At 48.9% G+C, this 57671-nt stretch carries 53 protein-coding genes (1 of these 53 running past the window's edge); 22 read left to right on the top strand and 31 right to left on the bottom strand.

Annotation, left to right across the window (positions count from 1 at the left end):
* The 7 genes from speA to HUK38_RS08630 form a co-directional block, all read left to right on the top strand.
* Nucleotides 1-534, top strand: partial view of a biosynthetic arginine decarboxylase gene (gene speA / locus HUK38_RS08660; protein WP_182583929.1) — the final stretch only. The gene continues 1392 nt to the left of window position 1, outside the view; 534 of the gene's 1926 nt are visible here — the last part of the coding sequence; its start codon lies beyond the left edge, outside the window; its stop codon occupies nt 532-534.
* A gap of 228 nt (nt 535-762) precedes the next feature.
* Nucleotides 763-2355 (top strand): TerD family protein, encoded by a 1593-nt coding sequence (locus HUK38_RS08655; protein ID WP_182583928.1) that lies wholly within the window; start codon nt 763-765, stop codon nt 2353-2355.
* A gap of 31 nt (nt 2356-2386) precedes the next feature.
* Nucleotides 2387-2734, top strand: coding sequence for a hydrogenase maturation nickel metallochaperone HypA/HybF (locus HUK38_RS08650; protein WP_182583927.1), 348 nt, complete (start codon nt 2387-2389; stop codon nt 2732-2734).
* A gap of 95 nt (nt 2735-2829) precedes the next feature.
* Entirely contained in the window at nt 2830-3615 is a 786-nt protein-coding gene (gene hypB, locus HUK38_RS08645; RefSeq protein ID WP_182583926.1) for a hydrogenase nickel incorporation protein HypB, read from the top strand.
* 59 nt (nt 3616-3674) lie between these two features.
* Nucleotides 3675-4352, top strand: a complete 678-nt coding sequence (locus HUK38_RS08640) for a DUF3782 domain-containing protein (RefSeq protein WP_182583925.1) — start codon at nt 3675-3677, stop codon at nt 4350-4352.
* A 163-nt stretch (nt 4353-4515) separates the two neighbouring features.
* On the top strand, nt 4516-5043 hold the full coding sequence (locus HUK38_RS08635; protein WP_182583924.1) for a hypothetical protein: 528 nt from the start codon (nt 4516-4518) through the stop codon (nt 5041-5043).
* A gap of 69 nt (nt 5044-5112) precedes the next feature.
* Nucleotides 5113-5469 carry a PilZ domain-containing protein gene (locus tag HUK38_RS08630; RefSeq protein WP_182583923.1) on the top strand — a complete coding sequence of 119 codons (357 nt, stop codon included), beginning with the start codon at nt 5113-5115 and terminating at the stop codon, nt 5467-5469.
* 8 nt (nt 5470-5477) lie between these two features.
* On the opposite strand, the gene glmU is transcribed toward HUK38_RS08630, so the two are convergent.
* Both glmU and HUK38_RS08620 read right to left on the bottom strand, forming a co-directional pair.
* On the bottom strand, nt 5478-6866 hold the full coding sequence (gene glmU / locus HUK38_RS08625) for a bifunctional UDP-N-acetylglucosamine diphosphorylase/glucosamine-1-phosphate N-acetyltransferase GlmU (protein ID WP_182583922.1): 1389 nt from the start codon (nt 6864-6866) through the stop codon (nt 5478-5480).
* Between the two features lie 115 nt (nt 6867-6981).
* Entirely contained in the window at nt 6982-7464 is a 483-nt protein-coding gene (locus tag HUK38_RS08620) for an FKBP-type peptidyl-prolyl cis-trans isomerase (protein WP_182583921.1), read from the bottom strand.
* A 378-nt stretch (nt 7465-7842) separates the two neighbouring features.
* On the opposite strand from HUK38_RS08620, the gene HUK38_RS08615 reads away from it, so the two are divergent.
* The 4 genes from HUK38_RS08615 (at nt 7843) to leuC (ending at nt 13449) form a co-directional block, all read left to right on the top strand.
* Nucleotides 7843-8331 carry a hypothetical protein gene (locus HUK38_RS08615; RefSeq protein ID WP_182583920.1) on the top strand — a complete coding sequence of 163 codons (489 nt, stop codon included), beginning with the start codon at nt 7843-7845 and terminating at the stop codon, nt 8329-8331.
* A 129-nt stretch (nt 8332-8460) separates the two neighbouring features.
* Nucleotides 8461-10005, top strand: coding sequence for a hypothetical protein (locus HUK38_RS08610; RefSeq protein WP_182583919.1), 1545 nt, complete (start codon nt 8461-8463; stop codon nt 10003-10005).
* A gap of 125 nt (nt 10006-10130) precedes the next feature.
* Nucleotides 10131-11888, top strand: a complete 1758-nt coding sequence (locus HUK38_RS08605; RefSeq protein WP_202985528.1) for a thrombospondin type 3 repeat-containing protein — start codon at nt 10131-10133, stop codon at nt 11886-11888.
* A gap of 148 nt (nt 11889-12036) precedes the next feature.
* On the top strand, nt 12037-13449 hold the full coding sequence (gene leuC, locus HUK38_RS08600) for a 3-isopropylmalate dehydratase large subunit (RefSeq protein WP_182583918.1): 1413 nt from the start codon (nt 12037-12039) through the stop codon (nt 13447-13449).
* 133 nt (nt 13450-13582) lie between these two features.
* Here the strand turns inward: leuC and HUK38_RS08595 are convergent, their stop codons facing one another.
* The 17 genes from HUK38_RS08595 to HUK38_RS08515 form a co-directional block, all read right to left on the bottom strand.
* Nucleotides 13583-14563, bottom strand: a complete 981-nt coding sequence (locus tag HUK38_RS08595; RefSeq protein ID WP_182583917.1) for a ParA family protein — start codon at nt 14561-14563, stop codon at nt 13583-13585.
* Between the two features lie 15 nt (nt 14564-14578).
* A complete protein-coding gene (hflX, locus tag HUK38_RS08590; protein ID WP_182583916.1) occupies nt 14579-15856 on the bottom strand; it encodes a ribosome rescue GTPase HflX in 1278 nt (425 codons plus the stop codon).
* A 5-nt stretch (nt 15857-15861) separates the two neighbouring features.
* A complete protein-coding gene (hfq, locus tag HUK38_RS08585; RefSeq protein ID WP_182583915.1) occupies nt 15862-16125 on the bottom strand; it encodes an RNA chaperone Hfq in 264 nt (87 codons plus the stop codon).
* 90 nt (nt 16126-16215) lie between these two features.
* Nucleotides 16216-17169 carry an HDOD domain-containing protein gene (locus HUK38_RS08580; protein ID WP_203218658.1) on the bottom strand — a complete coding sequence of 318 codons (954 nt, stop codon included), beginning with the start codon at nt 17167-17169 and terminating at the stop codon, nt 16216-16218.
* Nucleotides 17150-18550: a sigma-54 interaction domain-containing protein gene (locus HUK38_RS08575; RefSeq protein WP_182583913.1), complete on the bottom strand. Its 1401-nt coding sequence runs from the start codon at nt 18548-18550 to the stop codon at nt 17150-17152. Before HUK38_RS08575 ends, HUK38_RS08580 begins: the two co-directional genes overlap by 20 nt.
* 8 nt (nt 18551-18558) lie before the next feature.
* A complete protein-coding gene (gene ybgF, locus HUK38_RS08570; RefSeq protein ID WP_182583912.1) occupies nt 18559-19383 on the bottom strand; it encodes a tol-pal system protein YbgF in 825 nt (274 codons plus the stop codon).
* Nucleotides 19384-19475: 92 nt separating this feature from the next.
* A complete protein-coding gene (gene pal / locus HUK38_RS08565) occupies nt 19476-20123 on the bottom strand; it encodes a peptidoglycan-associated lipoprotein Pal (protein ID WP_203218659.1) in 648 nt (215 codons plus the stop codon).
* A gap of 28 nt (nt 20124-20151) precedes the next feature.
* Nucleotides 20152-21435 (bottom strand): Tol-Pal system beta propeller repeat protein TolB, encoded by a 1284-nt coding sequence (tolB, locus tag HUK38_RS08560; RefSeq protein ID WP_182583911.1) that lies wholly within the window; start codon nt 21433-21435, stop codon nt 20152-20154.
* 42 nt (nt 21436-21477) lie between these two features.
* Complete coding sequence (gene tolA / locus HUK38_RS08555) at nt 21478-22974, bottom strand: cell envelope integrity protein TolA (RefSeq protein ID WP_182583910.1); 1497 nt, start codon at nt 22972-22974, stop codon at nt 21478-21480.
* A 30-nt stretch (nt 22975-23004) separates the two neighbouring features.
* Nucleotides 23005-23454, bottom strand: coding sequence for a protein TolR (gene tolR / locus HUK38_RS08550; protein WP_182583909.1), 450 nt, complete (start codon nt 23452-23454; stop codon nt 23005-23007).
* A 5-nt stretch (nt 23455-23459) separates the two neighbouring features.
* On the bottom strand, nt 23460-24134 hold the full coding sequence (tolQ, locus tag HUK38_RS08545; RefSeq protein WP_182583908.1) for a protein TolQ: 675 nt from the start codon (nt 24132-24134) through the stop codon (nt 23460-23462).
* Nucleotides 24124-24672, bottom strand: a complete 549-nt coding sequence (gene ybgC, locus HUK38_RS08540) for a tol-pal system-associated acyl-CoA thioesterase (protein ID WP_238787543.1) — start codon at nt 24670-24672, stop codon at nt 24124-24126. Before ybgC ends, tolQ begins: the two co-directional genes overlap by 11 nt.
* A gap of 74 nt (nt 24673-24746) precedes the next feature.
* Nucleotides 24747-25034 carry an encapsulin-associated ferritin-like protein gene (locus tag HUK38_RS08535; RefSeq protein WP_182583907.1) on the bottom strand — a complete coding sequence of 96 codons (288 nt, stop codon included), beginning with the start codon at nt 25032-25034 and terminating at the stop codon, nt 24747-24749.
* A gap of 72 nt (nt 25035-25106) precedes the next feature.
* Complete coding sequence (gene hemW, locus HUK38_RS08530; protein ID WP_338065390.1) at nt 25107-26255, bottom strand: radical SAM family heme chaperone HemW; 1149 nt, start codon at nt 26253-26255, stop codon at nt 25107-25109.
* Nucleotides 26256-26263: 8 nt separating this feature from the next.
* Complete coding sequence (locus HUK38_RS08525; protein WP_182583906.1) at nt 26264-27754, bottom strand: methyl-accepting chemotaxis protein; 1491 nt, start codon at nt 27752-27754, stop codon at nt 26264-26266.
* Entirely contained in the window at nt 27729-28250 is a 522-nt protein-coding gene (locus HUK38_RS08520; protein ID WP_238787542.1) for a PAS domain-containing protein, read from the bottom strand. The genes HUK38_RS08525 and HUK38_RS08520 overlap by 26 nt, the downstream gene beginning before the upstream one ends.
* A 329-nt stretch (nt 28251-28579) precedes the next feature.
* Nucleotides 28580-29116 (bottom strand): putative 2OG-Fe(II) oxygenase, encoded by a 537-nt coding sequence (locus tag HUK38_RS08515; RefSeq protein WP_182583904.1) that lies wholly within the window; start codon nt 29114-29116, stop codon nt 28580-28582.
* 104 nt (nt 29117-29220) lie between these two features.
* Between HUK38_RS08515 and thiM the strand changes: the two genes are divergently transcribed.
* The 7 genes from thiM to rsmD all read left to right on the top strand — a co-directional run bounded on the left by thiM (nt 29221) and on the right by rsmD (nt 33853).
* A complete protein-coding gene (gene thiM / locus HUK38_RS08510; RefSeq protein ID WP_202985527.1) occupies nt 29221-30081 on the top strand; it encodes a hydroxyethylthiazole kinase in 861 nt (286 codons plus the stop codon).
* A 44-nt stretch (nt 30082-30125) separates the two neighbouring features.
* Nucleotides 30126-30626, top strand: coding sequence for a peptidylprolyl isomerase (locus HUK38_RS08505; RefSeq protein ID WP_182583903.1), 501 nt, complete (start codon nt 30126-30128; stop codon nt 30624-30626).
* Nucleotides 30627-30645: 19 nt separating this feature from the next.
* On the top strand, nt 30646-31410 hold the full coding sequence (locus tag HUK38_RS08500) for a UDP-2,3-diacylglucosamine diphosphatase (RefSeq protein WP_182583902.1): 765 nt from the start codon (nt 30646-30648) through the stop codon (nt 31408-31410).
* 205 nt (nt 31411-31615) lie between these two features.
* A complete protein-coding gene (locus tag HUK38_RS08495; RefSeq protein ID WP_194374855.1) occupies nt 31616-31831 on the top strand; it encodes a hypothetical protein in 216 nt (71 codons plus the stop codon).
* 86 nt (nt 31832-31917) lie between these two features.
* A complete protein-coding gene (locus HUK38_RS08490) occupies nt 31918-32442 on the top strand; it encodes a DUF4184 family protein (protein WP_182583901.1) in 525 nt (174 codons plus the stop codon).
* A 218-nt stretch (nt 32443-32660) separates the two neighbouring features.
* A complete protein-coding gene (locus HUK38_RS08485) occupies nt 32661-33272 on the top strand; it encodes a c-type cytochrome (protein ID WP_238787541.1) in 612 nt (203 codons plus the stop codon).
* Complete coding sequence (gene rsmD / locus HUK38_RS08480; RefSeq protein ID WP_338065389.1) at nt 33248-33853, top strand: 16S rRNA (guanine(966)-N(2))-methyltransferase RsmD; 606 nt, start codon at nt 33248-33250, stop codon at nt 33851-33853. The genes HUK38_RS08485 and rsmD overlap by 25 nt, the downstream gene beginning before the upstream one ends.
* A gap of 28 nt (nt 33854-33881) precedes the next feature.
* On the opposite strand, the gene htpG is transcribed toward rsmD, so the two are convergent.
* On the bottom strand, nt 33882-35816 hold the full coding sequence (gene htpG / locus HUK38_RS08475; RefSeq protein WP_182583898.1) for a molecular chaperone HtpG: 1935 nt from the start codon (nt 35814-35816) through the stop codon (nt 33882-33884).
* 477 nt (nt 35817-36293) lie between these two features.
* On the opposite strand from htpG, the gene HUK38_RS08470 reads away from it, so the two are divergent.
* On the top strand, nt 36294-37931 hold the full coding sequence (locus HUK38_RS08470; RefSeq protein ID WP_182583897.1) for an alpha-D-glucose phosphate-specific phosphoglucomutase: 1638 nt from the start codon (nt 36294-36296) through the stop codon (nt 37929-37931).
* Nucleotides 37932-38068: 137 nt separating this feature from the next.
* Complete coding sequence (locus HUK38_RS08465; protein ID WP_182583896.1) at nt 38069-39250, top strand: right-handed parallel beta-helix repeat-containing protein; 1182 nt, start codon at nt 38069-38071, stop codon at nt 39248-39250.
* 35 nt (nt 39251-39285) lie between these two features.
* On the opposite strand, the gene HUK38_RS15510 is transcribed toward HUK38_RS08465, so the two are convergent.
* Together HUK38_RS15510 and HUK38_RS08455 are read right to left on the bottom strand one after the other, a co-directional pair.
* Nucleotides 39286-45759, bottom strand: a complete 6474-nt coding sequence (locus tag HUK38_RS15510) for a glycoside hydrolase family 99-like domain-containing protein (protein WP_182583895.1) — start codon at nt 45757-45759, stop codon at nt 39286-39288.
* Between the two features lie 15 nt (nt 45760-45774).
* A complete protein-coding gene (locus tag HUK38_RS08455) occupies nt 45775-46521 on the bottom strand; it encodes a tRNA 2-thiocytidine biosynthesis TtcA family protein (RefSeq protein WP_182583894.1) in 747 nt (248 codons plus the stop codon).
* Between the two features lie 140 nt (nt 46522-46661).
* Here HUK38_RS08455 and HUK38_RS08450 point away from each other — a divergent pair, with 140 nt between their 5' ends.
* Nucleotides 46662-47246, top strand: a complete 585-nt coding sequence (locus tag HUK38_RS08450) for a superoxide dismutase (RefSeq protein WP_182583893.1) — start codon at nt 46662-46664, stop codon at nt 47244-47246.
* 144 nt (nt 47247-47390) lie between these two features.
* On the opposite strand, the gene HUK38_RS08445 is transcribed toward HUK38_RS08450, so the two are convergent.
* Nucleotides 47391-48059 (bottom strand): OmpA family protein, encoded by a 669-nt coding sequence (locus HUK38_RS08445; protein WP_182583892.1) that lies wholly within the window; start codon nt 48057-48059, stop codon nt 47391-47393.
* A 237-nt stretch (nt 48060-48296) separates the two neighbouring features.
* Between HUK38_RS08445 and HUK38_RS08440 the strand changes: the two genes are divergently transcribed.
* On the top strand, nt 48297-49175 hold the full coding sequence (locus tag HUK38_RS08440) for a metallophosphoesterase (protein ID WP_182583891.1): 879 nt from the start codon (nt 48297-48299) through the stop codon (nt 49173-49175).
* Between the two features lie 27 nt (nt 49176-49202).
* On the opposite strand, the gene HUK38_RS08435 is transcribed toward HUK38_RS08440, so the two are convergent.
* The 8 genes from HUK38_RS08435 to rho all read right to left on the bottom strand — a co-directional run bounded on the left by HUK38_RS08435 (nt 49203) and on the right by rho (nt 57496).
* Nucleotides 49203-50660 carry a TRAP transporter large permease gene (locus HUK38_RS08435; protein ID WP_182583890.1) on the bottom strand — a complete coding sequence of 486 codons (1458 nt, stop codon included), beginning with the start codon at nt 50658-50660 and terminating at the stop codon, nt 49203-49205.
* A 1-nt stretch (nt 50661) separates the two neighbouring features.
* Nucleotides 50662-51210, bottom strand: coding sequence for a TRAP transporter small permease subunit (locus tag HUK38_RS08430; protein WP_194366031.1), 549 nt, complete (start codon nt 51208-51210; stop codon nt 50662-50664).
* A gap of 37 nt (nt 51211-51247) precedes the next feature.
* Nucleotides 51248-52279: a DUF58 domain-containing protein gene (locus HUK38_RS08425; protein ID WP_338065388.1), complete on the bottom strand. Its 1032-nt coding sequence runs from the start codon at nt 52277-52279 to the stop codon at nt 51248-51250.
* Nucleotides 52276-53208, bottom strand: a complete 933-nt coding sequence (locus HUK38_RS08420; protein ID WP_182583889.1) for an AAA family ATPase — start codon at nt 53206-53208, stop codon at nt 52276-52278. Before HUK38_RS08420 ends, HUK38_RS08425 begins: the two co-directional genes overlap by 4 nt.
* Nucleotides 53205-53861, bottom strand: a complete 657-nt coding sequence (gene rsmG, locus HUK38_RS08415) for a 16S rRNA (guanine(527)-N(7))-methyltransferase RsmG (protein ID WP_182583888.1) — start codon at nt 53859-53861, stop codon at nt 53205-53207. Before rsmG ends, HUK38_RS08420 begins: the two co-directional genes overlap by 4 nt.
* Before the next feature lie 56 nt (nt 53862-53917).
* The gene (gene gltX, locus HUK38_RS08410; RefSeq protein ID WP_182583887.1) at nt 53918-55339 is read right to left on the bottom strand and encodes a glutamate--tRNA ligase; all 1422 of its coding nucleotides are present in this window, start codon (nt 55337-55339) and stop codon (nt 53918-53920) included.
* Nucleotides 55340-55547: 208 nt separating this feature from the next.
* Complete coding sequence (gene murU / locus HUK38_RS08405) at nt 55548-56219, bottom strand: N-acetylmuramate alpha-1-phosphate uridylyltransferase MurU (RefSeq protein WP_182583886.1); 672 nt, start codon at nt 56217-56219, stop codon at nt 55548-55550.
* 20 nt (nt 56220-56239) lie between these two features.
* Nucleotides 56240-57496, bottom strand: coding sequence for a transcription termination factor Rho (gene rho, locus HUK38_RS08400; protein ID WP_182583885.1), 1257 nt, complete (start codon nt 57494-57496; stop codon nt 56240-56242).
* Nucleotides 57497-57671 lie beyond the last annotated feature (175 nt).

The raw sequence follows: 57671 nt of genomic DNA, 5'->3' as shown, positions 1-57671 counted from the left end.
TTATTCTGCAATTTTTCGCTGTTTCAATCACTCCCCGACGTGTGGGCCATTGACCAAATCTTCCCCATCGTGCCATTACAGCGATTAAATGAATTGCCGACCGAACGCGCCATTATTCAAGATTTAACTTGCGATTCCGACGGCTGCATTAAACAATATGTGGATCAAGATGGCATTGAAGCCAGCTTGCCGGTGCATTCATTTGATCCTCAAACCGAGAATTATCTAATCGGCTTTTTTATGGTCGGGGCGTATCAAGAAATCCTCGGCGATATTCATAATTTATTCGGCGATACTGATGCGGTGAATGTAGAATTAGACCCGCAAGCCCCGTGCGGCTATCGGTTATTAGAACCCGAGCGCGGCGATGCGACCGAAGAATTATTACGTTATGTGCATTTTGAACCCCGCGCTTTACTGTCTGGGTATCGGCGGCAATTAGAAGCAGCCGATTTAGACAAGGCCACCCGCGAACGCTTTTATTTGGAATTGAAAGCCGGGCTATATGGCTATACTTATTTGGGGAGTTTTTAATTCGATTGATCGTCCCGGGCGGGCGCGCAGGGCTGTTAAGTGCTGATAGACGCAACATTCAAATCTGCCCGCAGCGTCATTCCCGCGTCTTCGGGAATCCAGCGGCGGCGCATTCTGGATTCCCGCTTTCGCGGGAATGACGGTTGCGTTATCTGGAGCATTTAACAGCCCGGCTGGCGGGTGCGTGGGAACGATTCAATTTTAACCGCATTGTCTGAGAGTGAGCGCATGAATTTATTACGCGGACAACGAGTCAATCTGCACGATGTCATTCCAACTACCCAATTCAGCATTGGCGTTGCAATTCACGCGCCGGCGCTCACTTTTGATTATGCGTGTTTCGGTTTAAATGCCCAAGAACAATTAACCGACGACCGCTACATGACCTTTTATAATCAACCAGTGACGCCCTGCGGCGGCGTTTCATTAGCCGCATCTGACCAACTCACAGCGCCTGAGCAGGTGCGGTTTTTAATTGATTTAAACAAATTATCACCGCAGATCACCAAATTAGTGTTGACCACCGCAATTGATGGCGCGGGCGTGATGGGTGACATCACTAGCGGTCAAGTGCATTGCTGGGTGAATACGCAAGCGGTGATCAGTTTTCAATTCCAAGCGGCTGATTTTCAAGCAGAACGTGCCGTGATGTTAATTGAACTGTACCGCAAAGATGCGCACTGGCGTATTCAAGCATTAGGGCAGGGATTTAATGGCGGATTGGATGCGCTGGTGCAATATTTTGGCGGCGAAGTGGCAACGGCAATTGATGAATCCATTGCACCAGTCACAGCGACGGGTAATGAACCGACTCAATCATTACCAGCCGGCGCCGCGCATTCATCACCCACAACATGCGCCCGCTGTCAGCGCACCTTTCATCAAGACAGCGGACATTTTTTACAGCCGCATCAATACACGCGGCGGTGCAGTCAATGCGATGCTGAGGTGCGCCAGTTATTAAATCAATTGCGTCAACAGTTTATTGCCGATTGTCAGGATGATATTTTAACGGATGCTGAATGGCAGCGGTTGCATCAGTCGGTGCAGCAAGCGCGGATTGAATGGAGCGAATTCTTATATTTTATCTATGATGACATTCTGGAATTTTTAGAACGAACTTTAACTATTTACGCGGCCGACGGCGTGATTACCAGTGATGAAGAAGCCAGTTTTCATCAATTATGCCAGCAATTCAATCTGCCTACTCGGGCGATTGAACGGTTATTAGAACGACTGGCGTATTTGAAAAAAATCAGTGATATTCGGCAAGGTCAATTGGAGACGGTGACGACCACGCTGTGTTTAGAATCGGATGAAACTTGCCATTTAGAAATTGAATCAGCGTATCAAAAAATGTCAGCGCGTGGTATCATACCCATTGCCGGTAAATTATTAGCCACCAATAAAAAACTGCATTTTTTATCATTAGAAGGCGGCTGGACAATGCTGTGGAAAAACATCATGCGTATTGGTCAAGAACCGCCGCATGTCGTATTAGAACTATCCACGCGGCAGGGCAATGGCTATTATCGTGTTAATGATGCGGAATTGACGGAAGCGGTATTAACCACCATGACGAAAATTGCCAAACGCCAGTTGTTAATTCCCCATGAAGACGACGCGGTTAATCGGCATATCGCGCAGCATATTAAAATTGCCGTGTGGCAACGCGATGGCGGTAAATGTGTGCAATGCGGGGCTACGTCTTATTTAGAATTCGATCATATTATTCCGTTCAGTAAGGGCGGGGCGAATACGGTGGATAATTTGCAATTATTATGTCGGCGGTGTAATTTAGCAAAAGGTGATCGGATTTAATGCGCTCGCGCAATCACTTGACTGTCACATCATGCACGAATTATCACTTTGTTTTGCATTATTAGAGCAGGTAGAAACACTGGCGGCGCAGCATCACGCTATTCGGGTTGAGCGCATGACAATACATTTGGGGCCGCTGTCAGGCATTGAACCCAGTTTATTAACCACTGCGTGGCCAATTGCAGCAGCTAATAGTCTTGCAGCAACGGCGGTGCTGGATATTATCATTAGCCCAGTGCGCGTTTATTGCCATGATTGCGGGGCTGAGAGTGACGCAACGGCAAATAACCTGTGCTGCGGTGTGTGTCACAGTTATCACACTCAAGTGCGCAGTGGCGATGAGTTGTTATTAGCCCACTTGGAATTAACGTTGGAATAACCCATATTCAATTCAATCGGGCGTACCGTTGGATCAGTTGTGCAAAATCCGCCCGCGGTGTTGATTACTTAACTTCATTTTGAGAGCATTGATTTATGTGTGATACTTGCGGCTGTCATCAGCATGATTTAACTGATTCTAATGAACCTATCACCACAAACGCCGCTGGGCGGGTGGAGTTGACGGTATTAAAACCATTGCTTAATGCCAATGATCAGCAGGCGGCTCATAATCGCGCTCATTGTGAACAACACGGCATTTTGGTCATTAACTTGATGTCATCACCCGGCGCGGGTAAAACCAGTTTATTAGAAGCAACCATTGATGCGTTGGCGGCTGAATTGCGCATTGCGGTGATTGAAGGCGATTTAGAAACTGAAAATGATGCGCAACGCATTCGGGCAAAAGGCGTGGCGGCGGTGCAAATTACTACCGGCACGGCTTGTCATTTAGACGCGAATATGGTGCATGAGGCGCTGCATCGTTTGGATTTAAATAAGATTGATTTATTGTTAATTGAAAACGTCGGTAATTTAGTCTGTCCGGCGAGTTTTGATTTGGGGCAACATCGCAATGTCGTTTTATTATCTGTGACGGAAGGCGATGATAAACCGGCGAAATATCCGGTGATGTTTCGCGCCGCTGATTTGGTATTAATCACGAAAACAGATTTATTGCCCTATTGCCCGGAATTTCAACCAGCGCGGGCGGCACAGGCATTGCGTCATTTGGCGACTCATAGTCCATGTTTTCAATTAAACACCCGCAGCAGTGCGCCCGATTTAACCGCGTGGTTGAATTGGTTACGCGCTGAACAGTCGGCATTAAAACAGCGGCTGGCATTAGAACCGGTGCATGTCAGGGCGCATGAACATGTATAATTGTTGCGCAAAATCAATTAACTTTCAGTAAAAAGCGTTGCAATTTAAGGAGTAACAAAATGAGTCCGCAAGCAGAGGAAATTTGGGCAATTTTGCGTGAGGCGGCACAAATCAGAAAAGACACTGATCGGCGAATTGCGCAACTTGGTCAGGAAACGGATCGCAAGATTCAAGACTTGGTGAATAGCAATAAAGAAACCGATCATAAGATTCAAGAACTTGTGAATAGCAATAAAGAAACCGATCATAAGATTCAAGACCTGGCTGATCGGATAAAAGAAACTGACCGAATAGTGAATAAACTATCAAAAAACCTCGGCGATTTAGGTAATCGTTTGGGTGAATTTGTGGAATACATGGTCGCGCCGGCAGCGGTGCGGTTATTTCAATTGCGCGGTATTCCCGTGCATGAATTTCATCAGGATGTCACCGCTAAACGCAATGGTGAAGGAATTGAAATTGACCTGTTGGTGGTCAATGATGACACGCTGGTTGCGGTGGAATGTAAAAGCAAATTAACCTGCGAGCATGTTGATGCGCATATCGTGCGCATGGAGCGATTAAAACGCTTATTGCCGGCGTATCGCAATTATCGTGCAGTGGGCGCGGTAGCGGCAATGGTGATGAATGAAAGTGTCCGCGATTATGCAATTGCGCAGGGGTTTTATGTCTTATGTCAAAACGGTGAACAAGTGGATATTAGTAATACAATTGAATTCGCGCCGCGAGTTTGGTAAAGCAAGATTTGAAGAGTGCGTGGCAAACCGTGATAATAGCGTTAATTGATCGTTTTTAAGCGGGCGCATGAGAACGATCAATTAACAGCAGATGTTCCAATTGTGTTACGCACCGTCATAAAAATATCGCGTGAAAAGGAGGAGTGAACCTACTATGATGCTGATGAATAATTCCCGGCCAGCAGCCCAGCGTTTAGCGCATTATCGCCGAATGAGTTTAGCGACCTTGTTGTTCGCGGCGCCAGCAATTAATGCCTTTGATTTTGGCAATATGATGAATCCGTCGCGCTGGTTTGGCGGCAATGATGATTATTATTATTCTGAATACGGACCCTACGCACCGGGCTATTCACCTTATGGATTGCCATTTTATCCACCGCATTACACCGCGCCCGCGCCGTATTACGCACCAACTGCGCCAACTGCCGCGCCGTTAGTCACATTGCCGGCGGTAACTAATGTGACGCCCGCCGCGCCAATTGATATTAAACCGGATGCAAAAGATCAGGAAATTGATGCACTCAAGCGGCGGATTGAACAATTAGAAGCGGCGCAGCGGCAATTGAATCCGCCCGCGCCGGCAATGATGTCAGCGCCGTCACCCGTCACCACTGCCGCGCCACCGTTTCAATCCCCCGCGCCGGCGGCTGAATTATCACAACCACATCGGTTCCGCCCGCTCGATCAATAATACGGGGCAATAGACTTGGCGGCTGTTAATTAACGCGAGTGAATGAAACCTGTGAATGGGACATAGCGGATGTCTGAAGATAAAAAGCCCGGGCGACAACGTATTCTCAGCTTTGCGATTCGGGATAAACATGCGCTTTATGCCGCATACATGTCATTTGTCAAGAATGGCGGGTTATTTATTCCCACGAATAAACGCTATGAACTGGGCGATGAGCTGTTTTTATTATTGCAATTGATGGAAGAGACGGATCGTATTCCCGTTTCCGGCAAAATTATTTGGATTACGCCGGCGGGGGCGGAGGGTAATCGAGCGGTTGGCGTCGGGATTCAATTCAGCGATCAGGATAAGGGCGTGGCGCGGCGCAAAATTGAGCAGTATTTGGCCGGCGCGCTGGATTCAGATCGCCCGACGCACAGCATGTAACCGCTTGATTAGTCTTGAGAATCTGGTGGCGTTGGTTTGAGTTTCACCGGCCGCTGCCAGCCCTCGATGGTGACTTGCGCGGCGCGGGTGAGGGTCAATTGATCTGCCGGTGCGGCGCGGGTGATGACGGAGCCTGCGCCAATGGTTGCGCCCGCGCCGACGTCAACTGGGGCGACGAGCGCGGTATTTGAGCCAATAAAGGCGCGGTCGCCAATGGCGGTGCGGTGTTTATTGACGCCGTCATAATTGCAGGTGATGGTGCCGGCGCCGACGTTGACGTGGCTGCCGATGTCGGTGTCGCCAATGTAACTTAAGTGGTTGATTTTACTGGCTTCAGCGACGCGGGATTTTTTCACTTCGACAAAGTTGCCGATGTGGCAGCGGTCGCCAATGTCGGCGTCGGGGCGCAGGCGGGCAAAGGGGCCGATGCGAGCGCCCACGCCGATTTTTGCGCCTTCAATCAAACAGTTAGCCAAGATTTCTGTGTCAGCGCCGATGTCGCAATCTTTGAGAACACAGTTGGGGCCGACGCGGACGTTTGCCCCGAGCCGCACCCGCCCTTCGCAAATCAAATTGACATCGAGCGTGACGTCGCGTTCACAAATCAATTCACCGCGAATATCAATGCGGGCGGGATCGGCAATGCTCGTGCCACCGAGTAATAATGATTCCGCTAATCGGCGCTGGTGGTAGCGTTCTAATTGGGCTAATTGCAGCCGATCATTGACGCCGGCGACCTCTTCGGGCATTTCAGGTGCGGTGGTGGCGACCTGCACGCCGGCTGCCGTTGCAATGCCAATCACGTCGGTTAAATAATACTCGCCCTGTGCATTTTTATTATCAATTTGATGCAGCCAATCATTTAAGGCGCGGCGGTCTGCGACAATGATACCGGTATTGACTTCATTGATTTCTAATTCAGCTTCACTCGCATCTTTTTGTTCCACAATGCGCAATACCCGCCCGTGTTTATCGCGCACAATTCGCCCATAACCAGTCGGGTCGGGCAGGCGCAGCGTTAAAACACCAAGCGCGGTGTGGGCGCTGTCCGCTACCAACCGATTGAGCGTTTCGGGTTCAATCAGCGGCACGTCACCGTACAAAATCAACACGCGGTTCATCGCCGCCAGCGCCGGCATGGCTTGCAGGACGGCGTGACCAGTGCCGAGGCGCTCAGTTTGCTCGACCCAAATGCAGCCGGCCGCGGCGAGCGTGGTGGGTACTAATTCGCCGCCGTGACCATACACGCAACAGATTTGCACGGCGCCGAGGGCGTGGGCGGCGTCAATGACGTGGCGAATTAACGGCCGGCCGGCGAGCGGGTGCAACACTTTGGGCAGTGCCGAGCGCATCCGCGTTCCTTTGCCCGCCGCGAGAATGACGATGCCAAGTTTCATTTACACCCCCAACGTTGTCGGTGAATCAACAATTCAAGTGTCGTTGCGTTGTTTTAAGGTTAATTATTTATCAGTTAATCGTTCCCACGCGCCGGCGTAGGAATGCGATCAATTATTAGTGTAACCGCGCCCCCGCCGTCTCCAGCAGATCATCTGGCCGCGGCGGGCGCACTTCAACCACGCGCACGGTGACAATTAAATGTTGCCCGGCGAGCGGGTGATTGCCGTCCACCGTTAATTTGCCGTCGGCAATGGCGGTGACGTAAAAAATGCGCGACTCGCCGTCGTCGCTTTCCATCAACACTTCCGCGCCGACGTGGCGAAATTGCGGCGGGACGTTGTCCAGATCGTCGGTGAATACCAGCTGAGGATCGTGGTCGCCAAAGCCGCTGTCGGCGGGCGTGAGTTCAAATTCGATTTCGTCGCCCGCGCTACAGCCGACGAGGGCGGAGTCCATGCCACCAATTAATTCGGTATCGCCGCCGTGAATGTAATGCACTGGTAGATCAGTTTGTTCTAACACCCGCCCGTGTTGATCGCGGATGTGATAGGTCAGGGCGACGTATAGTCCGGTGGTGATGACGTTTGGTTGTGACATGCGTGGCGGATCCGTTGGCGTTGCGATGGCGGTGGCTGTGGTTTTTTTAAGACGGAATTGGTGTCAAGTGCGGTGAAAATCGCCGGCGCTGGTGGCAATGACGCTTGATAAATCGCCAGTTTAGCGGTATATCTTGACAGGTCAGCGCGGCAGTTGTGGCAAAAACAAGAATGTTGCAAAACTTGTACAGGGTCGCTAAACTGCCAGTTCAAGTGTTGTTCGGTGTACCTAATTGTGCGCCTAGATTATTAGGTGTCCCTAACACTGCGTATAACGAGCAATCGTATCATAACCAAGTTCAGATCAGGCGGACACTTGACGTGATCCGGCAGTTTGTCTTAGTTTTGCGTCATTTAGCACTGACTGTTTAGAGATTCCATGAAATTGCAACCGCTTAGTTATGCTATTGCTTTGATGTTGGTGACTGGTGTGACCAGCGCAGTCGAGCAGGTGGCGACGCCCGCCCCGGCGGTGGTTGGTCAAGCTGCGGCGGCGCCGATCTTTACTCGTGCCACGACCCCGGAACAGCAGGCGGTGGCGGCGGCGCTTTCAGCGCGGGTGACTGCGCGCTGGGCGGCGCTGGCAAAACGGGATTTTGCAACCGCTTATACCTTTGAGACGCCGGCGTTTCGCCAGTTGAACGATGCCGCGAGTTTTGCCGGGCGCTTTGGCGGGGCGGTGAAGTGGCAGGGTGCGCAGGTGACGGAGGTCAAACTCGATGCGGCGTTGCAGTCGGCGAAGGTGGCGCTGATGTTGAGTTATGAGACGGTGTTGCCAGATGGTGGCAATTTGTATCAGGGGCGGCGGCGAATGGATGAGACTTGGATTCGAGTTGCTGACCAGTGGTGGTTTGCGCAGTCTGATTAATGGGGGCGCTATGACAATTAAGGTGGCATAGGCTATACTCACACGTCAGGCCGGGAGCGGTTCTTGGGTGTTTTTAATTTTTCAATGGTTTTCGTTTCATTCAACTGTGATCCACAGAGGATAATTCAAATGGCGAATTTTTTTAAGAAAGCGAAGTTGGCCGGTGCTGTTGCAGCGGCAATGGCGGCTGGATTGGCGGTGCAGACGGCTGAGGCGGTGAATCTGTCACCCGATGGACTGGGTGAAGTGGCGCTGGTGCCGTATTATTCAGCGCGCAATGGTTATGACACTTATATTAGCATTGTGAATACGGATCCGGTTAATGTCATTGCAGTCAAGATTCGATTCCGCGAGCATGACAACAGCCGTGATGCGCGTGACTTTTTGATTTATTTATCGCCAAATGATGTTTGGACTGGCACCATCACGATGCACGCAGCAGTTGATGCTACAGGCGCCCCACTTCCTCCTGATGCAGCTGGCAACCCCGCACTAGGCTGGCCAGTAATCCAAACCAACGATAATAGTTGTACTGTTCCCTCCCTGATTCCATTTGAGGCTGATGCAAGTCAGGCGACGCGAGCCGGGATGCGTGGGGTTGCCTTCACTTCTGCTGACTACGATGGAACTACGCGAACTGATGTTGGTTCTAGTAGCATTGTGCGAACCTATGACGGGTATGTTGAAATTATCGAAATGGGCACTGCTAATCCCGCCGTTTCGCCAATCGCCGCATTAGCCGTTCATAGTAACGGTGTTCCGGCCTCTTGCCCCACCCTTGAAGCTCAATATAACGAGGCAGTTATTACCTCTGGGTTCCAACATATCCAAGCTCAGTTTCGTGAGCCTTTGAATGTGATGAAGGTAGCAGCTAACTTGATTAACGCCGGCAGTGGACTTGTAGTGCCCATGCCTGTCACAATGTTGGCGAATTTTAATAATAATAATAGCTTGATGCTGAATCCTCCCCGCGATACGAGACCAGATTTAGGCGATGTATTCCCACCAGAAATTATTAAAATTAACAGCGCAGGTGGTGTGCAAACTGACGAGTTTGAAACTGGCTATGACAGTGTTAGTGCATTGTTAATGGCAACCAGTGTTATTAACGAGTATGCAATTGGTGGAGCGGCGCGGGCGCTCAATGACTGGGTCTTGACCTTCCCAACCAAACATTTTTATGCAGACGGACGAGCGCTGTCACCATTTTCTAATTCGTATGGTGCGTGTGAAACTGTTGAGTATGACTATGCTAATAGAGAAGAAAATTCGCCTGTTGGTTTTAATGTTCCGTTTTCTCCGCCATTGCCCACTCCAGTCCCGCAAATTTGTAAAGAAGTAAATATCCTCTCATTCGCTGTTGACGGAAATAATATCTACAGTGCTTTGGCAGGCAATATTTCAAATGCGTCACCACCACCTGCCAATAATGTTTATGGCATCCAACTCGAAGATGGGTTTACCAGCGGTTGGTTGAATCTGACTTTCACCGGGAATGCAGCAACTGATGCGGAGAATGGCGGTATAGTTGGGACTGATACTAATGATGGTATTACTGAGACCCGATATTTGGGCCTGCCAGTAATAGGCTTTGGTATTAAAACATATAGTAACACTACGACCGGTATCCAGTACGGCATTACACAAGAACATGCCTACACTAGAAATCCTTAGTGAATATGTTTGCCATGCAGTTATTTAGATTTATTTTCGGGTAACAAAAGCGTGGTGTGAAAATAGAAAGGGGCAGCAATGCCCCTTTTTTTACGATTATTCAAACGATGAAAAGGATTATAGCGATGTTTTCCAAGCGTCTCCTTAATAATCAAATCTTGCTATTGCTGGCGAGTTTATTGCTGGTCATCCCAGCACAAGCGACAGTTTCTGTTTGCGGTGATGGCAGCATTCCAGACGATATTTGCGCCGGTAGTGATTCTAACCGCTGTTTTATCACTCAGATTTGCATAGGTACGCTCGGCCGCGCTCCCAGTAATACTGAATTAGTGGACTGGGTAAATAAATTGACAGAAATAAGAAATACGGTTGAGGCGGGAACAGATATTGAGGCAGTTGAAGCAGAATTTGCACAGTGGTTTTATGAAGAGAATGAAAATGAAAGACTGGAAATATATCCTAAAGCCCGCTTGCCGGGGTGGGGAACTGACGAACAGGCTGACCTGTATGGGGTGTTCGTTACAAGTCTCTATCAAAACATTTTTGGCCGTGATGCTGATGTTGATGTGACTGCTGCGAATACGACTTGCACAGTCGTTCCTGTAATTAATCCTGTAGTTCCTGTAATTGATCAATTCACAGTTACCACAAACACGACGGAGAGACAATGCGATATTCAAGTTGGTGGTTATTATTATTGGCTTAAAGAGCTGGTATCCGGGAACATGCAACCAGGCAAGATGATTGTTTCGTTAATCAATGGCGCCCGTTGTAATTCCGCAGCTGCTACAGACGTGGCGCGCTTTGCAGAGCTTGTCAGAGTTGGATTACTGTTTGCTGATTATCAGAGAGATCATGGGGTGACTGGTACCAGCATAGATGATAACAATCAGGATGTTCTTCTTAAATATGTGATTGAAAACTATAAGGATGATGGTACAAATCTTGGCTATGACCCAGAGGGGCAAATTCAAACCTTATTATCCCCACCCGTGCAGCCCACTATCACTTGGGTCAGACGCAATGCACAGGGGATTGATGAGCCAGCTGATGATGCCTTGGAGCCCGGTGCGGGCACGGTTTATTTCCCAGACTCTCGAAATCCTACTATCATTATTTATGATGGTTTTGATAATAATGTTTATTATCCTGGATGTGCTGGAGTAAGTCCTATCACGACATCTTGCCGTAGTAGCAGTAATGACTTTCGAGGAACGTTGAAAGGCGGAATAACTTATGTACAACGATTACCACCTTTTGGTGCAGGGCAAGTTATAACAAATATCCCAACATGGGTTCAGTTTTCCATAGATTTACAAGGTACTACGCATCGTAGCTTTGAGTTTTCTATTTCGGATTATCCGAGCAATCTTAATCCGCCGAATCCAGATTGTAGAAAAGAAAGTGTGTCTGGTACTACATCCATCTATACTTCATCAAATAAATGTTCATTGGAACAAAATAGGACATACTATGCAAATTTCCGCGCAATTGAAAATGATAATGATTTTACATGCGGCATTTTAGAGTCTACATGTTCCGTTCCAGTTAACGAGAATGGAACCTGTCCTTCAAATCAGTGTGTCTGTAGTAGCAGTAATCCTTGTCGACTGGTGGTTCACGCCTGGTCTATAGATAATGATATGGATGGTGTTGCAGATACAATCGATAACTGCCCAAATTATAAAAACCCAACCCAAGCAGATGATGATGAAGATGGTGTGTTGTGCAATGACAACTGCCCGGCAGTACCTAATCCAGATCAAGCTCAAAGTGATGGAGATGGGCTTGGCGATGCGTGTGATAATTGCCCGACTGTAATGAATTTAGATCAAACTGACACCGACGGCGACCGCATTGGCAACGCCTGCGACACCAATTAACAACTTGGCATAGCACCCAACTAAAACGCACCGCGCCAGCCGCCGGTGCGTTTTCAATTAATCGGAATGAAATCAACCACTCCCTAATCGGGAATAACCAACACAATTCAATACTCAAGAGTGCCTAAGTGATTAGGAGCAGCCGCACATGAGCGCCACAACTTTATACGCCAAATTATGGGAATCACACAGCGTCCGCGTGGATGAACACGGCACCGCGTTACTCTACATTGACCGGCAATTGATTCACGAAGTCACCTCACCGCAAGCCTTTGAAGGGCTGCGCTTATCCGGCCGCCAGCCGCGCCGCCCGTCCGCCAATCTGGCCGTCCCCGATCACAACGTCCCGACACTCAACCGCCATCTGGGCATCACCGACCCCATCGCCCGCTTGCAGGTCGAAACACTGGCAGCCAACTGCGTCGAGTTCGGCATCCCCTTGTTTTCAATGGACGATCCGCGTCAAGGCGTGGTGCATGTCATCGGGCCAGAGCAGGGTTTCACGCAACCGGGCATGACCATCGTCTGCGGCGACAGTCACACCGCCACGCACGGCGCTTTCGGTGCGCTGGCATTTGGCATCGGCACGTCGGAAGTCGAACACGTTTTAGCCACGCAATGTTTGGTACAAAAAACGGCCAAAACGTTGCTGGTGCAGGTCACGGGAACACTCAAGCCCGGCGTCACGGCCAAAGACCTCGCGCTGGCATTAATTGGTCAGATCGGCACGGCGGGCGGCACCGGGCAAGTGATTGAATTTGCAGGTGATGCGATCCGTGCGCTGTCAATGGAAGGGCGGATGACGCTGTGCAACATGGCGATTGAAGCCGGTGCGCGGGCGGGCTTGATTGGCGTGGATGACACGACGCTTGACTATTTGCGCGGGCGGCCGCTCGCGCCAGCGGGGGCGGCATTTGACGAGGCGGCGGCGTATTGGCGCACGTTGGTCAGCGATGCCGGGGCGCAATTCGACCGCGTGGTGACGTTAAATGCCGACACGCTGCGCCCGCAAGTGACGTGGGGGACATCGCCGGAAATGGTGGTCGGCGTGGACGGTTGCGTGCCTGATCCGGCGGCCGAATTAGATGCCATTAAAGCGCAGGGAATGCGTCACGCGCTGGCGTATATGGGTTTAACGCCCGGCACGGCAATAAAGTCAATTCAATTAGACAAGGTGTTTATTGGCTCTTGCACGAATGGCCGAATTGAAGATTTGCGGGCGGCGGCGGCAATTGCGCGGGGTAAAAAAGTTGCGCCATCTATTAAAGCGGCATTAGTGGTGCCGGGCTCGGGATTAGTCAAAGCGCAAGCCGAGGCGGAAGGATTAGATCAACTCTTTCGTGATGCGGGTTTTGAATGGCGCGAGCCGGGCTGTTCAATGTGTTTGGCAATGAATGCTGACCGATTGGAGGCGGGTGAACGCTGTGCCGCCACCAGTAATCGCAATTTTGAAGGACGGCAGGGGCCGGGTGGGCGGACGCATTTGGTGAGTCCAGCAATGGCGGCCGCGGCGGCAATTGCGGGGCATTTTGTGGATATTGCTGATTGGGCGGTGCATTAGAAGTATTTGGTTGTTCCCACGTTCCAGCGTGGGAACAAATAGCTATTTTCATCTATTTTCACTTCAAAGAAGTGCTTACAAAGTGTTCTCATCAAAGTCGTCAAAAATAACTTGATTTGCACAGGCTTGATTATTAGTTGATTAACTCTAGTAGGCGTTCTACCATTGCATTGAAGTGATCTACGGACTTTTTAGCTGTGGTAATGTGAGCCCCTGTGAGACCATCAGCATTATTGCAATCGAAAACAGGTTTTCTTGCATTTAGAGAGTAAGGTATTAAACTATGTAAATTAGGTATTTTGCCCAAATTGTACGAACCATCAGCCCAAGAAATGATTTGACTTGAAGATAACTTTCCAATGATGTTTTGTTGCATTGCATTTTCCAATTGGTCGCCAAATATTTGCCAACCCTTTGTCATTCCTGCCGCGTTATTGCGCGGATTATGTTGCTGAATGACATAGCCAGCAAAAATCGGTTTCCCTTGTGGTAAATCCAGATTATCTCCTGCCCAAGCATTATTGCATTGTTGCCATTCACGTTGCCATGTCACTAATTTTGATCCCAAATTTTCTGTGCCTTTTATTGAAAATAAATCGGGGGCGACGGGAACTATAAAATAATCACTTGAACTTAGCACAGCACGATTTAATGCCCCTAGATTTGGTCCCAAGTCAATCATCACGACATCCGCGTTTATTTCAGAAGCAACCCATTTTATGTACCGATAAATTGCGGACTGTACCCTTAAATCAGGCTCGCTACCGCCTTTTGCGCTATTCCAAGAGTCACCTAATTTATCTTCATAGTTGCTTAAAAATAAATCACCAGGGACAATATACAAATGTTCACTCAAAGGGGTGGGACGGGTTTTACGAATGTCACCTATCCCCCTGTAAACAAGTTCAATAACGCGGTAAATACTATTTCCATCTTCGTTCCACGCTTTTTCAATTGCTTCATCTCTCATTGCATATGCTGTTAAATTGCACTGACTGTCGCAATCTACCATTAGCACAGTTTTGTTTTTTCGTGCTAACAGATGAGCCACATGGAACATATAAGTTGTTTTACCAACTCCACCTTTATTGTTAAATATAGTAATTGTTTTCATAACCTTACCCCGTGTTTATACGCAGTAAATACCAACCTCCTCCGCCAACCGCCGTTCCAATTGCGTTCGGGCAATAGAAACGGTCATCTCCCACCCGCCTTCATCATTCGGCACATCCGTTTTCACTTGACCATGTTCAAATAACCACGCCCGCAATTTGCCATCAATTGCCCGCAAGGATAATTGCCGCGTGGTCATATCACCATGCAGCCGTTCATTCAACGCCGCTAATAACAAATCCACGCCGTCACCCGTCGCAGCGGATAACCACACCCGCGTCACCTGCCCGCTATCATCCCGATCCACTCGCGCCGTTTGCTCGGGTAATTGGTCAATTTTATTCAACACTTGCACACACGGAATCTCGGCCGCGTCAATTTCCGCCAACACCGCCAACACGTCCGCCGCTTGCCGCTCGCGTTGTTCGGCACTGGCATCGCTGACATGGAGTAACACATCCGCCATGCGCGCCTCCTGCAACGTTGACCGAAATGCCGCCACCAGCGCGTGCGGTAAGCGATTGATAAATCCCACCGTATCCGCCAGCAGCACCGCGCCCGCCTGCGGTAAATCCAAGCGCCGCACCGTCGGATCGAGTGTGGCAAATAATTGATCCGCTTGAAAAACACCCGCAGATGTCAAGCGATTAAACAGCGTGGACTTGCCCGCATTGGTATAACCGACCAGCGCCACCGTCGGCAATTCCGCCCGCTCCCGCGCTCGCCGCCCCTGCGCCCGCTGCGTTTCAATGCGTTTAAGGCGTTGATTTAACACCACAATCCGTTTGCCGAGCAGCCGCCGGTCAGTTTCCAACTGCGTCTCACCCGGTCCACGCAAGCCAATACCGCCCTTTTGCCGTTCCAGATGCGTCCAGCCGCGCACCAATCGCGTGGACAGATGTTGCAACTGCGCCAACTCGACCTGCAATTTGCCCTCAAATGACCGCGCCCGCTGGGCAAAGATGTCTAAAATCAAGCCGTTACGATCCACCACGCGACACTGTAACAAGCGTTCCAGATTGCGTTCCTGCGCCGGACTCAAGGTGTGATCGAACATGACCAACTCGGCAGATTCCGTGGCTATCACCGCTTTGATTTCATCCGCCTTGCCCGTGCCGACAAACAGCCGCGCATCGGGTTGGTCACGGCTGCCGCTGAGATACGCCACCTCAATTGCCCCCGCGGCCGCGGCTAACGCACTGAATTCATTACGCATATCGGCATCGGGCGTCAACCCGCCGAGTGCCAGTTGCACCAACACGGCGCGCTCGCCGCTCTGTGGGCGATCAAACATGGCAATTAGTGCGCATCATGGTTATCAATCGCGTCATCATCTGTGTCAAATACCAATGGGTTGCGCAAATTGCGCGACGGCACGACGGTGGAAATGGCATGTTTATAAATCATCTGGCTGACGGTATTTTTCAGCAATACCACGAATTGATCGAACGATTCAATTTGCCCCTGCAATTTAATGCCATTGACCAAAAAGATCGAGACGGGAATGCGTTCTTTACGCAACGCATTTAAGAATGGGTCTTGCAGACTTTGTCCTTTCGACATTGTTATTTTTCTATTCAAGTTGATGAAAACCACCGCCCGCTCTGCATCGTTTAATAATTGCAGATTGGACGCCCCAATAATTAAAATTGGTCAGGGTAATTCGCCACTGACTCGCTCCATCACAAACGCGCAACTGGCTTGCGTGGCGGTGTAATCAACCCCCAAGCGCGTGCAGGCAATTTCAACGCACTCAGGCGAGCGCGGCGGCCCTAGTCCCGCCGAGGTGTGCGCCAGCAGGTGATCGGCCAACCAGGTCAGCAGCACCAGTTGCTCATGCTCGCCCTGATAACCGACGTTGTGATGTTCGCGCACCACGCAGCGCAGCGCCGCCGGCATTTGCCACTCGTCAAATAACCACAATCCCAGTTGCGTGTGATCCACACCTAGTGCGAAGCGCTCCATCACCGGCAGCTCAAGCACTGGATTTTGCTGGATTAATTGGCTAACAAATTCAAACGCATCCGTCAAAAGATGTCCAAGAATCAAATACCCGACGTTGTGCGTTAAACCGGCGGTTTGCGTTAAACCGACCGACGGCCGCGGCGGGTCAGGTGGTAACAACAGCCGCAGCCGCTGCATCAGGGCGCTACACAGCATCCCGTGTTGCCAGACCGCGTCGCGCCCCAGTGCGCCGTGATTGGGCGTACGCAGCGGCACCAGCGCGGTCAAGCCGAGCGCCAAACTCAGCGCCGTTTCAAACCCTAGTACGCGCACAATTGCGTCCTGCACCGTCACCACCTGCTGGCGCACCGCGTAGTACGCCGAATTCGCCCAGCGCAGCAGTTGCCCGGTCAACAGCGGGTCGAGTTCAACAATGTCCGCCAATTGTTTAGCCGTCGCCTCGGGTGAACGCTGTAAATCCAACAAGCGGCGGGTGATTTGCGGCAGCGGCGGCAGGTCACGGCTGTTGCCGATCAGGGTACGGACATCATGCGGCGGGAGCATTTCAAACGGGTGACGCGAGGCCGCGTCCAAGTTCCACGCCAACGTGGTCACATCCGCTATATCGCCGCCGTGTTCTGCATTAACTCGCGTCATCGCCATTCCCACTGCCCTCCAGCGAGCGAGCGCGATTCAGCCCGTAACGGCGCAATTTACGGTACAGCGTCCGCTCACTCATGGTCATACTAACGGCCACCTCGCGCCGATTGCCGTGATGGCGCTGGAGTAACGCCAAAATCTGTCGCGCTTCGGCCGCTTCAACTGGTGATAAATGGCGCAAAAATGCCGTGTCCAGTTCCGAACAGCCAAGATCATACGCGCTCACCGCTGCCGGCGGGGGCAACGGCGCTCGTGCCACCTGCGCCATCAAGGTCGGCAAATGAATCGCGTCTGCTTCAATTACGCCGCTCGAACTGAGCGCCGCGCCCAAATGCAGCAGGTTACGCAACTCGCGCACATTACCGGGGAAACTGTAGCTGTGCAATTTGTCAAGCGCCGCCGGGTGCAGATAATACGGCTGCCCGTCGGCGGTGGTCGTGTCACGCAACAGGTAATCGGATAACGCGGCGAGGTCATCGCGGCGCTCGCGCAACGGGGGAATGCGCAACGGCAGCACCGCCAACCGATAAAACAAATCCTGGCGGAAGTGTCCGTGCCGCACCATTGCCGTTAAATCGCGGTGCGTGGCGCTGATGACGCGCACGTTGACCTGCCGCGTCGCCGTCGCGCCAACTGGGCGGTAGGTGCCGGTCTCCAGTGCGCGTAATAACTTGGGTTGTTGTGACAGCGGCAATTCGCCAATTTCATCAAAAAATAACGTGCCGGTGTGGGCTAATTCAAATAATCCAACGCGATGATTCACCGCCCCGGTGAAAGCGCCTTTAACATGCCCGAATAATTCACTTTCAAATAATTCTTCATTCAACACCGTGCAATCCACCACCACGAACGGGGCGCCAGCACGACTGGATTGTTGATGTAAAAACTGCGCCGCTAATTCTTTACCCACGCCGGTTTCGCCGTACAACAACACCGCCGCATCCGTCACCGCCGCCTGCGTTAATTGGGTGATTAACTCGCGCAATTCGGGTGAATCACCAACCATGTTGCCCACGTCGCACCGTCCGCGCAGCAATTGCAGCATTTCGCCCAAATACACGGTGCCGTGCGCATCGAGGACGGGAAACCCCTGCGCTCGCACCAAGTGCGGCTGACCGCTCGCGTCCAACACCGTGTCGGTTTCAACGTAGGGTTCCAAATCACGAAAAAAGCGCTGGTGCCGGCATTCGCTGCCGTTGACGGTGGTGGCAAAGCGACAGCAGGACGCACCGATCAGGTCGGTTTCCGCGTAACCCAGCGCCTCACACAGCGCGGCGTTGATCAACTTAATGCGTTGATTTTGCGTGATAATTGAAAAAGGCCGCCGCTGCGCCGCCAGTAAAGTTGTCAGCGTGTTGCTATCCGGTGGGCGGTGGGCGGTCATGGGCGGGATCAGTGGTCAGCGCCGAAGCGCCCGAGGTCGCGCAAACGACCAGCGGCCAGCCGCGCCTCGGGCGTGTTGGGGAATTGCGCCATCAATTGTTCCAATGCCATGCGGGCGCTGGCTTGATCGCGTTGTTCACTAAAAATATAGCCCATTTTTAATAAGGCACTGGCGGCTTTGGGGCTGCGCGGGTGCGCACTGACGAGGCGATTGAACTCGCGCACGGCGCTGGCGTAATCATGCGTGATATAGCCAATATCGCCTAACCAATAGCGCGTTTTATCATCAAATTGACCCGCCGGGTAGCGCTCTAATAATGCAATAAACGCGGCTTTGGCGGCATCGTAACGGCGCTCTTTTAATAAATCAAACGCGGCACGATACGCCTCACGTTCTTCATTGGCGGCGCTGTCATCTGGACTGTCAATTGGAGCGGCGTCCTCTAAACCGGCCGGGTCATCATCAAATTGTGGCGTGAAATCCAAATCACTCGCGTCGGGCAATTGCGGCAGCACGGGCGCATTGTCGTTATCCGCATCGTCACCGTTATCACCGCCGTTTAATTGCCGGTGCAATTGATCTAATTGGTATTGATGCTGCTCAAGTTGCCCGCGCAATTCGCGCACTTCTTGTTGCAGCCGCTGCATTTCTAATAACACTGCCGACAAGCCTTGATCGTTGAGTAATTGTTCAAGGCGCGTCACGCGGGCATTGAATTCTAAAAACGGATCCGCGGTGACTGCAAACGGCTCCGCGGTGACTGCTCGCGTATCCAGCGCCAGCACCGTGAACAATGGCAGTATCATTAAATAACGGGTGGGGCGGCAGTGCATAGTCAATACTCAATTAGATGTTTTACTACGCTCATCGGGTGCGTTCCCATACTGGAACATGGGAACGATCATTAACAATCAATTGCCGATGTTTAATACACCAATTCCACGCGGCGATTAAGTGACCACGCCCGCTCGTCGTGACCCGCATCCGCCGGGCGCTCCTCACCGTAACTGAGCGTGGTGATTTGCCCAGCCGGCACGCCTTCCGCCAACAAAAAGCCGCGCACCGCATCCGTCCGCCGATCACCCAGCGCCAAATTGTACGAACGGGTACCGCGCTCGTCGGTGTGACCCTGCAACATCACCCGCGCCCCGGGTTTTTGCCGCAAAAAGCCGATGTGAGCGCGCAGTAAATCGGCGTATTGCGGCTCGATAGTTGACGCATCGTAGTCAAAATACACGATTTTTTGGTACACCGCGCTGCTGGGATTGTTCAACTCGGCAAAGTCTTGACTACCGCCATTACCCCCACCCCCGCCGTAGCTGCCGTCGCCGCCCGCGTCGTACTGATTACTGCCACTGAGGCTGCCGTCATCCGATAACCCCGAGGTCGTCACGCCGCCGCCGTCATAGCGCCCGCCGCCGCCACCACCGTACCGCCCGCCACCGCCATCGCTCATGGCATCCAATTCATCGGCACTTAACGCCCCGTCCTCCTCTTTGGGTGTTGATGAACACCCCGTCAGTACCAACACCGAGGTCAAGGTCAGTACCGTTGCTAAACTGATTCGCTTCACAACTATCCTCCTGAATAAAAACAACTGTTTAACGCGGTACGGGCGACCACGACGGTTCACGCGCCTCACCGTCTTGAGTCAGGCGCTGACTTGCGCCCCCGGCAATTGGCGTCACCACCAACACACCGCGCCCGCCGTTTTGTGACCCGTACACCACCATGCTGCCGTTCGGGGCAAAACTCGGGGATTCGTCCAGCGGCCCACCGCTTAAAAACCGCCGCCCGCCGCCATTCGCGGCTGACACGGTGGCGATGCGGAATTGTTTGCCCACTCGCGTCACCAGCACCAGCGTCCGCCCGTCGGGTGAAAAATTGGCCGCGGCGTTGTAATCGCCTTCAAACGTCACGCGCTGCGCCGCACCACCGCTGGCGGACGTCCGGTAAATCTGCGGCTGACCACCGCGATCCGAGGTAAATACCAACGTCCGCCCGTCCGGTGACCAGGCCGGCTCGGTATCAATTGCCGGATGATTGGTGATGCGCGTCATCTGCCCGCCGTCAACACTGATCACATAAATCTCGGGATTGCCGTCTTTTGACAACGTGACCGCTAAACGACTGCCGTCGGGTGAAAACGCCGGTGAACCGTTGATGCCCTGATGACTGGCGACGCGCTGCCGCCGTCCACTGGCCAAATCCTGCACATAAATTGACGCCTGCCGCCCTTCAAATGAAACGTACGCCAAGCGCCGCCCGTCGGGTGACCAGGCGGGTGACATCAACGGATCAGCCGAATCCACAATCGTCTGCGGGTTATGCCCATCCGCTTCGGCTACGCGCAGCATCACCCGCTCTTTTGCTCCGCGACCGCGTGAGGTGATGTAGGCAATGCGTCCGGCAAACACGCCGCGCTCACCCGTCAGCGCGTGATAAATCTCATCGGCGATGCGGTGTGCCGTCAAGCGCAACCCGCGTGCGGAACTGGGCTGCGTTCGACTGAGCAATTTTTTGCCGCTGAACACGTCGAATAATCCGAACTCGACCTGATAACTGCCCGCCGCGCCGGGGAGAATGCGCCCCACAACTAGACTGGTGGTGGACAGCAATTGCCAGCCGGGAAAGTCAATTTCCTGCTCGGTGTGCGGGGTTTTGACCATGTCACTGCGCGCCAGCGGTTGAAAACGTCCGGTGCGCGCCAAGTCAGCGGCGATGATGGCGGCCATGTCCACCGTGCCGGTGTTACCAAACGGCACGACGGCAATGGGTTGCGCCCCTTCCACGCCGCCGGTGATGTCAATGGTCAATTTAGCTTCGGCAGTCACGCCCCAGCCGTTCAGCAATACCATCAATAATGGAATGATTAACCTCGTCATTCAAATACTCCTGTTAAGTCAATACAATTTAATTAAAAACAATTATTGCGGTGTAAACCGAAAATCGAAATCTTTAAAGTATTCAAAATCATCACCGTCGGGGACTGGCAACGGTGAGGCTTGATAAATCGCCGCTTTGACCGAGGCATCGAGGGCGGGCGAGCCACTGCCTTTGAGAATTCGCACACTGCCGGACACCACTTCACCACCCTTGCGCAACCGTAAATTTACCGTGATCGTGACGTTGGCGGTCAATCCAACCGGCCGTACCCAGTATTGTTCGACGCGACCTTGAATACGCGGCGTCCACTCCCGTGCCAAGTTCTTGACATGCGCCGCTTCGGCCAATTCCGCCTGACGCTTGGCTTCGGCAGCTGCGGCAGCGGCACGTTTAGCCTCAGCGGCAGCTTCGGCCGCGGCAACCCGCTTTGCCTCGGCCGCAGCTTCACGTTTAGCTTCGGCCGCAGCTTGACGTTTAGCCTCCAACGCCGCCTCACGTTTAGCCTCAGCGGCCGCTTCACGCTTTGCCTCGGCCGCAGCTTCACGTTTGGCTTCAGCGGCCGCCTCACGCTTTGCCTCGGCCGCAGCTTCACGTTTGGCTTCAGCGGCCGCCTCACGCTTTGCCTCAGCAGCCGCTTCACGCTTTGCTTCGGCAGCAGCTTGACGTTTAGCCTCCAACGCCGCCTCACGTTTAGCCTCAGCGGCCGCTTCACGCTTTGCTTCGGCAGCAGCTTGACGTTTAGCCTCCAACGCCGCCTCACGTTTAGCTTCAGCGGCCGCTTCACGCTTTGCTTCGGCAGCAGCTTGACGTTTAGCCTCCAACGCCGCCTCACGTTTAGCCTCAGCGGCCGCTTCACGTTTAGCCTCAGCGGCCGCTTCACGCTTTGCCTCGGCCGCAGCTTCACGTTTAGCTTCAGCGGCCGCCTCACGTTTAGCCGCCAATTCCGCTTCACGTTTAGCCTCAGCGGCCGCTTCACGTTTGGCTTCAGCGGCAGCGGCACGTTTAGCTTCGGCAGCAGCTTCACGTTTAGCCTCAGCGGCCGCTTCACGTTTGGCTTCAGCGGCAGCGGCACGTTTAGCTTCCAGTGCCGCCAACCGCTGCGCCTCAGCTTCCGCCGCACGTTTAATCGCCAATTCAGCCTCACGTTTAGCCGCCAATTCAGCCTCACGTTTAGCCGCCAACTCAGCCTGCCGCTTCGCCTCCGCCTCGGCTTCCGCCCGCCGTTTCGCCGCCAACTCAGCCGCCACCAGCGCCGCCGCCGCCAAATCCACCGGCCGCGGTGTCAATTGATTTTCATTCGGTAATTCAGCAATCGGCGGCGGTAAAGACAATTGCGCGGGCGGCGTTTTCAATTCAGCAATCCGCGCCGTCAATTCGGGCGTTGGTTCAATATACGCGGGAACCACCTTGGGCGGTTTTTGCGGGGGTTCATTACGCAAAGTCCAATTCACGCCACCCAATAGCAATACCGCTAAAATGGCATGAAAAGCGAGCGACCCAAATAAGGCTCGCGGATTGCGTTTGAATACATCCCACATAACTCAATTCAATAAACCCAGTTCCAGCAATTAAGGTTGCGCGACAGTTTCATCGCCGGGCGGGCGCGTCACCAATCCAACGCTAATCGCACCAGCCGCTTGCGCTGCAACCATGACATTCACCACGCGGCCATAATCAACCGTATGATCGGCGCGCACCATCACCGGCGTTGCTGGCGCGGAAGTTAATACACTTTTCAAACGTTCATATAATAATTGCTGATCCACCGGCAATAAACTGGAATTGCCCAAATCAACATAAGTATCGCCCTGCTGATCAATATGAATCACAATCGGTAGTTTTGTATCGGTATTTTGCATTTCCGCAACGGCTTGGGGTAAATCCACTTTCACGCCCTGCGTAATGAGCGGCGCCGTGACCATGAAAATCACTAATAACACCAGCATCACATCAATATACGGCACGACATTAATCTCAGCCATTGGGCGACGGCGGGCGTGACGTTCTCTTTTACGCATTTTAATTAACTCCGCCCTTGCCGTTGTAATAAAGTGGAGAACTCTTCCATGAACTCTTCATAGCGATTATGCAACCGTTCCACTTGATAACTATAGCGGTTATAACCAATGACGGCGGGAATAGCAGCAAATAAACCAACGGCGGTGGCGACTAATGCTTCTGAAATACCGGGCGCCACTAATGCTAATGTCGCCTGTTGCACATTTCCCAGCGCATGAAAGGCGTGCATAATTCCCCACACGGTGCCGAATAAACCAATATACGGGCTAGTAGAACCGACGGTCGCCAAGAATGATAAATTGGTTTCTAATTCATCCACTTCACGACTCATTGCCACGCGCATTGACCGCTCCGCACCAATAATGACCGACATGGTGTCATCTTGATCGGCTTTACGCAGGCGGACATATTCTTTAAATCCAGCGCGAAAAATGGATGCCAATCCGGTGGCGTTGGATTCATTCTGACTCAATTCCCGATATAGGGCGCTTAAATCACCACCTGACCAAAACTGCCGTTCAAATTCATCGGCAGCATTGCGCGCTTTTTTTAATACCCGCGAACGATCAATAATTGCCGCCCACGAAAACAGTGACGCCATGACTAAAATAAACAACACCAGTTGCACCATGAAACTGGCATGAGTTACTAAACTAATAACCGACAGTTCATTGCCCATTGATGATTAACTCCAGCAATGCCGCCGGCAAGCGCGCTGGGCGCCAGTTTTCAGCATTTACGCTGACAATATTGGCATCAGCTCGACAACAGCAGCGCCCGTCGTTTAATCGGATCAGCTCATGGTGAAAATCAATACTTGCATGACGATAGGCGACAATTTGCGTATTGACAACTAATTCATCATTCAATAGCGCAGGTGAAACAAACTGTACCTGTACTTGCCGTAACGCAAATACAGTTTGATAGTCGGTGCGCAATTGATTATGTTCAAAACCGAGACCACGCAGCCATTCGGTGCGCGCCCGTTCCATAAAACGCAAATAACTGGCGTGATAAACCACACCGCCGGCATCAGTGTCTTCATAATAGATACGCACTGGCCAGCGTAATAAAGGCTGCGATTGAGTTAATGTCATTCGGGTATATGTCATGGTCGCGTGATGCGCATTGCTTTTACCAAGCGTTGCATGATAGCGAAATATGCGGTGATGGGCAGCATCAGTGCGGCGGCGGCGGTCGTGGCGGTGCGGCTTCATTCTCAAACAACACCGCCGTGCCGTGCCAAAAAACGTTTTAATTCAAGCGGTTAACTAACAACCCGCGGGCGCAACTAATCATGGGACAGCGATTTATCCGTGAACAAATAATCGCGCAATTCGTGATCGAAGCTCGGATCATGGCGCCGAATCCATTCCAATACCATCGCCGCATGTTCCTTTTCTTCATCGCGGTTATGCGCCAATACGGCTTTTAATTCCGCATCCGCACACGCATCCACCCGCTGGTTATACCAATCAATTGCTTCCAATTCCTCCATTAACGACACAATTGCGCGGTGCATATCGCGGGTCGCGGTTGACAATTCCTCGGTTGGTTCGTGATAACCGACGCTCGACATGGTCATTTCCTGCTAAGTTATGTGAAGAACAGCGTCTAACCTACCCGTACTGCGCGATTTTTTCAACGGTTTTCAACTCAGATCAAAGTGTTGCAACAAGTCATTCAAACACTCCAACCCCCGCGCCGTCGCCACCAACCGCCCCGCCGCGCCGCCATCCAACAGCCCCGCCGCCTGCGCACCCGCCCGCGCCGCGCTTAGATGTTCCGCTGCCAAACCCGTCCGCTGTTGAAATAACGTCACGTCCACGCCCGCCGTCAATCGCAGCGCGTTGAGGGCAAATTCGAGCGTCAAATCCGCCGCGCTCAACTCGCGCTGGTGAGCAATTTGCGAGTGACCGGACTGATGCGCCGCGAGATACGCAGTCGGCTGTGGCCATTTAGCCAAGCGTATCACACGCGCCACTTGACCGCCACTAACCGTACTCAGTTTGCCATGCGCACCGGCACCGATGCCGAGATAATCGCCAAATGTCCAATAATTCAAATTATGCCGACACTGCGCCTCTTTGCGAGAATATGCCGAAATTTCATAGCGTTGTAACCCAGCGGCCGCCAGCAACTGCTGCCCCTGCTCACCCATATCGGCACTCACATCCGCCGCTGGCAGCGGTGGCGGTGACTGGGCAAACGGTGTGTTGGGTTCAAGCGTCAGTTGGTAATAAGAGACATGCGACGGCGACAAATCCAGTAACCGCTCGACATCCGCCCGCGCTGCTGCCAGCGTTTGCAGTGGCAAACCGTACATTAAATCCACATTGATCTGCCGACACCCCGCCGCCTGCGCCGCTCGCACTGCCGCCAAAACATGACGCGGGCGATGAATACGCCCCAATTGCTTTAATGATCGAATTGAAAACGACTGCCCACCGAATGATAAGCGCGTCACGCCCGCCGCTAAATACGCCGGCAATTGTGCCATGACCGACGCGCCGGGGTTCATTTCCAATGTGATTTCAATTGCGGCACTGCACGGCAGGCGCTGGCGAATACCATTTAATAATTGCGCAATGGCCGCGGGGGAAAAGAGATTCGGAGTGCCGCCGCCAATAAAAATGGATTGCAATGGCGATAACGGGCGATGGTTGATTAAAAATGCGCAATCGGCATCTAAATCGGCAAATAAAGCCGCCAGATAACGCGCTTCAGGAATAGCGGCGGGGGCGGGATAGGAATTAAAATCGCAATACGGACATTTCCGCCGGCACCAGGGTAAATGAATATAGAGGGCTAATGGTGGTGTGATGAATGTTGCTCCTCAGCAATGACTGTTTGATGTTTTTCCGCGACCATTTGATCGAAAATATTAATTAACTCAGTGCTGGCAGTTTCAGCATCGCGCATTGCGGCTAATAACGCCGATTGAATAGACGCATTTTCTACCCAATTCTGCTCTAAATACGTCAACATTTGATGCACAGCGGCATGCACTCGCGCATGAGGGAGGGCTAATGCTGCATAATGACAGGTCGTGCCAAATTCGGCGTGTTTTTGACTGTCATACCATTGCCCAAAGAGACATTCATGTTCATTCAATTTTAATTTTCTAATCAACGCTGAATTCTGACCACCGCTGCTAATCGCCATGTATGCGCGTTGTTTATAAATTAAATGATCCATTTTAATCAATGAACTAAAACTTTGATCTTGGGCGCGAATTGCGCGTATTTGCGTTTCATTCGCCGATTGCGCAAATTGTACAAAACAATTTTCCAAACTAACAATCACTTGACGCGACGAATCAGCCATTCGACACATGACCTTTGCATCATCTTGCATTCGTTCAGTTTCATCTTGCAACGTCGTCATAATATGCCCAATAGAGGCCGACGCATTTTTACTATTTTCGGCTAATTGACGCACTTCTTGCGCCACCACCGCAAATCCACGCCCCGCGTCACCCGCTCGCGCTGCTTCAATCGCCGCATTGAGTGCTAATAAATTCGTTTGATTGGCAATGGCAGTAATCAATTGCACAGCGTCGGTAATTTCTTGATTGCGTGCATGAAGTTCTAGCGCCGCGCTGGCGACATGCTGAATACGTTCACTAATCGCATTTAGATGCGCCACCACTTGATTAACGCTACCACGACTATTTTGGGCATTATTCGCAGTTGAAGTGGCCAGTGTCACCACTTCTGCCATTTCGTCATTCACTGTAGTTAAATCCGTTTGACTGGTAGTTAAATTACAAATCAGATTATCACTATTCAATTGCTGACTTTCTGACATTAACTGATTGCGATGCTTCTCTTGCTCAGAGTCTTTAATTCCATCCAGCAAGCGATTGTGTCCAATTAACCCAGTTTTGAAATGCCCTTTTAATCCCGAGGTAAAGGCTTTGCGATAAAATTGACCCTCCAAATGCAACCTTAATGAGGTATTTTCATCTCGAAAATAGGCTTCCAATTGATCGAGCATGTCATTCATGTTCCAACTAAGACGGCCGATTTCATCATGGTTTTGAATGTTGATAATACGCCCATCGAATTGACCACGACTGACTCGTGATACCAGCGTATCCAAATATTTTAATGGAGTTAACCAGTGTTTAATTTGATTATGTCCCCATAGTGTTAAACCAGTCCCTATGCTAATAAACATAACCGGCAACCAATGCCAACCTGCTTGAACCCAACGCTCAAGCACGGTGATGGCGAATAGTCCCCATAAACTCCACAATAGGGTAACGAACTTAGATTGCAAGGACCAGTTCGTCATAATTCATGCCCTTTGTGGTTAATAAATCAACGAGGATTTTAGTTGAATTGGCAATTGCGTGTTGCGGATCAACACGGCGTTCGGCATCTAACATGACACGATATAATTCAGTGACTATTGTCAGGCCAGAGGCTTTGGGTTTGCGGCGCACGGAAAAATAACCAATAATATTGCCGGCGGCGTCAAGATCAGGAGTAACATTCGCAAATACCCAATAAAAACTGCCATCTTTTGCCATATTTTTGACATACGCATTGCACTCACGTTTAGCTTGAATGGTATCCCATAATAATTGAAACACAGCGCGTGGCATGTCCGGATGGCGAATGATATTGTGCTGGGCGCCTAATAATTCTTTTTCGTTATAACCAGAAAATTCAACAAAAATTCTATTGCCATAGGTGATGCGTCCGCTGGGATCGGTTTTAGAGACAATGAAATCATCATCGCGCATGACTTTTTCTTGATCTGTTGGTGTTACTATTGATTTCATCATTCACACGCATCTACAATAATAGCGGGCATTAGAAGGTCGCTACAGTATCAAACCACAAATGATGTGGTTCACCGTATAACAGGGCGGTTAAGTGCTGATTAATCGACAATTAAAATCGTCATTCCCGCATCTGCGGGAATCCATTAACGCTGTACCCTAGTTTCCCGCTTTCGCGGGAACGACAATTGCGTTAACCTAAAGAACTTAACCGCCCTGCACCGCATCCCGTAGCTAAATTGCGTGAGTACAGGTGATTGTTTAACGAATAGCAATTCATTAGCATTGTTTATCAGTACTAGCAACCCCAACCGCCGTTAATATTCAGTTGTCTAATCGGTATCCGCTAAACCAAAGTTAAATGCAATAGATAATCGCTTGGTGCCGCTGTGATTACATTCAACTTGATGTAATAAGTCGGGTGGAAATAATAACACCATGCCGGCGGTTGGTGTGATGCGGATATTAAACGGCGAATCAATAAACACGATGTCGCCGCTTTTTTCTGGCACTGTCACATAATAAACAGCAGATAATAATTCATCATTTTCATCGTGACTGTGCAAACTGGTATGATCGCCTGGCGCCATTGCGTTGAGCCAAAATCCTTGACGCAGCGGGCGGTTGTCATTAGCCAAAATATTGGCGGCACAGTCACGCACGAATTGCAGCACCTGCTCCAAGCCGGGCAGTGTATTTAATTCTAAATACAAATTTTCATAGCGCCCGTTAATAAAATGACTGCGGCGCGTGAAATCTGCGGCGGTGAGTTGATTAAATGCTTGTATAAGCGGCAGGTTTAATTGATCGGCGCGAGGATAATGTGTGACATAAATAGGTTTTATTTGACGTGGTGCTAATAACATCATGTAACATCCGCAGTGAAATGGTTAAAATTAGTGACGCACATATTGTGCCAAGATATTGAACTAGGTGCAATGCAGTTTCATTCAAATAGGTATTGTAATTGATTATGTCAATCGCTTTTGACGATGTTATTCATCATTTTTCCCCCGCATTAACTTTAATGCAATTACGCTCTACAGTACCGCTGATTCATAATATTACTAATTATGTAGCGATGGAAGTGATGGCGAATGTGTTATTAGCGACGGGTGCATCGCCGGCAATGCTTCATGCACAAGATGAAGTGGCTGAATTTGCAGCAATAGCGAGTGCATTAACGATTAATATTGGTACGCTATCGCCTGCGTGGGTTAATAGCATGATGATTGCGGCGCCGGCGGCGGTGGCGGCGCAGCGGCCGTGGGTATTTGACCCGGTTGGCGCGGGTGCGACGGCGTATCGGCGGCAGATCGCAGGACAGTTGGCGGCGCTCAAACCCAGTGTAATTCGGGGTAATGCGTCGGAGATTTTAGCGTTAGATCAACGTGTTAGCCACAGTTTGGCAAGCGAACTAGGGCGCGGAGTGGATGCGCTTGACAGTGTGGTGGCAGCCGAAATCGCCGCGCAACGTCTGGCAAGTCAGTTAAGCTGTGTGGTGGCGGTGACTGGTGCGGTAGATTTTATTACCGACGGTCAATACGCCGCTCGTATTGCGAATGGACATTCATTAATGACGCGGGTGACGGCGTTGGGTTGTGCATTAACTGGTGTGGTCGCCGCCTTTATTGCCGGTGGTGGAAATATTTTAATGAATACCGCCGCCGCATTGGCGTATTATGGATTGGCTGGTGAATATGCAGCGGCGCAGGCAAAGGGACCGGGTTCATTCGCGGTTGCTTTTATTGATGCGCTGGCGGCAATTGAACCGGCAACACTGGCAGCCGAGGCGCGGGTTGAATGGACGCAATTGGCTAAGTTGCCAAATTAGACCCATTTTGTATAATCTTTTGTGATCTAAAATAGGTAATTTTAATGATAAAACTTACGACAAATCACGGCGATATTTTATTAACGCTGGATGAAAAACGGGCGCCTGTGACTTGCGCTAATTTTATACAATATGTGCGCGATGGTCATTATGACGGGACGATTTTTCACCGCGTGATTGATGGGTTTATGATTCAAGGCGGTGGTATGACACCCGATTTGCAGGCGAAACAGCCGCGGGCGGCAATTGATAATGAAGCCAAGAATGGTTTGAAAAATGTCGTCGGTGCGATTGCAATGGCACGCACCACTGATCCACATTCCGCAACTGCGCAGTTTTATATTAACGTGGCAAATAACGGCTTTTTAGATTATCCCGGTCAAGACGGTTGGGGCTATTGCGTATTTGGTCAAGTCACTGAAGGCATGGAGGTTGTGAACGCAATTAAAGCAGTGGCGACTGGAACGCGGCAGGGACATCAAGATGTGCCAATGACAGATGTGGTGATTGAAAAAGCCGAAATCGTTGCCGATCCGAGTGAATAGTCAATAATTGAATGATGCGATGACGCAAGCGATTTTTATTGCTGATTTGCATTTAACACCGCAGCGCCCGCAAGCGTTGCGGTTGTTTCAATTCTTTTTGCAGCACCGCGCTCGTCGCGCCGCGGCAGTGTACATTCTCGGTGATTTATTTGACACCTGGATTGGTGATGATGATGTGAATACGCACTATGATGCGGTGCGTCAGGCATTACGCGATTTTACCAAATCAGGACGGGCGTGTTATTTAATGCGGGGCAATCGTGATTTTTTAATTGGTCAACGCTTTGCCGCCGCCACTGGGTGTATTCTAGTTAATGATCCTTGGCGAATTGAGATCAATGATGAACCGGTGCTGTTGACGCACGGTGATTTATTGTGTACGGATGATGTGGCGTATCAAAAGTTCCGCCGTCGTATTCGCCATCCGATTATAAAATGGTTGTTTTTACGTCAATCTTTAACGCGGCGGCAGCGGATCGCGGCGGATTATCGGCGGCGCGGTCAATTGGCAACCGCTATGAAGTCATTAGAGATCATGGATGTGAATCAACTGGCAGTAGAGGCGATGATGACGGCGCATCAGGTGACGCATTTAATTCATGGTCATACGCATCGTCCGGGTGATTATTATTTCACGCAAGCGCAGCACGCAATACAGCGGCGAGTGTTGGCAGATTGGCACGATGACTGCGGTGAATTATTAGTCACGGATGCTGGGCAATGGTGGCGCGAAATAATTCAGCAGCCAACTGGCGCGGTTGAGTACCACCAATCGTCAGAATAAATTGTTAACTTGGTCACACTTTTGCGTCAATCAACTGGGCTATGCTTGAATAGTCTATCAGCAGAATCGCAATTAACCACTTGCTGTTGTATGGGCAGATGATTGCTAGATGATTGACGGCTAATTGATGATAGACATGATTCAAAAAGTTGGGTTGTTCATAACTGTTCATTTCGGGTTTCAATCCTGATCGAGGTGATTAATAATGAGTTTATGTACCGAGTGTCGCAAAAGTCCCTGGCCCTTTGTGTTTATTATCGTGATTGCCAGCGTGTCAACTTTTTTAACCTGGTTGACATTTAGTTTTGCTCAAAGTGATGAGCTGGTGCGCATTGGTGCCAGCGCGGGTATGTTTATTGTAGTCAGCGGTGGTTTATTAAGTTATGTGATGAGTTGTTTACGCCGCCATTGCCGACACTAATTGGTGTTGAAGCGGCGCAATTGACCCGAGATGTGAATTGGCGCTGTGGTCACTTGTTCAATCACGGGTTAATTGAGAATTCCCCGATGCCATTTACGCTTTTCCATTTAGGTCCCGGCATGGTATTCAAAGCGGTATTGCAGCAACGGTTTAGCATCATTAGCTTTGCCATTGCGCAGGTGGCAATGGATATTGAGCCATTGGTGGGGATGATACGCGGGGCGGAACGGTTGCACGGCATCACGCATACTTATTTGGCCGCTATATTGATTGCAGTGCCGGTTGCGCTATTCACGCCAATCGTGTGTCGGCCATTGCTGCGCCGCTGGCAACACGAAGTCATTTATTATCAACTGCCCTGGGTATTAACGCCGCTACAATTCACACCAATTGCGGTGATTAACGGTGCCTGGCTCGGGACGTTATCGCACGTTTTATTAGATAGCGTGATGCACAGTGAGATGACGCCATTAGCGCCCTGGGTAATGAATAATACGATTTATCATTGGTTATCAATTACGGCACTGCATCATTTATGTATTATAAGTGGGTTATTGGGGTTGACCGGCTGGCTGTGGTGGCAATGGTGGCAGTTTCGACGCAATGGTTGACGTCGCCACCGCGCCAGCGCGGTTGGGCGGGGCGTACAGCGGCGGATGATGCGGAACAATTTGACCGCCATTAGTGAATTTTGCTATACAGGGCGGGTTTTTTGCCGATCCTGGTCAACGTGTCAGCGGGCGTTTTTTATTTCCCAACTGGTGCGTTTCATTGATAATCATGTCATTTAACAATTAACAATGGTGAAGTCATTATGAAGAGTGTCCTGATGACAGGCGTTTTCGCCGTCGGTTTTGCAGTATTACAGGTTCACGCCGCACCCGTGACTGGTGATATTGAAAAGGGGAAACAAAAAGTTGCCCAGATTTGTAATGCGTGTCATGGGTTGGATGGCAATGGTGTGGCGGTGCAAACCATTTGGCCAAAATTGGCCGGGCAGAATGCAAATTATATCTATAAACAATTAAATAATTTTAAAATTGGCGACCGGCATAATGCGCAAATGACGCCAATGGCGCTGCCGTTGACGGATGAAGAAATGCGTAATGTGGCGGTGTATTTCCAATCACAAACGCAAAAGGGCGGTACGGCTAAACCCGAATTGGTGGCGCTGGGTGAGAGCATTTATCGGGCGGGTAATCCAGCCAATGGTGTGCCGGCGTGTAGCGGCTGTCACGGGCCGGCGGGGTTGGGGAATGATTTGGCAAAATTCCCGCGCTTGGCCGGGCAACATGCTGATTACATTACACAAACGCTGAAATTGTTCCGGGCGATGGAGCGCGAAAATGATCCCAACGGCATGATGCGCGGTGTGACTGCCCGCTTGACGGATGCCGAAATGGCGGCGGTCGCCCAATATATTCAGGGCTTACGTCCGTAGCCACCCGCCGCGCCCGCCCGCATCAAGTCCGCATCATCAGTGGTCGCCTGCGCGGCCGCCGCTTGATGGTGCAGGATCACCCCGGTCTGCGCCCCACTGCCGACCGCATCCGCGAAACTCTGTTCAATTGGCTCGCCCCCGTCATCACCGGCAGTCGCTGTTTAGACGGCTTTGCCGGCAGCGGCGCGCTGGGATTTGAGGCGCTGTCACGCGACGCCGCGCAGGTGGTGATGTGTGAGCAGTCAGCGGCGGTGGCGCGGCAGTTGCGCACGACCGCGGCCGCGCTCGACCTGACCGCGGCCGTGACGATTCACTGCGTTGATACCCTGCGCTGGTTAACGCAAGTACCTGATTTGCCTTACAATATTGTGTTGCTGGATCCGCCGTTTAATGCCGATTTGTTGCCGCGCACCTGTGAAGCACTGGCGACGGGCGGTTGGGTGACGGCGGGCGGGTATGTGTATTTGGAGAGCGCCAATCCGCCCGGGCTGCCGCCGCTACCGCACGGGTGGGAGTGGTGGCGGCAGCAGCGGGCGGGTCAAGTGGCGTTTGGATTGGCGGTGGTGACGGCGGTTGATTAAAGTAACCGCATCCCACGCTATTCAATCTTTATGCACCGCTTAACATCATGCGCAACATGAACGTATTCAAGCGATTCACAAATGCGGCTGGGTCATCTAATTGTCCGCCCTCGGCTAATTGCGCTTGATCGAATAGAATAAAACTCAAATCCGCAAAGCGCATATCATCCGTTTCTGATTCCAACCGCTGCACCAATGGGTGATCTAAATTGATTTCTAAAATGGGTTGACTGCTGGGCGCGGCTTGACCAACCGATTTTAATACCCGCGCTAAATTGGCACTCATTTCATGTTCACCCACCACAATACACGACGGCGAATCAACTAAACGGGTTGATGGGCGCACTTCTTTTACCCGTTCACCGAGTGCTGTTTGCAAACGTTTAATTAAATCACCATGCGCTTGAGCGGCTTGTTCGGTTTTAGTTTTCTCTTCTTCATCCGCCAATGCGCCCAAATCAAGTTCACCTTTGGTAATGGATTGCAAAGATTTACCTTGATATTCCAATAAGTTGGTGACTAACCATTCATCCACGCGGTCGGATAATAACAATACCTCAACGCCCTTTTTGCGGAATACTTCCAAATGCGGACTATGCCGCGCCGCTGCTGGACTGTCGGCGGTGATGTAATAAATCTTGGTCTGCCCTTCTTTCATGCGTTCAATATAGGTATCTAATGACACCGTTTGCGCAGTCCCTTCCGTGACAGTGGTGGAAAAGCGCAATAACCCGGCAATGCGCTCGCGGTTATTAAAGTCTTCCGCCGGACCTTCTTTTAATACCCGACCTAATTCATCCCAAAAGGTTTGATATTTCTCTGGTTCATCTTTAGCCAGCATTTCTAATAACCCGAGAATGCGTTTAGTATTGGCGCTGCGAATGGTGTCAATTTTGCGATTATGCTGCAAAATTTCGCGGGACACATTTAATGGCAAATCATCCGCATCCACCACGCCTTTGACAAAGCGCAAATAATGCGGTAATAACTTATCCGCCTCATCCATAATAAACACGCGGCGGACGTATAATTTCACGCCGTGTTTTAATTCACGTTCCCATAAATCCCACGGCGCCCGTTTGGGGACATATAGCAAGGCGTTGTATTCATTCGAGCCTTCGACGCGATTATGCGCCCAGGCTAATGGTTCTTCAAAATCATGCGACAAATGTTTATAAAAGTCTTTATACTCATCATCCGTGATGTCGGCTTTATTGCGCATCCACACGGCCGTGCCACGATTGACGCGCTCGTATTCAGGTGTTTTATTCTCCGCGGCGCTGTCTTCATTCTCATCAGTCGCCGGTTTGTATTCCTGTTTAGCCATTTCAACTGGCACGGCGATATGATCGGAGAACTTGCTAATAATGGAACGCAGCCGCCAATCATCAGCAAATTCTTTTTCATCGTCTTTCAAATGCAGAATGACATCAGTGCCGCGGGTTGGTTTAACAATGCTTTCCAACGTATAGCTACCGCGGCCGTCAGATGACCAGCATACGCCCTGTTCTTGATCTAAACCGGCGCGGCGGGATAATAGAGTCACGCGGTCAGCGACAATGAATGCGGAATAAAAACCGACGCCGAATTGTCCAATTAACGCGCTGTCTTTGGCTTGATCGCCGGATAATGCGGCAACAAAGCGCCGCGTCCCAGAGCTGGCAATACTGCCAATGGTATCAATGACTTCTTGGCGATTTAATCCAATGCCATTATCGCTGACGGTCACGGTGCCGGCGGTTTTATCCACGCTGACCTGAATACGCAACTCGGGATCATCTTCAAATAAACTGGCAGTGGTGAGGGCTTCAAAGCGCAATTTTTCCGCCGCATCAGAGGCATTGGAAATCAATTCACGCAAAAAGATTTCTTTATTCGAGTACAGTGACCGAATGACCAACTCTAATACTTGGCTCACTTCGGCTTTAAATTCTAATGTTTCTTTTTGTGCATCAACAGTCATTGGTTAGGTTTACCTCAAGCATGTAAAAATGGAATGGAATCATCGGTTACAATCGGTCGCCATTGTGCCACAGCAGTTCGCAAGTGCGCGGCCAATTCAAGCGCACCATTGGATAAAGGCGCTATCGTGCGATTTCAAGCGCCGCGCCACCGCTGCGCCGCCGCAACATGTCGCACCCATGCGACACGGGTTGGCAATGATAACAATTCTGTTTGCTTGTGTGCGCAGTTTTGCTATAACCATCGCACTGGTGAACCGGTCACGCGCAGCGGCCGAGTTTGAATCGCTTTTGAGATGCAGTCATTAATTAAAATAATTGCTGTCAAATGCGTGGTGCTGTATTAAAATTAAGCCGACGTGGCGGTGAACTCTGAAATAAAATGCTCCCGCCGGTGAATTAACGACAGACATTAACTGTCGTGGCGCATAACCCATAACCAATCAATAATCACTCCCCATTGCATTAGGTAAGACAAGATGACGGATAGAAAAGAAATTGCCACCACGCCCTTTGATGGTCAAAAACCCGGCACGTCAGGATTGCGCAAAAAAGTCAAGGTTTTTCAACAACCGCATTATTTAGAAAACTTCGTGCAAGCGATTTTTGACACGCAATCTGTATTAAACAACGGCTGTTTAGTCGTTGGTGGCGACGGGCGCTTTTATAATCGGGAAGCAATTCAAATTATTTTACGCATCGCCGCCGCCAATGGCGTGGCCACCGCATTAGTCGGGCGCGGCGGTATTTTATCCACGCCCGCCGTCTCGTGCGTCATTCGCAAATATCACGCACAGGGCGGCATCGTGTTGTCCGCCAGCCACAATCCCGGCGGCGCAGACGAAGATTTTGGCATTAAATTCAACGTCGCCTCGGGCGGCCCCGCGCCAGAAATCGTCACCGACGACATTTTCGTCCGCACCCGCAGCATTGACCGCTACTTCACCATCGCCGCCGCGCCGCTCGATCTTGACCTATTGGGCGAATACCAGCTCGGCGACATGAAGGTGCAAGTGATTGATTCGGTTGCAGATTATGCCGAACTCATGGCCAGCCTATTCAACTTTGACGCCATCCGCCAACTGTTTGAATCCGGCGCCTTTCGGATGCGTTTTGATGCCATGCACGCCGTCACCGGCCCCTATGCCGTTGAAATATTGGAAAATATCCTCGGCGCTGAACCCGGCACCGTCATCAATGGCATCCCGCTCGAAGACTTCGGCGGCGGTCATCCCGACCCCAACCTTGTCCACGCCCACGAGTTGGTGGCACTGGCACACGGCAGCGACGGCGTGGATTTTGCCGCCGCCTCCGACGGCGATGGCGACCGTAACATGATCTTGGGCAACGATTTTTTTGTCACACCCAGCGACAGCCTCGCCGTGTTAGCCGCCAACGCCCACCTCGTCCCCGGCTACCATCAAGGCATCGCTGGCATCGCCCGCTCGATGCCCACCAGCCAAGCCGCCGACCGCGTCGCCGCCGCACTTGGCGTTGATTGCTACGAAACCCCGACCGGTTGGAAATTTTTCGGCAACCTACTCGACGCCGGGCGCATCACACTTTGCGGCGAAGAAAGTTTCGGCACCGGCTCACATCATGTCCGCGAAAAAGATGGCTTATGGGCGGTCTTATTTTGGTTAAATCTATTAGCCATTAAACGCCAATCAGTTGGCGCCATTGTGCGTGAACATTGGCAACGGTTTGGGCGCAATTATTATACTCGCCATGATTATGAAGCCATTAACAGCACCGCCGCCGATGGGTTAATGCATCATTTACACACGCTATTACCCACATTACCACAGCGCGTTTTTGGCAATTACACCGTCGCCTATGCTGATGATTTTTGCTACGTTGATCCTATTGATGCCAGCATGTCTACCGGGCAAGGCATTCGGATTGGATTTACCGACGGCTCGCGCATTGTATTTCGTTTATCCGGCACTGGCACTGAAGGCGCGACATTGCGCATTTATATTGAACAATACGAACCAGATGCAACCCGCCATGAACGCCCAGTGCAAGACGCATTACAGCCGTTAATTACTATTGCGCGTGAATTAGCACAGATTGAAGCCCGCACCGAGCGCACGGCACCAACCGTCATTACTTAAAATCACCTGCTGTGCGACGGTTTCATTAACGGTACTGGGAATTATTCAATTCAATTGAAACGGCGTAGGATGCGGTGATAAACAAACCGTATCCTGCGAATTTATTTAACAATATTATCATGCGTGGATTTAATCAAATGCGCCGCTTATTATCAATTATCAAAGGGTATTTGCTGTTGATTGGCATATTGGCGCACGTCGGATTCATCACGGTTTGGCTATTACGCCCTGATGTGATTGATACCATTCGTACTCGCATGACGGCAAAGTTAATTGAACAGGTGCCAATGCTTGCCAGCGTATCCACCAATGCAATGACACTCATTACTTGGGAACAGGTGCGTCAACAATTACCAGCGTGGCAGCCACTACCGCTACTCATTACATCCAATCCACCCACGCCAAACACGGCGCGTATTGGCGACCGCACATTTGATTTATTAACTGACGCCGCGGCCGCATTACAACCGGATGATACGCTCGACATTGGCGCGGGCATTTATAATACACCGTTGGTTATTACCGCCGATAACGTGACCATTATTGGTCATGGGCACGTCATATTAGAACATGGCACCGCTGAAGGTAAAGGGAATATCCTGATTAAAGGGAACGGCGTTAAATTACGCAATATCGAATGCCGCTTGATTAGCGTACCAGATCGCAATGGCGCCTGTGTCCGTTTAGAAGGCGAAAACCTGTTTTTAGATCATGTTTATTTTCACGATGGCGAACAGGGATTATTAACTGGTGGGCTGCCGGGCTTTGTTCATATTCGTGACAGCCGCTTTGAACGCCTCGGCGCTGGTGGACTAGCCCACGCAGTGTATATGGGAAAAGAAGGCAAATTATTAATTGAAAAAAGCTGGTTTTTAGCGTCGAAAGATCAAGGACACGAAATAAAAAGTCGGGCACACATGACCACCATCAGTGACAGTTTAATTGCCTCGTTGAGTGGTGATGACAGCCGACTAATTGATATTTCTAATGGCGGTCAATTGGTCGTTGAGAATAGTATTTTGGCGCAGGGACCGAATTCCAGCAATGGCGACGCAATTGGATTTGCATTAGAAGGGTCAGCAGCGCCGGGTCAAGAAAATGTCATACTGCGCAATAACGTCATTTTACTTGAACGGCATGGCAATAATCGTTTGCTGCATCTTGGCAATGACCAAGTGCAAGTGACGGTGACAGATAATGTGATTGTGTCTGAACAACCGACCGGTTATGAAAGTGGTAATATGATCTTTAAAACTCGTGCTGAATTAGGGCTGCCACCTTATCCAGCATTGCCATTAGAACGTCAAACAAACCTGTAATGATTTGATTACTTCGCCCTACTTTTTACCGCGTTTTATAAATCAACACAGCCAATAGTCATTTCATCCAATAATTGGTCATGGCCAATGGTTTTTGCGTAACTGCATAATTGCTGTACATTGCCAAAGTATTGTGCCAGCAAGGCTGGATGCGCTTTGATACGTTGATAAAACGCTAACAACACCGATTGACTTTCGGCTTCAGCGATGTCACTTAGCGCATGAAAACTATTTTGATCGTGAATGCGATATTGGTACAAAGCTTGGTCAATTAACACTGGATGAGTATGAAAAAATGCCGTGAGGGCAAAATCCCAATCATGGCAATATCTCAAGTGTTTATACCCGCCGTTTTTAATAAATAAATCTTGAGTAAAGCAATGATTGCCCGTCGTGACAGTCAAGTTACTGCTTAAAAAGGCGTGTAATAAAGTCGGACGATTGTGTGCCGCCGAATACAAGTGTGCAATAGACTGTGCCATTTCTAATCCCGCATCGTTAGCAGCATCGTTTAATACTTCAACCATTGAAAAAACAAACGCATTGCGTTTATTCTGCATGATTGTTAATAAACGTTCTAAACGTTGCGGATGAAATACATCATCTTGATTAATGATTGTAATCACCGCAGAGCGGGATAATGCCACTCCCGTATTAATTGCCGCATGAGCGCCCTGATTATCCCGATACATCGAACGGGTGGGTAATTGCAGATGCGCTGCAATCCATTGGTCAATTAACACCTGCGACTCATCAGTTGAGCCGTCATTAATAATCACTAATTCACGCGGTAATACCGTTTGATTGACCAGTGAATCAAGTGCCGCCGTCAACCACGCACTGCCATTATACACTGGCAATACCACACTAATTTCGTTTTCGTTGATTAATTCGATGCGTGATTCAACCAGCGCAGGCGATGGTGCTTGCAATTGATTTAATACATCCCGCGTGATTTGCAAATAGCGGAATCCATAGCGCCGATCTGGTTCTAAATAGGTACCCTCGGCCCATTCATTCCACGCATTAATAAAACCAATGCGCTGTTCTGGTTGCGGAATCGCTAATGCACGTTGACAGGTGATGTTTAACCAACGGCGATACGCATCTGGCGTTGCATGAGCAAAGATGGTCGCACTACTCAAGCGCCGCGCCGTATTATCCCAATTGACCATTACACCTGGAAAGGTCACATAAGACTGCGATTCTTGTTGTACCAGTTTATTCTCGGCGTATTCAACACAACGTTGGTAATGATAAATGCGCCCATTAAAACTCTGATTTAATAGCTTACATTGCGCCGTGATTTCCACACTGCTGGTTTGATGCGGTGGGAATTCACTGGCCGCATCAAAACCAATTGAGGTTGGATCAATTCCTTCAAAACTTTGAATCGCAACCAGAAATAATTCTATTTGATGATGTTGGCGCATGAATTCACGCCAGCGTATTGCAGTTGCTGCCGGTGTTGGTAATAACTGCGGACGATACACTAATAACAGCGGGCGCTGACCAATACGAATATACCGCGAATCAATTAAAATTGGCGCAATGTCGGCAATGAACGCGAGATCATCTGACGGACAATGATTTTGCCCAATCAATACCGTTTCATCACCACCATCCCAGCGGCGCGTCCAGTTTTCATTTGCCCAACACAAGCAAAACGGCAAGTCAAGCGTCGGATCATTTAATACCTGTGTTAATGGGCGCTCTAATAACTTTTTGCCATCGAACCAATAGTAATAATAACAAAATCCATAAATACCATGCTTGCGTACTAAACGGATTTGTTCACGTTGAATCTCTTGAACACGCAGATCATAAAAACCGAGTGTATCTGGCAGACGCGGTTGGTAATGACCGTCGTATTGCGGCACGGCTTTAGCCACATTGGTCCATTCAGTGAAGCCCTTGCCCCACCAATGATCGTTTTCAGGAATAGGATGAAATTGCGGCAAATAAAACGCAATTAACCGTAATGGTAAGGTCGCAGCATCAAGGCAACAATCATCTTCAGGTATGTAATCATCGCCGTCGTGATGTTCTTCTGCCGTGCGTAATAACTGTTCATACAACTGGCTATGTGCTGTATTCGCAGTTGTTATTAGTTGTTTAGCACAGGCGGCGTAGCCTTGATTGGCGCCGAGTAACACATAATGCACCAATGGGTTCAAACCAGAATACGCGGCGTCAGGATAATGATTAAAATACCATTGACTATCAAATTGCTCACTGGGATTGCGCCCTTCAAATCCACCGTGTTCTAAATAATGGAGCAGTGGATTTATACCCGCTTTTTTTAATTCTTCGTCTTGTTCTAAATACCATGCTGAACGAAAAAACGGATTAGGATCGCAACCGGCAAACGCACCCCAGCGCACATAATGCACCAATGGATTAATGCTGTTTGCTAATTGTGTTCGGTAATTATCACTATACCAAACCGAATGAAACAACGGATGCGGATTGCGCTGTTCATTCGCCCCCCAACGCAAATAATGCACCAATGGATTTAAATCATGTGCAGCAAGCGCAGGATTAGGTTCTAAATACCAATCTGAATCAAACAATGGGTGCGGATCGCGTCCTTCAAAGCCGCCCCATAATAGATAATGCACCAATGGATTGAATCCAGCAGCGCGTAATGCTTCATCGCCATTCAAATAACGCACTGAATCAAATAATGGGTGGGGATTACGCCCTTCCCACGCCCCCCAACGTAAATAATGCACCAGTGGATTAAGTTGTGCATCACGCAATGCCGCGTCTTGTTCTAAATACCACGCAGAATCAAATAACGGATGCGGCGTATAGCCATTAAAACCGCCATCTTGTAGATAATGCTCTAATGGATTAATGCGTTGAGTGCGCAATAGTGGCAATTGTTCTAAATACCATTCACAATCAAATAACGGGTGCGGGTTGCGCCCTTCGTCTGCACCAGCGGTAATAAAATGTACTAAAGGATTAATGCCAGCGGCGGCTAAATCAGGACTGCGTTCTAAATACCACGATGAATCAAATACTGGATGTGGATCAAGATTTTCAATTGCACCGACGGTTAAATAATGTCGTAATAAATTGCAATTAGTTTCGGCCAATTCTGGGCGTTGTGTTAGATACCATTCTGGATCGAATAGCGGATGCGGTTGTCGCCCTTCAGCCGCACCAACTTGCAAATAATGAATTAATGGATTGCACTTTAACAAAGCAATATCAGGATAACGCTTTAAATACCACGCGGCATTAAATAATGGATGTGGGCTATAGCCAGCGGCCGCGCCGTGCGTGATATAATGCGCTAATGGCGATGTATTTTTCGAGTGTAAATCAATTGCCGCACTATTAAACTGTGCCTGATACCAATTGGCATCAAATAATGGGTGTGGACTACGACCTTCTTGCGCACCGTTGCATACATAATGAATTAACGCATGAGTTGCCACTGGCAAATCAGGAGCGTGTTCTAAATACCACTGCGTGTCAAATAATGGATGGGGATTCCGCCCTTCTGCCGCACCATTAAAAATAAAATGCAGTAAAGGATTGATGCCCAATACAGCAACATCGGCATTTTGTGTGAGATACCAATTGCCATCAAATAATGGGTGTGGTTGATAACCTAACTGCGCGCCGTATTCTAAATAATGTTGAATTGGTTGGCGATATGCGAGAGTGGTTTGAATTGTGACTTGTTGTAAATAATAACACGCATCAAATAATGGGTGGGGATTGTAATTGGCTTTAATGCCATGTTCTAAATAATGTGTTAATGGGTCAAGATCAGATACCGCGACTTCGGGATACTGCGTTAGATACCATTGCGAATCAAATAATGGGTGCGGCGTCTGACCATGATAACGCCCATCACACAAATAATAACTCAATGGATTTTCGTGATTATTGGCTAATAATGGTTGTTGTTGACAATACCACTGTAAATCAAATAACGGATGTGGTGAATAACCACTACCGGCGCCGTGAGTAATAAAATGCAGCAGCGGATTATGACCAAATTCGGTCTCATCAGAATAATGATGTAAATACCACACGCTGTCAAATAACCAATGCGGATCGCGTCGCTCTGAGCTGCCGTGCATTAAAAAGTGAAGTAACGGATTAATCCCGCTATGTGCAACATCAGGATAGCGCATTAAATACCAGATCGTATTAAATAAGGGATGCGGATTGCGACCTTCTGCTGCACCAGTGCTAATGAAATGCACCAACGGATTTAATCCCGCTGCTGCGACGTCCGGGTATTGCGTTAAATACCAGCGGGCATCAAATAACGGATGAGACGCCCGCCCTTCATGCGCACCAACAGCTAGAAAATGCACCAATGGATTAATGCCAGACGCAGCAATATCCGGGTATTGTGTCAAATACCAATGGCTATTAAACAACGGGTGAGGGTGACGTTTTTCAATAGCACCTTGTGCAATAAAATGTTGCAGCGGATTTAATCCTGATGCTGCGACATCGGGGTATTGATTTAGATACCAGGTGGTATTAAACAACGGGTGCGGGTCGCGGCCGGCAGCGGCGCCGTATTGCACATAATGCAGCAATGGATCCATTACTTTTTGCAATGAATCTGGTAATTGGGCCCGATACCAATCTGCTGCAAAGAGTGGATTAGGATTAAATCCACCGTGCGCACCGGTATTTAACCAATGTTCAATTGGACGCTTCCATGTGAATAAAACTTCGGGATAGGTTGCCGCGTACCAATGCGTATCAAATAAACCCGTTGCTAATAACTGTTGCATTTGTCGCTGCTGACGACGTATTTTATTTAAACGCAACCGCATTAACCAACTAACATACATGGGCAATTGTAATAACCGCCGCCAGCGGAGTGGTAAACGCTGTTCAAACGTGAATAATGCGCGAATAACCAACCACGCTTGACTATGCTGCAATTGCATTAACCAATTTAATAACTGGTGATGATGTTGGATGAAATATGTCAATTGATACTGCAATTGTGCAATAACGATAGTTTGATCGTCATTTAATTGCGTTGGTTGTGTTAATTGTTTAGCAAAGTTTTTAGAATCAACAACTTGCATAGCAGATTGCCGCTGGAGCGTTGATTGCAATGCCGCCGTCAATTCCTGTACTCGCTGTTGCCACGCGGGCAAAGTACGTTCCAATTGTTGTGCCTGCAACCGATAGCGCCGGTGGTCAATACGCAACAATGATAACTGTGTGTGCTGCTCACGTTCTTCCCGTGCCAGCCGAGCGTATTGGGTATCACGCTGTGCCAATAGCTGATTTTTTTCTGTTAATTCAAGCTGTTGAGCATGGCGTATTTGCTCGGCAGCAGCAAATTGTTGCTGTAAACTATCCAGTTGTTGTGATGCCGCAACTGTTTCATTAAAAAGACGAATTGCGCGTGATTCAGCATCCGATTGTTGTGTCACCGCGACATTGAGCCGTGCCTCAGCCTCAGCAATCCGCGCATCTGCCAACGCTGTCGCCGCAATTGCTCGCGTTTCCGCCTCACCCGCGAGCCGATGCGCCTCCCACGCGCTGTGTTGCGCGTCATCACGCGCCACCTCCTCCGCTCGCAGCACCGCTCCGAGGACGGCACTGGCGCGATCAAACTCAACCGCCACCGCGTCGAGTTCCGCATCAACTACTTGATTTTTAATGATTTTCTGCGCTGCTATCAGGGCAGCAAAAGTGCGTTTCACCCAGTCATTTAAATCGGAATGATCGGCAACAGCGGCCACAGTGAAATGATGATGCTGTAAATGTGGATTAAGAAAGGCGTCTATTTCCACTTCCGCCGTTGCTGACCAACGCGACCAGCGTAAATTTAATACATTCGTTAATTGCCGTACTGTGCCGCGCCAATCAAATAACAAATCATCATAATCTATTAACACTCGGGCTAAATGGCGACTAGCCCGCTCGGCATCTAATACATGACGTAACCAAATTAAATGCCCTTTAGGTAAAGCAAATCCATCCCGTTTGCGTAATGAAGCGGCAACAGCTAATGGATTACGCAACGGCAAAACAATTTTAATTGTAAAGCCATGTTGTGTTAATACTTGTTGCCAAAAAGGTAATAAACGACAAATGCGGGGGTCTTTTAAGACGATGAAGCGCTCATCACCAAATGCCGCAGTCAAAACGGTGCTGGCACGGGTTAAAAACGCGGCGGCGGTGGCTGATTGAAACCAATCAGGATTCAATTGCCGCCAATCGTCCCAACTGCTGCCGGCACTGGCTAATAACTCGTCATTAAATGCGGCGATGTCTTTTGATTCCCAAAACCCTGATTCATTATTATCTGCCACTGCTGGCATTAAATTAGTTGGCAAGGCTGCACCAAGAAGATTTAATACCCGCGCTACCGCTGATGTGCCACTACGGTGCATTCCTAGAATTAAAACAGCAGTGCGTTCTGGCATAATAGCGGGTAATAATTGAGAATGGACAGCAGTTGCTAATGGTGCATTAATAGCTGAATCATCATGCGATTGAGTCACGGCAAATATCTCAGGCTAATGAGTGGTCACATCGCCCGTTGTTAATAGCGGGCGCATGGCACAAAGCAGGCTTAAAAATACTTGCGGATTCTGTTGTTCTTCATTCGCAAGTAGGGCTTTAACATGTTCACGGCGCGTTGGTTTTTCAAAACATGCCGGGCAATTATCTGGCACAACGGGTAATTGTGCGTGTATTGCATAGGCGCGAGTTTGGCGTTCCCGACAATAGATTAACGGACGAATAATACGCACATCGCCATCGCTATTGACATAATGCGCTTTCATGGTGCGCAATTGTCCGCCGTGAAATAATGATAGCAATAAACTTTCGGCGAGATCGTCTAAATGCTGTGCTAATACCAACACATTATAATTCTGTTCACGGCACAGGCGATAAAGAATGCCGCGTTTCATCCGCGCACAATAAGCGCAGAATGAATCTCCAGCCATGTGTGTGAATGCTTGCTCCATAATTGGTTGCGATTCATAATGCCATTCAACATCAAAATCGCGGTAATGCTCAGGTAAATGAGAAGGATTAAATCCGGGGATTTGTGGGTCAATGGTCGCAGCAGCCAGCGTAAAAGGAATAGGTGCATGGCGTTGTAAATGTTTGAGAATATGCAGTAATGATAGCGAATCTTTACCACCAGAGACGCCGAGTAATAAACGGTCATGCGCCCGAATCATTTGATAATCGGCAATAGCTCGTCCAGCTTGACGCAACAATGATTTTGGCGGGGATTGTGGATGACGCGCCATTAGTTATTCACTCGATGCAGGCGTAGTGCTGGTATGATAGACATCATAATACAGTGGTGTTTGACCTTGAGTTTCACAAAATGAGACATATCTTAGAGGGCGGTGTTGTTCTAATTTAATTAAACAGAGGATAATTGCAAATGATTCATCAACTCCCCACTTTACCGTATGCAAAAGATGCACTTGCGCCCGTGATTTCGGCCGAAACTATTGATTATCACTATGGGAAGCATCATCAAACTTATGTGACTAATCTCAATAATTTGATTGGCGGTACTGAGTTTGAGCAATTAACATTGGAGGACATTATAAAAAAATCTAGCGGAGGTATATTCAATAATGCAGCGCAAGTGTGGAATCATACATTTTATTGGAATTGTTTAAGCCCGAATGGTGGTGGGACACCAACTGGTGCATTGGCAACAGCGATTGATACCAAGTTTGGTTCGTTCGCCGAATTCAAGCAGCAATTCACACAATCGGCAACAACTAATTTCGGCTCTGGCTGGACGTGGTTAGTTAAAACAGTGGACGGAGGCGTTGAAATAATGAATACTTCAAATGCCGCAACACCTTTAACAATAGACAAAATTCCATTGTTCACCATTGATGTATGGGAACACGCTTATTATATTGATTACCGCAATGCGCGGGCGAAATATCTTGACGCTATTTGGGATAAAATTAGTTGGGACTTTGTTGCTAGTCAATATGCGGCTGGGTAATCACTATTAGGCGCGGTACCCAATTATCGTGATAAAATAAGACAAGGTGCATTGCTTGGTTGTTAATGACCAAGCGGTGCATTGCACGTTTAATTCTGCAACAGTTTTTAATTAAAGAGGATAAACCTGCAGTTTAATCAGTACTTAATTAGGAAAAATTAAATGTACTTCAACCCGCCGATTTTGAGTACGCCCCATTGCACTGTCATTTGGCACTAATGGTTGAGTTTCACCCATACCTTCCGTATGTAAATGATCTGGTGAAATTCCCAGTTTTATTAACGCTTTTTTCACCGCCTCCGCTCGTTCTAATGACAAAATCTGGTTGCTTTCATTGTCACCAACATTATCTGTATGTCCTTGCAATAATACCCGTAATTCTGGCTGTTGCTGTAAAATCGTCGCCAATATTGCCAATACACCAGTAGATACAGTAGTCGGTAATGTCGCTTTACCTTGTGCAAATTTTAATTCGGTTTCACCGAGGTTGATTGTGACACTCTCTGGCGTTAATTGCGCCCGTAATTTGCCATAATTGCGCAGCATGGTTGACCAAGTTGTTTCAGATGCTTCTAGTTCAATCGTGCTTGTCAGTTTTTTCTCTAATTCTTGAATACGCTGGTGCGCCATCGCTAATTCATTAGACGAAATTTGCTGATTAGTGACTGTTTTGGACAGTGTTGTAGGCATGCAATCACTTTGATGTTCATCCATGAACAATACTACCAGCAACCCAATAATAACTGCTACCAGCGCCGTACTCAAAGCAATAACAGTATTTTTCCAATGTGTTTCAGACCAAGCAGTTGTCATGTTCGTGTCCTCAATGTTTAGATGATTGATTGACATCAGATAAATACCAAGATGTCACCGCTTGTCATATTTGTTAGATATGTAAAAAATATCTCTATTAGACGACAGTTTGTTATTATAATCTAAATGTTAAATTGACCACATCTTGAAATTAAGATGTTACCATAATCACATTAGACTATAACTCAGCTTACTTAGTTATTTATACAGCCTTAAACCTGCCAATGGAAACTTACAATGGATACATCAGCTAATGTTGTTATCACTCCTGATTTCAATACAATACCACAAACCGAAATAAAACCGACAACGACCGATATATTTGATACCAGAGTGCGCTTGCTCCATTTGACTGATTTACATTTATTTGCTGATGCGGATGTGCAATTACTTGGACAAAATACACGTCTGACATTTCATTCTGTATTAAATTGGGTGCAATGCCATCATTGGCCAGTGTCCGCAATATTATTAACTGGTGATCTTGTTCATGATGAAAACATTGCAACTTATCGTTATCTCGGTCAGTATTTAAAGCAGCTTGGCTGCCCATATTATTGTTTACCTGGTAATCATGACCGGGTTGATTTAGTTGCCGGACTATTGGATCCTTATCAACCGTCGCGCCTGCATATTATTGAATTGGAGTATTGGGATTTGATATTACTCGATTCAACTATTCCAAGTGAATCGAGCGGTTATCTCGCGCCTTCTAGTCTTGCACAATTAGAAGCTCATTTAATACATAATGAAAGGCGTCCCACATTGGTTGCATTGCATCATCATCCAATTGCATCAGGCAGTCAATGGTTAGATGCACTCATGGTTTATAATGGCAACGATTTACTTTCAATAATTGATCGTTATCCCCAAGTGCGTGTTGTCGTTTGGGGGCATACGCATCAGCAATTTGATGGTCAATGTGGTCATAGTATGTTGTTTTCTACACCGTCAACCTGTGTTCAATTCCTACCATATAGCCAAAATTTTGCACTAGACACACTCACACCCGGGTATCGTTGGATTGATTTATATTCAGACGGACAAGTGAAGAGTGGTGTCGAACGTATTCCTGCTTATCCTGATCCCGTGCAACTAGATTCATTAGGCTATTAAAAATAAAACTGGGAAACGAAACATTTTCTATTGCGTATCGCTGGGCGTTGTCTGTTGAAATAAATCATCAAATTCTTGGCTATCCAATAAACTTGATCCTGTTTGATCAGGAGTTATAATTGTGTGCGATGATAATGTTGAACTCTGGGTTGCCGATGATAAATTCCAACTCACCAATTGCGGGAAGGTGATAATTAGTGTTAATAATACAACTTGTATCCCTAAAAACGGTACTGCCCCCCAATAAATATCAATGGTGCGCACTTGCGATGGTGCAACCGAGCGCAAATAAAACAATGCAAAGCCAAATGGGGGGTGCATAAAACTGGTTTGCATGTTGACGCCAATTAAAACTCCGAACCAAACTAAATCAATGCCTAAACGTTCGGCAACGGGTGCTAATAATGGTAATACGATAAATGCTATTTCAAAAAAATCCAGAAAAAATGCTAATAAAAATACCAAAATATTGACGATAATTAAAAATCCTAATGTCCCGCCCGGCAAGTTAATTAATAAATGTTCTACCCAAAGATCACCATCAATCCCACGAAATGTTAACGTAAATAAACTTGAACCAACTAGAATAAATACGACAAAACTGGTAATAATTGCTGTTTTTGTCACTGCTGATTTGAGCATGGTGTAATTCAGACGGCGTTTGACTGTTGCTAATAACAACGCACCAACTGCGCCCATTGCTCCGCCCTCAGTTGGTGTTGCCCAGCCAATAAAAATTGTACCCAGCACTAAAAAGATTAATGCCAACGGCGGAATTAACGCAACGATGACGCGCATTAATAATGCACGGCCATGCAGTGTGCGCGCTGCCGCTGGCAATGGTGGTGCGGCGTCTGGATGCAATCGTGTGATTGCAAATACATACAGCGCATACAGTGCGGTTAATAATAATCCTGGAATTAACGCGCCGCGATACATGTCACCAACTGAACGTCCGAGAACGTCGGCCATGACTATTAACACTAATGACGGTGGAATGATTTGCGCGAGTGTCCCGCTGGCAACAATGACACCTGTTGCGAGGCGCGGTTGATATTGATAACGCAACATAATAGGTAAAGAAATCAATCCCATCGCAATCACTGAGGCGGCGACAACGCCAGTAGTGGCGGCTAATAATGCGCCAACCATAATAACAGCATACGCCAAGCCGCCGCGAATACTACCGAATAATTGCCCAATGGTGTCTAATAAATCTTCCGCCATGCCACTGCGTTCTAAAATCAATCCCATAAAAGTAAAGAATGGAATAGCGAGTAAAATCTCATTGCGCATGATGCCAAAGATGCGATCTGGCGCGGCTTGCAATAATGCTGGCGTTAATAAACCTAATTCAATGCCAATTAACCCAAATGTCACACCTACTGCGGCGAGTGAAAATGCGACTGGATAACCAATTAGTAAAAACAGCACCAAAGTGCTGAACATGATTGGCGCAAGATGGGCAACAAACCAGGCGTCCATGTTAATGATCACCAACAATCGGCGCGGCGGTTGATTTTACAATTGGTGATGGAGACTGCCCCATGAGTATAGCAATCCCTTTAATGATCTCGGCAATTCCTTGTGCAGCAAGAAAGATAAACCCCAATAGAATAGCGAGTTTCATAGGCCACCAGAGCAGCCCACCGGGATTCATTGATAGTTCGTGCTGTTGAAAAGAAATGAAAAAATAATCCCACGCATTGACAATGACCAAACCGCAGACCGGTAATAAAAAGAATAGGCTGCCAATTAAATCAACGATAATACGCCCGCGTGGTGGCAACGCAGTGTAAAGAATATCCACGCGCACATGCCCCTGTTGTTGTAATGTCCAGGGCGCGCAGAATAAAAAAATTAAGCCGAATGCAAACCATTGTGCTTCAATCATGGCATTTGACCCCCAGTCAAATAAATAACGCAGGGTTGCGGTCAATGCACTTAAGACTACGCAAAGCAAAACTAACCACACCGTCATTTGCCCGAGTATTTGATTAAAACGGTCAATTCGAGCGGCCATTTTTAATAGCATAGTTATTAAAATCCATCACAGGTTTAGGTTATTTTAATCACTTTTCCAGCACCGCTGATTCACTGGATATTTGAAACCGTGCCAGCGCCGCCAAACACCGATGTCGATGCGCATCTCCTTGATTACGCTCAATAATGACGCCCGGCAGCCGCAAACCATACACCCACTGTTGATCCGCCGCGTCCAGCACTTGACGACACAAGAGCGCGAGGCGTGTCTCAACATCCACCGCCGGCAAGTGCGCCCAATCCAACCACACACGCTGCGCCTGATCGCCACCAAATTGCTTCGTAATTAAACCTCGTTCCCGTGCTAATGCTTTCCAATCCAAATGACGCGGCGAATCACCCGCGCGATATGGCCGCGGCCCGACAAAATCGTCCGCCCCCACGCCATGATCGCCTTTCGCGTTATGATCTATTGAAAACATTTGCGCCGGACTTTTCGCATGTGCAGCGGGCGACGGATACACCAACCCAACCGCATCCGCCTGCACCAAACTCCACGCATGAAATAAACCGAGCGGGTAGCGGGTGCTGACCTCTATCTCGTTGATTGGTAAAGGGCCGCGCCGCTGGGTTGCCATCTGCATCACCACCTGCGCATGACTATCTGCAATTTTATCCACCACGTCAGAACTGCCGCGAATGCGCAAATCGTAACGCGTTCGACCACGCTCCGTGTCCAGTTGCACCACAAATCGCGCCATTTGTCCGCAAAACACCGGGGCGCCGGCCTGGGTCTGAATGCGCAATCCCAGTAAGTTATACCAGGTATGGTGCATACTCACGAGACTGATGCTAATCATCAAAAATGTGAGCAATAATCCTAGATTATTCTGATAGTTAAGTGCGCCTATCAGCGTCACGAACAGCAGCACCCCGTACCAGAACCCGACGGCAGTTGGCATGATATAAATATGCCGCGCTGCAATCTGGGCGCTGCCATGCGTGGTCAGCGGCGCTCGACGCAATAAGGTCGCAAATTTGGCATCAACTCGTTGTTTTAATGCGGTTTTCCACCTGGGAAATCGAATCGGCGCCCGCAATACGCTAAATAACTTATTCACGGCACAGGAATGGCGTCTAAAATAAATGCGGCATTAGCAGCATGACCGGCGGGGCTATCATCTTCGCCACTATGCAGACGATGTGGAACGCACACCGGTACAATTGCTTGCACGTCCTCTGGCAATAGATAACTGCGCCCATCAATCATTGCCCACGCCCGCGCTGCGCGTAATAAACCTAATCCCGCCCGCGGTGATAAACCATGTAAAAACCGATTATGAGTGCGAGTGAATTGCACAATCGCATAGCAATAGTCTATGACCGGCGGGGCAATATGAATCTGCTCAACCCGCTGTTGTAATGTGATTAAATCGGTTAATGTTAATGCGGGCGGTAAATTAGCAATTAAACGGCGGCGATCTTCACCCGCAAATAATATCTTTTCTTGCGCGGGAGACGGATAACCCAACTCAATTCGCATTAAAAACCGATCTAGTTGTGATTCGGGTAATGGAAAAGTGCCAACCTGATAACTGGGGTTTTGTGTGGCAATTACAAAAAACGGTTGCGGTAAAGGATGCGTTGTCCCTTCGATGGTAACTTGGCGCTCTTCCATTGCTTCCAATAATGCACTTTGTGCTTTTGGCGTTGCCCGGTTAATTTCATCAGCCAATACTAGCTGTGCAAAAATCGGCCCCGGGTGGAATTGAAACTGCTCATGGCTACGCTCATAAACCGACGCGCCGAGAATATCGGCCGGCAATAAATCGCTAGTAAATTGAATCCGTGAAAACTCTAATCCCAACAGCCGTGCCAATAATTGTGCTAATGTCGTTTTGCCAACGCCCGGCACATCTTCAATTAATAGATGACCGCGTGCTAATAAACAGGCTAATGCCCAGCGCAACTCACGCTCTTTCCCCAAAATAATATCATTAGCTGCCGCAAGAACGGTGGTTAAAAGACGAGCTGTATTGAAATCAGTCATGTTAGGTTGCTACCCTGACAGGTAATGTCAATCAAATGACGTTCGCTATTCAAATCAGGTACCATTAAACGATGGACTTGATAATGGGCGCCGGCGGTGTTTAATGCAGTTAATTCGACATCAGGACAGCGCCCTTTCAATGCCAGCAGGTGGGCATCAGTGGTGCAGAATGCGTGAGTCCATTGCCATAATGTCATTAAATCAGCGAGGGCGCGGGCGGTAATGGTATTAAACCGCTGCGATGGTTGATAGTGTTCAATACGGGTTTGCACTACCGCAACATTCCGCAAGTTTAATTCACTAATAACATGCCGCAAAAAGCGGGTTTTTTTACCTGCACTATCTAATAAAACCCATTGCAAAGTCGGTTGAGCAATTGCTAATGGAATGCCGGGTAAACCCGCACCGCTACCCAAATCTAATGCACATCCCGCGTGTAAATATGGTAATACCGCGAGACTGTCGAGTAAATGACGTGCCACCATGTCAAGCGGATCGCGTATTGCCGTTAAATTATAATGATGATTCCACTGCGCTAATACATCAAGATAATGCAATAGTGCGGTGATTTGCTCGCCGGTGAACACAATATTTAATTGTATTAAACCTTGTTCAAGGCGAGTGCGCTGCGCTATTTGCAATGGCGACATCATACTAAATGACGCTTATTCAATCACGCTGGAATTGGTCAATCATTACGCAATAACTACTATTCGTTAACATTGTCATGCTGAGTTGCAATCCAGTTCAACGCATTATCAATGCGCCGCAATGTCGCGTCTTTGCCGACTAATTGCAGGGTAATATCTATTCCCGGTGATGCGGCGCGGCCGACAATTGCCACCCGCAATGGCTGCGCGACCTTGCCCATTTTTAATCCTAATTCATCGGCGATGCGCGTAATGACATGATGCAATGACTCGGGTTGCCAATCATCTAATGCCATCAATTCAAATGCCGTGCGCAATCGTATTAACGGTTCACGCGCCACCGGCCGTAAATGTTGTTTAGCGGCATCGGCATCATAATAATCAAAATCACGATAACAAAAGGCGCTAATACTGGCGAGTTCTTTTAATGTTTTAGCCCGCGCCGCCTGTGCTGTTACCACGTCAACTAAATCCGGTCCCGTCGTCGGATCAATCTCAAGTTGCCCCAAATGTGGACTTAATAAACGCGCAATGCGTAACGGATCGGCATGTTGAATATAGTGTTGATTCAACCAATCCAATTTATCATAATTAAATGCAGCAGGTGATTTGTTCACCGTATTGATGTCAAATAGTTGAATCATTTCATCTAATGAAAATATTTCAGCATCGCCGTGTGACCAACCCAGCCGCACGAGATAATTCAACAGTGCTTCGGGTAAATACCCCTGGTCACGATATGCAATGACACTGACAGCCCCATGTCGTTTAGATAAACGGGTGCCATCATTGCCGAGAATCATTGGCACATGGGCATAACGCGGCGGTTCTTTACCCCAGGCTTTTAAGATGTTAATTTGCCGCGCTGCATTGCCAAGATGATCGTCCCCCCGAATGACATCGGTAATACACATGTCGGCATCATCCACTACGACCGTGAGATTATAAGTAGGTGAACCATCGGTGCGGCGAATAATTAAATCGTCCAATTCATTATTATTAAAAGCGACGCGGCCGCGAATCATGTCATCCACTACGACGTAGCCATCAATTGGATTAGAAAAGCGCACAACATGCGGTTCATCTGCGTCAATCTTTTGACCGCGACAATGACCATCATAACGCGGTTTTACTTTAGCGGCCATTTGCCGATCGCGCAAACGATCAAGCCGTTCTTTTGAACAATTGCACCGATATGCCAAGCCTTTATCAAGTAATTCATCAATCACCGCTTGATAACGATCAAAATGATGCGTTTGAAAAAATGGTCCTTCATCGTATTCCAAACCGAGCCACGCCATGCCTTCAAGAATGGCATTGACTGATTCAGCAGTTGACCGTTCTAAGTCGGTATCTTCAATACGCAGAATGAATTGACCGCCATGTTTGCGGGCAAATAGATAGGAAAATAATGCGGTGCGAGCGCCGCCAACGTGTAAATAACCAGTGGGGGAGGGAGCAAAACGGGTGCGAACAGACATGATGGCACACTACCTATGATAACAATCACAAATTGAGAATTGTAACAGATTGTTTTGCGATGGGTGATATGTAAAATATGCGGCGTAATAATTATTACGGCATGTTTATGCCATCACTTATCACAGTCAATATAATAGGTTGCCGGCATTTACCGCGAGTCATTCGTTTTGGCAGGCGTGTTTTTAATCGCTGCGCCAATGTGTTTATTTAGGCGGTGAGTGATCGCTCTAATGTTGCCAAACGGTCGGGAGTGCCAATATCCATCCAAATGCCGCGATGATGATAGCCACTTACTCGTTGCTGTGCCATTGCGGTAATTAATAACGGTGCTAATGGAAAGACGCCGGGCTGGCACTGTGCAAATAATTCGGGATGATAAACACCAATCCCGGCAAAGGTTAAAGCAGTCTGAATATGACGGTGGTCATTAACACGACCGTTGGTTAATATAAAATCGCCGTGTGGGTGGTGCGGTGGGTTATTGACTAAAACCAAATGCGCTAAATCAGTTTTAGCCAATGTGAGCATAGCATAATCAATGTCGCACCAAACATCACTATTCACAACCATAAATGGTGCTGTGCCTAATAACGGTAATGCGCGTAATATGCCGCCACCGGTTTCTAATGCAGTGCCTTCCCCTTCGTGTGAATAAACAATGCGGGCACCGAATCGACTGCCGTCACCTAATGCGTGTTCAATCTGCGCCCCGAGATGCGCATGATTAATAACTAATTCAATAAAACCGGCGGCAACGAGGCGTTCAATTTGATAAACGATGAGCGGTTTACCCGCAACACAAAGCAGTGGTTTAGGGGTGTGATCCGTTAATGGCTGCATTCGTTTGCCACGCCCGGCGGCTAGAATCATGGCGCGCATGATGGATTAGAATTAAGTAATTAGCCGCGCATCGAATCAAAAAATTCGTTATTCGTTTTTGTCGCCTTGAGTTTATCAAACAAAAATTCCATTGCGGCCAAATCATCCATTGAATGCAAAATTTTACGCAAAATCCACATTTTTTGTAACTCAGCTTGTGCCATTAATAATTCTTCGCGGCGGGTGCCCGAGCGGTTAATGTTAATTGCTGGGAAAATACGTTTTTCGGCAATGCGGCGGTCTAAATGAATTTCCATATTGCCAGTGCCTTTGAATTCTTCATAAATCACATCGTCCATGCGCGAGCCGGTATCAATTAACGCCGTTGCTAAAATCGTTAAACTACCGCCTTCTTCGACATTACGCGCCGCGCCAAAAAAGCGTTTAGGGCGCTGTAACGCATTAGCATCTACGCCGCCGGTTAATACCTTGCCTGACGCTGGTACGACGGTATTATAAGCGCGTGCTAATCGGGTAATTGAATCTAATAAAATGACGACATCGCGGTTGTGTTCAACCAAACGTTTGGCTTTTTCAATGACCATTTCAGCCACTTGAACATGCCGCGTGGCGGGTTCATCAAAGGTCGAGGAAATGACTTCACCTCGCACCGAACGCGCCATTTCGGTCACTTCTTCAGGGCGTTCATCAATTAACAAAACAATGAGATAGCAATCAGGGTGATTATGGGTAATAGATTGGGCGATGTTTTGCAACATCATGGTTTTGCCCGCTTTAGGCGGTGACACAATTAAACCACGTTGACCGCGGCCAATTGGCGCCACTAAATCAATTGTCCGAGCGGTAATATCTTCGGTACTGCCATTGCCTAATTCTAAAATCAATCGGCGCTGGGCAAATAATGGCGTAAAATTTTCAAATAAGATTTTATTTTTTGCATTCTCAGGGCGATCAAAGTTAATATCACTGACCTTGAGTAACGCAAAATAACGCTCGCCATCTTTCGGCGGGCGAATCTTCCCTGAAATCGTATCACCAGTGCGTAATGCAAAACGGCGGATTTGACTGGGAGACACATAAATATCATCCGGTCCAGCTAAATAAGACGCATCTGCTGATCGTAAAAACCCAAAACCGTCCTGTAAAATTTCTAATACGCCATCACCTAAAATATCCTCACCGCGTTTGGCTTGTGCTTTTAAGATTGCAAAAATCAAATCTTGTTTACGTGATCGACCAACGCCTTCAATTTCCATTGCTTGCGCCAAATCCACCAATGCGGGGACTGGCATTTTTTTTAATTCGGTGAGATTCATTCGCCAATGCTCACAATACGGCTAGATAAATCCAGCAACCCATCATTATTCAATGATGCAGCGGCTGGGATGTTTATGGTGAGAGGGGGGGGAGAAATGAAGCAATCGAACAATAGGTTGCCCTAATTTGTGGGCAACTCAATACGGATTCGATTGGAGGTATCTCGTCGTTAGT

The organism is Thiospirillum jenense, from assembly GCF_014145225.1.
GTDB lineage: Bacteria > Pseudomonadota > Gammaproteobacteria > Chromatiales > Chromatiaceae > Thiospirillum > Thiospirillum jenense.
The sequence above is the reverse complement of the archived record's forward strand: the minus strand, read 5'-3'. Positions and strand labels throughout refer to the sequence as shown.

What these genes read in the sequence shown, in the direction of transcription:
- HUK38_RS08655 (WP_182583928.1), top strand. Translation starts at nt 763, where the DNA reads ATGAATTTATTACGCGGACAACGAGTCAATCTGCACGATGTCATTCCA.
- HUK38_RS08650 (WP_182583927.1), top strand. Translation starts at nt 2,387, where the DNA reads ATGCACGAATTATCACTTTGTTTTGCATTATTAGAGCAGGTAGAAACA.
- hypB (WP_182583926.1), top strand. Translation starts at nt 2,830, where the DNA reads ATGTGTGATACTTGCGGCTGTCATCAGCATGATTTAACTGATTCTAAT.
- HUK38_RS08640 (WP_182583925.1), top strand. Translation starts at nt 3,675, where the DNA reads ATGAGTCCGCAAGCAGAGGAAATTTGGGCAATTTTGCGTGAGGCGGCA.
- HUK38_RS08635 (WP_182583924.1), top strand. Translation starts at nt 4,516, where the DNA reads ATGAATAATTCCCGGCCAGCAGCCCAGCGTTTAGCGCATTATCGCCGA.
- HUK38_RS08630 (WP_182583923.1), top strand. Translation starts at nt 5,113, where the DNA reads ATGTCTGAAGATAAAAAGCCCGGGCGACAACGTATTCTCAGCTTTGCG.
- glmU (WP_182583922.1), bottom strand. Translation starts at nt 6,866, where the DNA reads ATGAAACTTGGCATCGTCATTCTCGCGGCGGGCAAAGGAACGCGGATG.
- HUK38_RS08620 (WP_182583921.1), bottom strand. Translation starts at nt 7,464, where the DNA reads ATGTCACAACCAAACGTCATCACCACCGGACTATACGTCGCCCTGACC.
- HUK38_RS08615 (WP_182583920.1), top strand. Translation starts at nt 7,843, where the DNA reads ATGAAATTGCAACCGCTTAGTTATGCTATTGCTTTGATGTTGGTGACT.
- HUK38_RS08610 (WP_182583919.1), top strand. Translation starts at nt 8,461, where the DNA reads ATGGCGAATTTTTTTAAGAAAGCGAAGTTGGCCGGTGCTGTTGCAGCG.
- HUK38_RS08605 (WP_202985528.1), top strand. Translation starts at nt 10,131, where the DNA reads ATGTTTTCCAAGCGTCTCCTTAATAATCAAATCTTGCTATTGCTGGCG.
- leuC (WP_182583918.1), top strand. Translation starts at nt 12,037, where the DNA reads ATGAGCGCCACAACTTTATACGCCAAATTATGGGAATCACACAGCGTC.
- HUK38_RS08595 (WP_182583917.1), bottom strand. Translation starts at nt 14,563, where the DNA reads ATGAAAACAATTACTATATTTAACAATAAAGGTGGAGTTGGTAAAACA.
- hflX (WP_182583916.1), bottom strand. Translation starts at nt 15,856, where the DNA reads ATGTTTGATCGCCCACAGAGCGGCGAGCGCGCCGTGTTGGTGCAACTG.
- hfq (WP_182583915.1), bottom strand. Translation starts at nt 16,125, where the DNA reads ATGTCGAAAGGACAAAGTCTGCAAGACCCATTCTTAAATGCGTTGCGT.
- HUK38_RS08580 (WP_203218658.1), bottom strand. Translation starts at nt 17,169, where the DNA reads ATGGCGATGACGCGAGTTAATGCAGAACACGGCGGCGATATAGCGGAT.
- HUK38_RS08575 (WP_182583913.1), bottom strand. Translation starts at nt 18,550, where the DNA reads ATGACCGCCCACCGCCCACCGGATAGCAACACGCTGACAACTTTACTG.
- ybgF (WP_182583912.1), bottom strand. Translation starts at nt 19,383, where the DNA reads ATGCACTGCCGCCCCACCCGTTATTTAATGATACTGCCATTGTTCACG.
- tolB (WP_182583911.1), bottom strand. Translation starts at nt 21,435, where the DNA reads ATGACGAGGTTAATCATTCCATTATTGATGGTATTGCTGAACGGCTGG.
- tolA (WP_182583910.1), bottom strand. Translation starts at nt 22,974, where the DNA reads ATGTGGGATGTATTCAAACGCAATCCGCGAGCCTTATTTGGGTCGCTC.
- tolR (WP_182583909.1), bottom strand. Translation starts at nt 23,454, where the DNA reads ATGCGTAAAAGAGAACGTCACGCCCGCCGTCGCCCAATGGCTGAGATT.
- tolQ (WP_182583908.1), bottom strand. Translation starts at nt 24,134, where the DNA reads ATGGGCAATGAACTGTCGGTTATTAGTTTAGTAACTCATGCCAGTTTC.
- ybgC (WP_238787543.1), bottom strand. Translation starts at nt 24,672, where the DNA reads ATGAAGCCGCACCGCCACGACCGCCGCCGCCGCACTGATGCTGCCCAT.
- HUK38_RS08535 (WP_182583907.1), bottom strand. Translation starts at nt 25,034, where the DNA reads ATGTCGAGCGTCGGTTATCACGAACCAACCGAGGAATTGTCAACCGCG.
- HUK38_RS08525 (WP_182583906.1), bottom strand. Translation starts at nt 27,754, where the DNA reads ATGACGAACTGGTCCTTGCAATCTAAGTTCGTTACCCTATTGTGGAGT.
- HUK38_RS08520 (WP_238787542.1), bottom strand. Translation starts at nt 28,250, where the DNA reads ATGATGAAATCAATAGTAACACCAACAGATCAAGAAAAAGTCATGCGC.
- HUK38_RS08515 (WP_182583904.1), bottom strand. Translation starts at nt 29,116, where the DNA reads ATGATGTTATTAGCACCACGTCAAATAAAACCTATTTATGTCACACAT.
- thiM (WP_202985527.1), top strand. Translation starts at nt 29,221, where the DNA reads ATGTCAATCGCTTTTGACGATGTTATTCATCATTTTTCCCCCGCATTA.
- HUK38_RS08505 (WP_182583903.1), top strand. Translation starts at nt 30,126, where the DNA reads ATGATAAAACTTACGACAAATCACGGCGATATTTTATTAACGCTGGAT.
- HUK38_RS08500 (WP_182583902.1), top strand. Translation starts at nt 30,646, where the DNA reads ATGACGCAAGCGATTTTTATTGCTGATTTGCATTTAACACCGCAGCGC.
- HUK38_RS08495 (WP_194374855.1), top strand. Translation starts at nt 31,616, where the DNA reads ATGAGTTTATGTACCGAGTGTCGCAAAAGTCCCTGGCCCTTTGTGTTT.
- HUK38_RS08490 (WP_182583901.1), top strand. Translation starts at nt 31,918, where the DNA reads ATGCCATTTACGCTTTTCCATTTAGGTCCCGGCATGGTATTCAAAGCG.
- HUK38_RS08485 (WP_238787541.1), top strand. Translation starts at nt 32,661, where the DNA reads ATGACAGGCGTTTTCGCCGTCGGTTTTGCAGTATTACAGGTTCACGCC.
- htpG (WP_182583898.1), bottom strand. Translation starts at nt 35,816, where the DNA reads ATGACTGTTGATGCACAAAAAGAAACATTAGAATTTAAAGCCGAAGTG.
- HUK38_RS08470 (WP_182583897.1), top strand. Translation starts at nt 36,294, where the DNA reads ATGACGGATAGAAAAGAAATTGCCACCACGCCCTTTGATGGTCAAAAA.
- HUK38_RS08465 (WP_182583896.1), top strand. Translation starts at nt 38,069, where the DNA reads ATGCGCCGCTTATTATCAATTATCAAAGGGTATTTGCTGTTGATTGGC.
- HUK38_RS08455 (WP_182583894.1), bottom strand. Translation starts at nt 46,521, where the DNA reads ATGGCGCGTCATCCACAATCCCCGCCAAAATCATTGTTGCGTCAAGCT.
- HUK38_RS08450 (WP_182583893.1), top strand. Translation starts at nt 46,662, where the DNA reads ATGATTCATCAACTCCCCACTTTACCGTATGCAAAAGATGCACTTGCG.
- HUK38_RS08445 (WP_182583892.1), bottom strand. Translation starts at nt 48,059, where the DNA reads ATGACAACTGCTTGGTCTGAAACACATTGGAAAAATACTGTTATTGCT.
- HUK38_RS08440 (WP_182583891.1), top strand. Translation starts at nt 48,297, where the DNA reads ATGGATACATCAGCTAATGTTGTTATCACTCCTGATTTCAATACAATA.
- HUK38_RS08435 (WP_182583890.1), bottom strand. Translation starts at nt 50,660, where the DNA reads ATGGACGCCTGGTTTGTTGCCCATCTTGCGCCAATCATGTTCAGCACT.
- HUK38_RS08430 (WP_194366031.1), bottom strand. Translation starts at nt 51,210, where the DNA reads ATGCTATTAAAAATGGCCGCTCGAATTGACCGTTTTAATCAAATACTC.
- HUK38_RS08420 (WP_182583889.1), bottom strand. Translation starts at nt 53,208, where the DNA reads ATGACTGATTTCAATACAGCTCGTCTTTTAACCACCGTTCTTGCGGCA.
- rsmG (WP_182583888.1), bottom strand. Translation starts at nt 53,861, where the DNA reads ATGATGTCGCCATTGCAAATAGCGCAGCGCACTCGCCTTGAACAAGGT.
- gltX (WP_182583887.1), bottom strand. Translation starts at nt 55,339, where the DNA reads ATGTCTGTTCGCACCCGTTTTGCTCCCTCCCCCACTGGTTATTTACAC.
- murU (WP_182583886.1), bottom strand. Translation starts at nt 56,219, where the DNA reads ATGCGCGCCATGATTCTAGCCGCCGGGCGTGGCAAACGAATGCAGCCA.
- rho (WP_182583885.1), bottom strand. Translation starts at nt 57,496, where the DNA reads ATGAATCTCACCGAATTAAAAAAAATGCCAGTCCCCGCATTGGTGGAT.